This window comes from Ligilactobacillus cholophilus (genome assembly GCF_030389495.1).
Taxonomy (GTDB): Bacteria; Bacillota; Bacilli; order Lactobacillales; family Lactobacillaceae; genus Ligilactobacillus; species Ligilactobacillus cholophilus.
In genome coordinates this window covers 1,038,085-1,095,755 of record NZ_CP127832.1, presented here as the reverse complement: position 1 = coordinate 1,095,755, position 57,671 = coordinate 1,038,085, and the positions used below count along the sequence as shown (strand labels likewise).

The 57,671-nt window shown below is 35.2% G+C and carries 62 protein-coding genes, 8 tRNA genes, 3 rRNA genes and 1 riboswitch (2 of these 74 only partly in view); of the genes, 65 read left to right on the top strand and 8 right to left on the bottom strand.

Features of this window, described 5'->3' with window-relative positions:
- The 5 genes from QPK35_RS05795 to QPK35_RS05775 all read left to right on the top strand — a co-directional run.
- A protein-coding gene (locus QPK35_RS05795; RefSeq protein ID WP_290033017.1) for a threonine/serine exporter family protein crosses the window boundary here: on the top strand, positions 1 to 220 show its final stretch. The gene continues 524 nt to the left of window position 1, outside the view; the window shows 220 of its 744 coding nt (coding positions 525-744); its start codon lies off the left edge, out of view; its stop codon occupies positions 218 to 220.
- Positions 221 to 255: 35 nt separating this feature from the next.
- The gene (locus QPK35_RS05790) at positions 256 to 693 is read left to right on the top strand and encodes a threonine/serine exporter family protein (RefSeq protein WP_290034250.1); all 438 of its coding nucleotides are present in this window, start codon (positions 256 to 258) and stop codon (positions 691 to 693) included.
- Between the two features lie 319 nt (positions 694 to 1,012).
- A complete protein-coding gene (locus QPK35_RS05785; protein ID WP_290033016.1) occupies positions 1,013 to 1,327 on the top strand; it encodes a hypothetical protein in 315 nt (104 codons plus the stop codon).
- An 11-nt stretch (positions 1,328 to 1,338) separates the two neighbouring features.
- Positions 1,339 to 1,812, top strand: a complete 474-nt coding sequence (locus QPK35_RS05780; protein ID WP_290033015.1) for a DUF805 domain-containing protein — start codon at positions 1,339 to 1,341, stop codon at positions 1,810 to 1,812.
- Complete coding sequence (locus QPK35_RS05775) at positions 1,812 to 3,023, top strand: DUF975 family protein (RefSeq protein WP_290033014.1); 1,212 nt, start codon at positions 1,812 to 1,814, stop codon at positions 3,021 to 3,023. The genes QPK35_RS05780 and QPK35_RS05775 overlap by 1 nt, the downstream gene beginning before the upstream one ends.
- Positions 3,024 to 3,059: 36 nt before the next feature.
- Here QPK35_RS05775 and QPK35_RS05770 read toward each other — a convergent pair whose 3' ends face one another.
- From QPK35_RS05770 to QPK35_RS05760, 3 genes are read right to left on the bottom strand one after another with little or no spacing between them, the layout of a single operon-like run.
- Positions 3,060 to 4,118 carry an LCP family glycopolymer transferase gene (locus QPK35_RS05770; RefSeq protein WP_435302707.1) on the bottom strand — a complete coding sequence of 353 codons (1,059 nt, stop codon included), beginning with the start codon at positions 4,116 to 4,118 and terminating at the stop codon, positions 3,060 to 3,062.
- A 51-nt stretch (positions 4,119 to 4,169) separates the two neighbouring features.
- The gene (locus QPK35_RS05765; RefSeq protein WP_290033013.1) at positions 4,170 to 4,547 is read right to left on the bottom strand and encodes a DUF1634 domain-containing protein; all 378 of its coding nucleotides are present in this window, start codon (positions 4,545 to 4,547) and stop codon (positions 4,170 to 4,172) included.
- Positions 4,548 to 5,390, bottom strand: coding sequence for a sulfite exporter TauE/SafE family protein (locus tag QPK35_RS05760; RefSeq protein WP_290033012.1), 843 nt, complete (start codon positions 5,388 to 5,390; stop codon positions 4,548 to 4,550).
- A 140-nt stretch (positions 5,391 to 5,530) separates the two neighbouring features.
- On the opposite strand from QPK35_RS05760, the gene QPK35_RS05755 reads away from it, so the two are divergent.
- The 19 genes from QPK35_RS05755 (at position 5,531) to rpoC (ending at position 27,197) form a co-directional block, all read left to right on the top strand.
- Entirely contained in the window at positions 5,531 to 6,232 is a 702-nt protein-coding gene (locus tag QPK35_RS05755) for a LysR family transcriptional regulator (RefSeq protein ID WP_290033011.1), read from the top strand.
- A 184-nt stretch (positions 6,233 to 6,416) separates the two neighbouring features.
- The gene (locus tag QPK35_RS05750; RefSeq protein ID WP_321315280.1) at positions 6,417 to 7,238 is read left to right on the top strand and encodes a DUF805 domain-containing protein; all 822 of its coding nucleotides are present in this window, start codon (positions 6,417 to 6,419) and stop codon (positions 7,236 to 7,238) included.
- Positions 7,239 to 7,279: 41 nt separating this feature from the next.
- A riboswitch (Lysine riboswitch) is annotated at positions 7,280 to 7,457 on the top strand.
- A gap of 137 nt (positions 7,458 to 7,594) precedes the next feature.
- The gene (locus QPK35_RS05745) at positions 7,595 to 9,076 is read left to right on the top strand and encodes an amino acid permease (RefSeq protein ID WP_290033009.1); all 1,482 of its coding nucleotides are present in this window, start codon (positions 7,595 to 7,597) and stop codon (positions 9,074 to 9,076) included.
- Positions 9,077 to 9,360: 284 nt separating this feature from the next.
- Complete coding sequence (gene serS, locus QPK35_RS05740; protein WP_290033008.1) at positions 9,361 to 10,632, top strand: serine--tRNA ligase; 1,272 nt, start codon at positions 9,361 to 9,363, stop codon at positions 10,630 to 10,632.
- Between the two features lie 358 nt (positions 10,633 to 10,990).
- Positions 10,991 to 12,554 (top strand): 16S ribosomal RNA (locus tag QPK35_RS05735).
- Positions 12,555 to 12,749: 195 nt separating this feature from the next.
- A 23S ribosomal RNA gene (locus QPK35_RS05730) occupies positions 12,750 to 15,659 on the top strand.
- An 80-nt stretch (positions 15,660 to 15,739) separates the two neighbouring features.
- A 5S ribosomal RNA gene (gene rrf / locus QPK35_RS05725) occupies positions 15,740 to 15,856 on the top strand.
- Together the 16S, 23S and 5S rRNA genes with 8 tRNA genes alongside form the textbook arrangement of a ribosomal RNA operon.
- Positions 15,857 to 15,861: 5 nt before the next feature.
- A tRNA-Val gene (locus tag QPK35_RS05720) sits at positions 15,862 to 15,934 on the top strand.
- A 3-nt stretch (positions 15,935 to 15,937) separates the two neighbouring features.
- Positions 15,938 to 16,010 (top strand) — tRNA-Lys (locus QPK35_RS05715).
- A 15-nt stretch (positions 16,011 to 16,025) separates the two neighbouring features.
- Positions 16,026 to 16,110, top strand: a tRNA-Leu gene (locus tag QPK35_RS05710).
- Between the two features lie 6 nt (positions 16,111 to 16,116).
- Positions 16,117 to 16,189 (top strand) — tRNA-Thr (locus tag QPK35_RS05705).
- Positions 16,190 to 16,193: 4 nt separating this feature from the next.
- Positions 16,194 to 16,265: transfer RNA gene (locus tag QPK35_RS05700), tRNA-Gly, on the top strand.
- Between the two features lie 11 nt (positions 16,266 to 16,276).
- Positions 16,277 to 16,362 (top strand) — tRNA-Leu (locus QPK35_RS05695).
- A gap of 11 nt (positions 16,363 to 16,373) precedes the next feature.
- Positions 16,374 to 16,447, top strand: a tRNA-Arg gene (locus tag QPK35_RS05690).
- Between the two features lie 5 nt (positions 16,448 to 16,452).
- Positions 16,453 to 16,526, top strand: a tRNA-Pro gene (locus QPK35_RS05685).
- A gap of 165 nt (positions 16,527 to 16,691) precedes the next feature.
- Positions 16,692 to 17,159 carry a CtsR family transcriptional regulator gene (locus tag QPK35_RS05680; protein WP_290033007.1) on the top strand — a complete coding sequence of 156 codons (468 nt, stop codon included), beginning with the start codon at positions 16,692 to 16,694 and terminating at the stop codon, positions 17,157 to 17,159.
- A gap of 17 nt (positions 17,160 to 17,176) precedes the next feature.
- Complete coding sequence (locus tag QPK35_RS05675) at positions 17,177 to 19,603, top strand: ATP-dependent Clp protease ATP-binding subunit (RefSeq protein ID WP_290033006.1); 2,427 nt, start codon at positions 17,177 to 17,179, stop codon at positions 19,601 to 19,603.
- A gap of 274 nt (positions 19,604 to 19,877) precedes the next feature.
- Positions 19,878 to 23,489 (top strand): DNA-directed RNA polymerase subunit beta, encoded by a 3,612-nt coding sequence (gene rpoB, locus QPK35_RS05670; protein WP_290034248.1) that lies wholly within the window; start codon positions 19,878 to 19,880, stop codon positions 23,487 to 23,489.
- A 39-nt stretch (positions 23,490 to 23,528) separates the two neighbouring features.
- Positions 23,529 to 27,197 (top strand): DNA-directed RNA polymerase subunit beta', encoded by a 3,669-nt coding sequence (gene rpoC / locus QPK35_RS05665; protein WP_290033005.1) that lies wholly within the window; start codon positions 23,529 to 23,531, stop codon positions 27,195 to 27,197.
- A 40-nt stretch (positions 27,198 to 27,237) separates the two neighbouring features.
- On the opposite strand, the gene QPK35_RS05660 is transcribed toward rpoC, so the two are convergent.
- On the bottom strand, positions 27,238 to 27,945 hold the full coding sequence (locus tag QPK35_RS05660; protein ID WP_290033004.1) for a prepilin peptidase: 708 nt from the start codon (positions 27,943 to 27,945) through the stop codon (positions 27,238 to 27,240).
- A 252-nt stretch (positions 27,946 to 28,197) separates the two neighbouring features.
- Between QPK35_RS05660 and rpsL the strand changes: the two genes are divergently transcribed.
- The 38 genes from rpsL to rpsI all read left to right on the top strand — a co-directional run bounded on the left by rpsL (position 28,198) and on the right by rpsI (position 50,124).
- Complete coding sequence (gene rpsL, locus QPK35_RS05655; protein WP_290033003.1) at positions 28,198 to 28,614, top strand: 30S ribosomal protein S12; 417 nt, start codon at positions 28,198 to 28,200, stop codon at positions 28,612 to 28,614.
- A 30-nt stretch (positions 28,615 to 28,644) separates the two neighbouring features.
- On the top strand, positions 28,645 to 29,115 hold the full coding sequence (rpsG, locus tag QPK35_RS05650) for a 30S ribosomal protein S7 (RefSeq protein ID WP_290033002.1): 471 nt from the start codon (positions 28,645 to 28,647) through the stop codon (positions 29,113 to 29,115).
- 101 nt (positions 29,116 to 29,216) lie between these two features.
- A complete protein-coding gene (fusA, locus tag QPK35_RS05645) occupies positions 29,217 to 31,310 on the top strand; it encodes an elongation factor G (RefSeq protein WP_290033001.1) in 2,094 nt (697 codons plus the stop codon).
- Between the two features lie 305 nt (positions 31,311 to 31,615).
- Positions 31,616 to 31,924, top strand: coding sequence for a 30S ribosomal protein S10 (gene rpsJ / locus QPK35_RS05640; RefSeq protein ID WP_023859562.1), 309 nt, complete (start codon positions 31,616 to 31,618; stop codon positions 31,922 to 31,924).
- 27 nt (positions 31,925 to 31,951) lie between these two features.
- The gene (gene rplC, locus QPK35_RS05635) at positions 31,952 to 32,575 is read left to right on the top strand and encodes a 50S ribosomal protein L3 (protein ID WP_290033000.1); all 624 of its coding nucleotides are present in this window, start codon (positions 31,952 to 31,954) and stop codon (positions 32,573 to 32,575) included.
- A 23-nt stretch (positions 32,576 to 32,598) separates the two neighbouring features.
- A complete protein-coding gene (gene rplD, locus QPK35_RS05630; protein WP_290032999.1) occupies positions 32,599 to 33,222 on the top strand; it encodes a 50S ribosomal protein L4 in 624 nt (207 codons plus the stop codon).
- On the top strand, positions 33,222 to 33,509 hold the full coding sequence (gene rplW / locus QPK35_RS05625; RefSeq protein WP_290032998.1) for a 50S ribosomal protein L23: 288 nt from the start codon (positions 33,222 to 33,224) through the stop codon (positions 33,507 to 33,509). Before rplD ends, rplW begins: the two co-directional genes overlap by 1 nt.
- A gap of 28 nt (positions 33,510 to 33,537) precedes the next feature.
- A complete protein-coding gene (gene rplB / locus QPK35_RS05620; protein ID WP_290032997.1) occupies positions 33,538 to 34,371 on the top strand; it encodes a 50S ribosomal protein L2 in 834 nt (277 codons plus the stop codon).
- A gap of 42 nt (positions 34,372 to 34,413) precedes the next feature.
- A complete protein-coding gene (gene rpsS, locus QPK35_RS05615) occupies positions 34,414 to 34,695 on the top strand; it encodes a 30S ribosomal protein S19 (protein ID WP_290032996.1) in 282 nt (93 codons plus the stop codon).
- A 16-nt stretch (positions 34,696 to 34,711) separates the two neighbouring features.
- Positions 34,712 to 35,059, top strand: a complete 348-nt coding sequence (gene rplV / locus QPK35_RS05610) for a 50S ribosomal protein L22 (RefSeq protein ID WP_290032995.1) — start codon at positions 34,712 to 34,714, stop codon at positions 35,057 to 35,059.
- A 13-nt stretch (positions 35,060 to 35,072) separates the two neighbouring features.
- The gene (rpsC, locus tag QPK35_RS05605; RefSeq protein WP_290032994.1) at positions 35,073 to 35,729 is read left to right on the top strand and encodes a 30S ribosomal protein S3; all 657 of its coding nucleotides are present in this window, start codon (positions 35,073 to 35,075) and stop codon (positions 35,727 to 35,729) included.
- A gap of 3 nt (positions 35,730 to 35,732) precedes the next feature.
- Complete coding sequence (gene rplP, locus QPK35_RS05600) at positions 35,733 to 36,167, top strand: 50S ribosomal protein L16 (protein WP_290032993.1); 435 nt, start codon at positions 35,733 to 35,735, stop codon at positions 36,165 to 36,167.
- Positions 36,157 to 36,351, top strand: a complete 195-nt coding sequence (rpmC, locus tag QPK35_RS05595; protein WP_057826636.1) for a 50S ribosomal protein L29 — start codon at positions 36,157 to 36,159, stop codon at positions 36,349 to 36,351. The genes rplP and rpmC overlap by 11 nt, the downstream gene beginning before the upstream one ends.
- A gap of 26 nt (positions 36,352 to 36,377) precedes the next feature.
- The gene (rpsQ, locus tag QPK35_RS05590) at positions 36,378 to 36,644 is read left to right on the top strand and encodes a 30S ribosomal protein S17 (RefSeq protein WP_290032992.1); all 267 of its coding nucleotides are present in this window, start codon (positions 36,378 to 36,380) and stop codon (positions 36,642 to 36,644) included.
- 70 nt (positions 36,645 to 36,714) lie between these two features.
- Complete coding sequence (gene rplN, locus QPK35_RS05585; RefSeq protein WP_290032991.1) at positions 36,715 to 37,083, top strand: 50S ribosomal protein L14; 369 nt, start codon at positions 36,715 to 36,717, stop codon at positions 37,081 to 37,083.
- 33 nt (positions 37,084 to 37,116) lie between these two features.
- Positions 37,117 to 37,422 carry a 50S ribosomal protein L24 gene (gene rplX / locus QPK35_RS05580; protein WP_290032990.1) on the top strand — a complete coding sequence of 102 codons (306 nt, stop codon included), beginning with the start codon at positions 37,117 to 37,119 and terminating at the stop codon, positions 37,420 to 37,422.
- 24 nt (positions 37,423 to 37,446) lie between these two features.
- A complete protein-coding gene (gene rplE / locus QPK35_RS05575; RefSeq protein WP_290032989.1) occupies positions 37,447 to 37,989 on the top strand; it encodes a 50S ribosomal protein L5 in 543 nt (180 codons plus the stop codon).
- 12 nt (positions 37,990 to 38,001) lie between these two features.
- On the top strand, positions 38,002 to 38,187 hold the full coding sequence (locus QPK35_RS05570) for a type Z 30S ribosomal protein S14 (RefSeq protein WP_290032988.1): 186 nt from the start codon (positions 38,002 to 38,004) through the stop codon (positions 38,185 to 38,187).
- Between the two features lie 33 nt (positions 38,188 to 38,220).
- Positions 38,221 to 38,619, top strand: coding sequence for a 30S ribosomal protein S8 (gene rpsH, locus QPK35_RS05565; protein WP_290032987.1), 399 nt, complete (start codon positions 38,221 to 38,223; stop codon positions 38,617 to 38,619).
- Between the two features lie 30 nt (positions 38,620 to 38,649).
- Complete coding sequence (gene rplF / locus QPK35_RS05560) at positions 38,650 to 39,186, top strand: 50S ribosomal protein L6 (protein WP_290032986.1); 537 nt, start codon at positions 38,650 to 38,652, stop codon at positions 39,184 to 39,186.
- A gap of 33 nt (positions 39,187 to 39,219) precedes the next feature.
- On the top strand, positions 39,220 to 39,585 hold the full coding sequence (rplR, locus tag QPK35_RS05555; protein WP_290032985.1) for a 50S ribosomal protein L18: 366 nt from the start codon (positions 39,220 to 39,222) through the stop codon (positions 39,583 to 39,585).
- A 21-nt stretch (positions 39,586 to 39,606) separates the two neighbouring features.
- The gene (gene rpsE / locus QPK35_RS05550) at positions 39,607 to 40,107 is read left to right on the top strand and encodes a 30S ribosomal protein S5 (RefSeq protein ID WP_290032984.1); all 501 of its coding nucleotides are present in this window, start codon (positions 39,607 to 39,609) and stop codon (positions 40,105 to 40,107) included.
- 14 nt (positions 40,108 to 40,121) lie between these two features.
- The gene (gene rpmD, locus QPK35_RS05545) at positions 40,122 to 40,304 is read left to right on the top strand and encodes a 50S ribosomal protein L30 (protein WP_290032983.1); all 183 of its coding nucleotides are present in this window, start codon (positions 40,122 to 40,124) and stop codon (positions 40,302 to 40,304) included.
- 33 nt (positions 40,305 to 40,337) lie between these two features.
- Complete coding sequence (gene rplO, locus QPK35_RS05540) at positions 40,338 to 40,772, top strand: 50S ribosomal protein L15 (protein ID WP_290032982.1); 435 nt, start codon at positions 40,338 to 40,340, stop codon at positions 40,770 to 40,772.
- A 3-nt stretch (positions 40,773 to 40,775) separates the two neighbouring features.
- Positions 40,776 to 42,074, top strand: coding sequence for a preprotein translocase subunit SecY (secY, locus tag QPK35_RS05535; protein ID WP_290032981.1), 1,299 nt, complete (start codon positions 40,776 to 40,778; stop codon positions 42,072 to 42,074).
- A gap of 108 nt (positions 42,075 to 42,182) precedes the next feature.
- On the top strand, positions 42,183 to 42,842 hold the full coding sequence (locus QPK35_RS05530) for an adenylate kinase (RefSeq protein ID WP_290032980.1): 660 nt from the start codon (positions 42,183 to 42,185) through the stop codon (positions 42,840 to 42,842).
- 164 nt (positions 42,843 to 43,006) lie between these two features.
- Positions 43,007 to 43,225, top strand: coding sequence for a translation initiation factor IF-1 (gene infA / locus QPK35_RS05525; protein WP_003692975.1), 219 nt, complete (start codon positions 43,007 to 43,009; stop codon positions 43,223 to 43,225).
- 34 nt (positions 43,226 to 43,259) lie between these two features.
- Positions 43,260 to 43,373: a 50S ribosomal protein L36 gene (gene rpmJ, locus QPK35_RS05520; protein ID WP_003689393.1), complete on the top strand. Its 114-nt coding sequence runs from the start codon at positions 43,260 to 43,262 to the stop codon at positions 43,371 to 43,373.
- 21 nt (positions 43,374 to 43,394) lie between these two features.
- Complete coding sequence (gene rpsM, locus QPK35_RS05515) at positions 43,395 to 43,760, top strand: 30S ribosomal protein S13 (RefSeq protein WP_290032979.1); 366 nt, start codon at positions 43,395 to 43,397, stop codon at positions 43,758 to 43,760.
- A 28-nt stretch (positions 43,761 to 43,788) separates the two neighbouring features.
- Positions 43,789 to 44,175 (top strand): 30S ribosomal protein S11, encoded by a 387-nt coding sequence (gene rpsK, locus QPK35_RS05510; protein ID WP_290032978.1) that lies wholly within the window; start codon positions 43,789 to 43,791, stop codon positions 44,173 to 44,175.
- 85 nt (positions 44,176 to 44,260) lie between these two features.
- Positions 44,261 to 45,205, top strand: coding sequence for a DNA-directed RNA polymerase subunit alpha (locus QPK35_RS05505; RefSeq protein WP_290032977.1), 945 nt, complete (start codon positions 44,261 to 44,263; stop codon positions 45,203 to 45,205).
- A 24-nt stretch (positions 45,206 to 45,229) separates the two neighbouring features.
- Positions 45,230 to 45,613, top strand: a complete 384-nt coding sequence (gene rplQ / locus QPK35_RS05500) for a 50S ribosomal protein L17 (protein ID WP_290032976.1) — start codon at positions 45,230 to 45,232, stop codon at positions 45,611 to 45,613.
- A gap of 314 nt (positions 45,614 to 45,927) precedes the next feature.
- A complete protein-coding gene (locus tag QPK35_RS05495) occupies positions 45,928 to 46,755 on the top strand; it encodes an energy-coupling factor transporter ATPase (RefSeq protein WP_290032975.1) in 828 nt (275 codons plus the stop codon).
- Complete coding sequence (locus QPK35_RS05490) at positions 46,731 to 47,585, top strand: energy-coupling factor transporter ATPase (RefSeq protein ID WP_290032974.1); 855 nt, start codon at positions 46,731 to 46,733, stop codon at positions 47,583 to 47,585. Before QPK35_RS05495 ends, QPK35_RS05490 begins: the two co-directional genes overlap by 25 nt.
- A 5-nt stretch (positions 47,586 to 47,590) precedes the next feature.
- Entirely contained in the window at positions 47,591 to 48,385 is a 795-nt protein-coding gene (locus QPK35_RS05485) for an energy-coupling factor transporter transmembrane component T family protein (RefSeq protein ID WP_290032973.1), read from the top strand.
- Positions 48,386 to 48,387: 2 nt separating this feature from the next.
- Positions 48,388 to 49,140, top strand: a complete 753-nt coding sequence (truA, locus tag QPK35_RS05480) for a tRNA pseudouridine(38-40) synthase TruA (protein WP_290032972.1) — start codon at positions 48,388 to 48,390, stop codon at positions 49,138 to 49,140.
- A gap of 134 nt (positions 49,141 to 49,274) precedes the next feature.
- Positions 49,275 to 49,718 (top strand): 50S ribosomal protein L13, encoded by a 444-nt coding sequence (gene rplM, locus QPK35_RS05475; RefSeq protein WP_290032971.1) that lies wholly within the window; start codon positions 49,275 to 49,277, stop codon positions 49,716 to 49,718.
- A 13-nt stretch (positions 49,719 to 49,731) separates the two neighbouring features.
- Positions 49,732 to 50,124, top strand: a complete 393-nt coding sequence (rpsI, locus tag QPK35_RS05470) for a 30S ribosomal protein S9 (RefSeq protein ID WP_290032970.1) — start codon at positions 49,732 to 49,734, stop codon at positions 50,122 to 50,124.
- A 105-nt stretch (positions 50,125 to 50,229) separates the two neighbouring features.
- Here the strand turns inward: rpsI and QPK35_RS05465 are convergent, their stop codons facing one another.
- Positions 50,230 to 52,257, bottom strand: coding sequence for a KUP/HAK/KT family potassium transporter (locus QPK35_RS05465; RefSeq protein ID WP_290032969.1), 2,028 nt, complete (start codon positions 52,255 to 52,257; stop codon positions 50,230 to 50,232).
- Between the two features lie 451 nt (positions 52,258 to 52,708).
- Between QPK35_RS05465 and QPK35_RS05460 the strand changes: the two genes are divergently transcribed.
- Positions 52,709 to 53,278, top strand: a complete 570-nt coding sequence (locus tag QPK35_RS05460; protein ID WP_290032968.1) for a DUF5067 domain-containing protein — start codon at positions 52,709 to 52,711, stop codon at positions 53,276 to 53,278.
- Positions 53,279 to 53,358: 80 nt separating this feature from the next.
- On the opposite strand, the gene QPK35_RS05455 is transcribed toward QPK35_RS05460, so the two are convergent.
- The 3 genes from QPK35_RS05455 to QPK35_RS05445 all read right to left on the bottom strand — a co-directional run bounded on the left by QPK35_RS05455 (position 53,359) and on the right by QPK35_RS05445 (position 56,177).
- Complete coding sequence (locus QPK35_RS05455) at positions 53,359 to 53,658, bottom strand: DUF454 family protein (protein WP_290032967.1); 300 nt, start codon at positions 53,656 to 53,658, stop codon at positions 53,359 to 53,361.
- Between the two features lie 61 nt (positions 53,659 to 53,719).
- Positions 53,720 to 54,340, bottom strand: a complete 621-nt coding sequence (locus QPK35_RS05450; protein ID WP_290032966.1) for a DedA family protein — start codon at positions 54,338 to 54,340, stop codon at positions 53,720 to 53,722.
- A 142-nt stretch (positions 54,341 to 54,482) separates the two neighbouring features.
- Positions 54,483 to 56,177, bottom strand: a complete 1,695-nt coding sequence (locus QPK35_RS05445) for an oleate hydratase (protein ID WP_290032965.1) — start codon at positions 56,175 to 56,177, stop codon at positions 54,483 to 54,485.
- A 331-nt stretch (positions 56,178 to 56,508) separates the two neighbouring features.
- Between QPK35_RS05445 and QPK35_RS05440 the strand changes: the two genes are divergently transcribed.
- Positions 56,509 to 56,940 (top strand): MarR family winged helix-turn-helix transcriptional regulator, encoded by a 432-nt coding sequence (locus tag QPK35_RS05440; protein ID WP_290032964.1) that lies wholly within the window; start codon positions 56,509 to 56,511, stop codon positions 56,938 to 56,940.
- 83 nt (positions 56,941 to 57,023) lie between these two features.
- Positions 57,024 to 57,671 carry the start of a flavocytochrome c gene (locus tag QPK35_RS05435; RefSeq protein ID WP_290032963.1) on the top strand. The gene runs 696 nt beyond the window's last position, so only the first 648 of its 1,344 coding nucleotides appear in the window; the start codon lies at positions 57,024 to 57,026; its stop codon lies beyond the right edge, outside the window.

Sequence of the window (57,671 nt, the reverse complement as noted above, 5' to 3'; positions counted from 1 at the left end):
TATGTTAGGATTATTTGTTACTCGTATGCATTGGGGAACCCATATGGGAATGATTATAACTGGTGGTATTATGCCATTGGTTCCAGGAGTACTTTTAACGAATGCCGTACGTGACTTATTGGCAGGCCATATTTTAAGTGGTGCTGCACGTATGATTGAAGGTCTAATTACGGCCTGTGCTCTAGGTATGGGAATTGCACTAGTATTACGGTTTAGCTAGGAGGAATCTAAATGAGTTTATTAGCAATCACGCCGATGAATTTATTAGTTAACTTTGCATTTAGCTTTTTAGCAACAATGGGATTTGGTTTTCTAATTAATATTCCTCGAAATGCCCTTCTAGCAAGTGGTGCAGTTGGAAGTATTGGATGGATGACATATATATTGATATATCATCTTCATTTAGGAACGATGTTAGCTAATTTAAGTGGAGCATTAATTGTTGGTTTAGGTGCAGCAATTATGGCAAGAGTAAAAAAAATGCCGATGATTTTATTTAATGTTCCCGGAATGGTTCCACTTGTTCCCGGAAGTCAATCATATAAAGCAATTTATAACTTTGCCTTTGGACGGAATAGCATAGCATTGCATTATTTAGTTCAAGTTGGAATGATTGCTGGAGCAATTGCAATGGGCTTTTTCCTGGCTGAGTTGTTAACACGAATCTTTTTTAAAACTATAAAATTAAAATAATTTTTGATATGGCATTATGATTTTCATTTTGCCATTTTTTTATTTATGTGTAGCATACAATTTAATTAATTAAAGTAAATAGTTGTAATTTTAATAATGATTTAAAATAAAAATTGTTAGTAAAACTAAATTTGACATATGATAAAAATATTTGTATTATATCCTTGGATTTAAGTGAGTGTGTAGGACTTTTTAATAGGGAATTTTTTTGATTTTACAACTTAACTGATAATAACAGGACTGCACATGTATAGTGACAGTCTTTTTTGTTATTTAAGCATAGTAAGTGACTTACATAATTGAATCTGGGGGGATTTATATGTCAAGGAATTACCAGTCATTTAAAAAACTAAATCGGGAATGCTATCAACTTACAACAGAGTTAAGCAATGTCGAACAATTGCTATGTGAATATGAGCATATGCTAATGAGACAATTAAAAGTACAAAAGGAAGATCGAATTTGTTTGGCATCAAGTCAATATGCATTACAAATTCAAGAAATGGATAATAATTTAATTCGTGAAATTGAGAAACAAGTTGATTTCTATTTAGATAAAAAAGAAAAATTAACTAATGAAATTCAAGATGTTAATCAAAAGTTAGATACATTGAAAACTGAAAGAAATGAATAGGAGTGATTGAATTGCATCGTATTGATGAAGCAGGGAAAATAACTGCTAAACACGCTTTATGTGATTTTTGGGTAGGATTTTTTGATTATATGGGAAAAACAACTCGACGTGGATATGGATGGGCTGTTCTATGGTGTACTGGTATTTATTTTGTTTCTTCATACATAAGTTCATTATTTTTTAATTACACCTCATTTTATAAAGTTGGAGTATGTATTGTTGTTATTACATTTTTAATTTTTTTGATCGGAATTCTTGCATTGAGTTTCCGTCGTTTGAGAGACATTGGTATTAATGGACGAGCAACACTTTGTTTAATAGCTATTAACTTATTGCTTAGTGTATTTTTACCTATATTCGATTTGATTTTGATAATTGCATTAAATTTAAGCATTATTTTGGTTCCAAGTGGAAAATGGAAAACAACCAGTCAAAATGGCTTTATGAAATTTATTTTTGTAACCGAAAAAGGAGAGAATGAATAATGAACTCAAGACGGGTATTAAAAGATCATGCAAAAAAGTTAATTAGTGAAAATTTAGGGAAAATATTTTTAATTGAATTTGTAACGGCGGCCATTTTAATTGGCATGTTTGTAGTTTCTGGTGGTTTGTTTTGTGTTGACGTAGCACTAGGAGTAATTTTTGTTTTAGTAACATTAATTTGTAGTATCTTACTAGGCTTGGGATTATCTTTCTTGTTTTATGATTTAGTTAAAAATAATAAATTCCCAGAGAAATTGTGGAAGAAATTATTTATTTGTTTTACTCCACGTTACTGTTGGTCAGTAATTAGATTATTTATTGCTTACTGTTTTTTCAGCTCTTTATGGGGAATAGTATTTATAATTCCAACATACATTAAAATATTTGAATATTCGCAAGCTTTTTGGATTTTGAAAGATCATTTGGATAATGGAGAAAAAGTAACAGCACGTGAATGTTTGAAGGAAAGTTCACGGATGATGCAAGGACATAAAGAGGATTTATTTATTTTATCCTTTAGTTTTATTGGTTGGCAATTATTGGCTTTATTAATTTTATTAGTATTAATGATAATTACTGGTCCTTTAAGTATCATTGGTATAATGGTTTATTATATTTTATGGCTTACACCATACTGTTCTCTTTCAATTTTAGGATTCTATTTAAATGTAAAATCTGCTTATGGTGAAAAAACAACATTGATATTTAATCCTAATGGCTCATGTTCTCCTATAATTGAAAAATCAAATAAAAATTTAACTAGAGCAAATTGGGTTGCTTTTGGATGTGAATTGTTGTTGATTGCTGTATTTTTGCCATTATCATATTTTTATCCAAGTATAAATCAAAGTATTGAAAATGAAATATTTGTAATGAAAATTAAAAGTTCAAAGTCAGATGAAGTTAAAAATTGCGATATAAAATTTAATAAAATTAAAGATGGCAAAGGTAAAGCAAAAGTAATACTAGATGATTATTCAGCTAATGAATCTAAATCAAATGAATCACAATATGATAAGTTAATAAATGAATTGCAAAAGCCAAAAATTAAATGTAATGTTACATTTGATTCGATTTATTTAGGTAGTGAAAAATCACATGATGTGATAACGTTATATGATTTGAAAATTTCAGATAAAGGGCAAAAAATTGTTGGAAATGTCCAATTGAATGAGAAGAAAGTTGGAACAGTAGTTCTAGAAAAAGAATAATAAAAAAGAGATTAGGTAATCCTAATCTCTTTTTTATTATTTAGTTTCAGTATTAATTTCCATGTCATCAGTAAGAGTGTTTCCAGTTTGAGCAGAAGATAATTCTAAAGCTTTGCGTAAAGTATTAGTTATCTTTTGCTTTTCATCCACACTGACAACTTCAAAATCGGCACTACCGATTTTTTGAGTAGTTCCTTGTAAATGTGTAGATTTGACGTGATGAGTTGCAATACGATAATTTTTACCGAGAGCAATTAAATCGTTAAATGATAAATCGGTTTTTAATTGTTTTGATAAAGAATTTAAAAACTTATCATTCAATAGACTCGATAATTTGACGCCTTTAAATGCTAATGCCATTATGATTTGTCGTTGGCGATTTTGACGTCCATAATCTCCTAATGGGTCATCATCACGCATACGGCAATATTGTAATGCCTCATTACCATTCATATGAACTTCTTTATCTTTAGTAAATGTGTATCCACCATAAGAAAAACTAAGTAATGGTTTTATATTTAATCCACCAACTGCATTGATTAGACCTTCAAGTCCTCCCATGTTAATAGTTGCATAAAAATCAATCGGAACATTTAAATACTTTTCTACTGTTTTGATTGCTGCAGTTGAGCCACCATAAGCATAAGCAGAATTTAATTTACTTGGATAATATTGTTCATAGCCGTTTACAGCAACTAATGCATCCCTTGGTAAACTAACTAGTGTCATTGTTTTTTTAGATGGGTTTAGCACTGCAACAATCATTGTATCTGTTCTACCTTTAAATGAACGGCCTAATGCACCGGTATCAGTTCCCATTAGTAAAATTGAAACAGGTTTTCCATCTTTTAGTAATTGTTCAACATTACGAGACTTATCATTAGTACTAGGAGCATAGACTGTATTAGCAACTTTTCGTGCAGTAATAAAATGATCATAAAAATAATTTCCACTCACAATTAAACCAATAATAATAATTAAAAGTGACCAGAAAAAAATTATTTTTTTATAATTAGTCTGATTATTATAAGAGGTATCTTCTTGTTCTTCATCTTCTTGGATTTCCTCAAAATCTTCATGCTGAGATCTTTGCATAATAATTAGGTTACCTCCATTTTTTTATAATTGATTATATTATAACAAAAGTTAGTAATCTGCATGACCTAAAAAGAAACTAATAATCAAAATAGCTAATACAATTACGGTAATTATAGTATATAAAGTATCATGTGCTTTAAAAAAAGCATAGATAGAAGCGGCAACCCGTAATGCAGGTGTAAGAATTAGTAAGAAAATTCCAGCCATCATTAATGCATAGGGTTTAAGCTGAATGACTCCAGATATAATTGAAACTAAAGTAGTTGGAAATGTATTTGCGGGATATCCAGTAGAATGTTTAATAAATAACATTAAATATCCAAGCAACATAATCATTGCAGCAATTGCAACCCCAATTCGCATAATTCTTCCAATCGCGATTTCCATACGATCCATTTCTTCGTCAGTATTTTTTGTATTTTTCATTTAAATTGTCACCCCAAATGCTTTTAATGCCATTTGTAAACCTAGATATATTAGAATAGGAATAAAAATAATACGAATCCATCTTGATGGTAAGTGCTGCATAATTCGACTTCCTAATGCAGCACCAACAATTATTCCGAGGGAAAGTGGAACTGCGATTTCAGGACGAATAGAACCATTAAAGAAATAAATTGTTGCACTAGCAGCAGCGGTAACTCCCATCATTAAATTACTTGTTGCGCTAGATGGCTTAAGAGGCATTTTCATTGCATTATCTAATGCCATGACTTTAAATGCACCTGATCCAATTCCTAATAGTCCTGAAGCTAGGCCTGCTCCAAACATAATTGTTAAGCCAGCAGGAACATTTTCGACATCATAGTCAATTTGTTTATGTAAATTTTTATCATAATATGAACTGTTTAATTTTAATTTTTCAGCTAATTTATCTGGAGTAGCTCGATGCAAAACTTCATTACCTTGGCGAAGTTTGCGATACATATTCCAACTTGAAAATAGTAGTAGACATCCGAATAAGAAATATAAAATTGCGGGATTAAAAACTCCGGTTAACAACGCACCGACAATTGCCCCCACACTGGTTGCAATTTCTAAAAACATTGCAACTCGTAGATTTAATACATCATCTTTCAAAAATGCGATTGTTGAACCAGAACTAGTTGCAATAACTGCAATGATACTAGCACCAATTGCATATTTAATATCTAATCCAAGACCCAGGGTAATGATTGGAGTGATGATCATTCCGCCTCCAATACCTAAAATCGCTCCCATTGTGCCAGCAAAAAGGCCGATTAGAAGCATTAGTAATGCACTTTGCATATTCTTCCTTCTCTCTGTTTTAATACATGTAACATGTAAATCGTAACATTAAACTTTCATAAAGAAAATATTTATTTATTGTAAGAGATATCCAAAAATTGTATATGTAGAAAGTAAATCATTTATTTTGGAGATATGTTATGAATTTTAAACAATTAAAATATTTTGTAACGGTGGCAGAAGAACAACAAGTTACAGCGGCTGCTAAAAAATTAAATATTGCGCAACCGCCTTTAAGTTATCAGCTTAAGCAACTAGAAAAAGAATTAGACGTCCAATTAATTAAAAGAACTGCACATGGTATTCAGTTAACATCTGCAGGTGTTATGTTTGAAAAATATGCAAAACAAATTATTGATTTGGCAGAAATTACACAATATAAAGTAAAAAATATTCAAAATGGTACATTTGGTACTTTACGTCTTGGGATGACTCCTACAAGTACAGCAACGATTCCGAATGAAAAAAATGAATTATTAACGAAATATTATCCAGACGTTAAGTTTAAAATTAAAGAAGGGAGCACATATGAGTTATTAGATTTATTACGTAAAAATTTAATAGATGTTGCTGTTGTTAGAACTCCATTTAATGAAGAAGGTTTAGGGATTCGTTTCTTTAAGGCTGAACCAATGGTTGCTGTAATTCCGCAAAAATTCCAAACAAAATGTTTATGTGAAAAATGTTCAATAGATATTGAAGAACTAGGAAATTTACCATTGATTGTTTATAACAGATTTAAAATTACAATTAAAGATTCATTTGAAAATCGAGGACTACAATCTTTTATTGCGGTTGAATGTGATGATAGTAGCAATACGCTGAAAGTAATTTTGGTGTAGCTTTAGTTCCTCAAAATTGTGCAAAATGTTATGCTAATAATAATGTTAAATTATTACCTGTAGCATATGAAAATTGGAATACTCGTCTTGCAATTGTTTGGCAAAATAAACAAGAGATATCAGGGGTTTTACAAAAGTTTATTAAAAGTTATGAAAATATTACTGTTGAAAGTAAATAGAAGGGATGAGAGAAATGACTTATTATTGCGAAAAATGTGGTCATAAAATGGATTCTAATGAGGAATACTGCTCATTTTGTGGTGCAAAACAAATGCGTTTTGCTAAAGAATATGAAACGAAGAAGTGTAAAAAATGTGATAAAGATATTTATGTAAATGCTAACTTTTGTCCATATTGTGGGACAGATCAGGCTATTTTAGATTTACATAAAGATTTAGCAGAAAATGATGAAGAAACAGATCATGATAATCAAAAGAATCTAACAAAAGAGCAACGAATTCAACAAAGTTTATTAAATGCCGATTTAACAGATAAAGATTCATTAGAAAAATTTGTAAAAGAAATGAACGATGCTGGCATTAAAGTGCGTGTACTTAAACCTGAAGAAAAAAATGAAAATGTGCAACCAGGATTATTTGTATCAACAAAGTTGATTTTAAAGGATATGTTTAAAATTAATAAACGAATGGGAATAAATGATTATTGGTGGGGAGTAGGCGGATTATTCCTATTGATGACCTTATTAAGTACATTAATTGCCTATTTTGCAACATCAGTATTACATGTAACAACAATTGTTGGACTATTGAAATCATGCTCAATAGTCATTGTTCCACTTTCAATTATTTTTCAAATTATACTTTTTACTGCTACATTTAGGAGATTGCATGACGCTAAATTACCAAATTGGCTAATGATTTTTTGGGTACTTGGTACTGTTGGACAGTTAGCTTTAATGTTTCTTTGTTTAATGGGGCCACGTTTAGATGATAATCCATATACTTTTAATGTAAAAGATTATTACAATCATAAAAATAAAATGTAAAAATAACTTGATTTTTTTTCAAAAAAAAGTAATAATAAAATTAATCGAAGAGAGGTCGCGATGATTATTAGTATCTTCACGGAGTTGCTAAAGCAACATTGATGTGAAGTGAAAGGATGATTCGCCGAAGAAGACACTGCTTTAGAAGTGTCTATCTGGGCTCTAGTTTAATAGACTAGGGACTGTCGCAGTTGAACATTGCGGAGCGCTATCGAGAATTTTTATTATTGATTAGTTTTTTTATCTTATTTTCAAAAGATTTTCATGGCGCATTCTGTTAGTAGAGTGCGTTTTTATTTTAGCTTTGTAGTGATGATATCTGTGCTCTTTGACCGTAATTTTTAGGAGGTCTAAGTATGGCAGAAAAGAATCAAATGAAGCGATCTTTAAAGACAAGGCATTTGTCGATGATTGCTTTAGGTGGAAGTATTGGAACAGGGTTATTTGTAGCAAGTGGTTCAGCAATTTCTAAAGCCGGTCCTGGTGGTGCAATTTTAGCATATATAGGAATCGGTGCTATGGTTTACTTCTTAATGACATCACTTGGAGAGATGGCAACCTATATGCCAGTAACTGGCTCATTTGCGACATATGCTAAAAGATTCGTTGATCCAGCCTTAGGATTTGCCATGGGATGGAATTATTGGTTTAACTGGGCAATAACGGTTGCAGTTGATGTTTCAACATGTGCATTAGTATTGAAGTTTTGGTTCCCACATGTTCCTAATTGGGTTTTTAGTTTATTTGCATTAGGGTTAGTGTTCTTGATTAATGCTATCTCAGTTCGTTCTTTTGGAGAAACTGAATACTGGCTATCTTTAATTAAAATTATTACAGTTATTATTTTCCTAGCAGTAGGAATTTTAACAATTTTTGGTATTTTAGGTGGAAAAGCAGTTTATTTAGAAAACTTTACATATAAGAAAGCACCATTTGTTGGAGGAATTCCAGCAGTATTAAGTGTTTTTGTAGTTGCTGGTTTCTCATTCCAAGGAACTGAACTTGTTGGGGTGACTGCTGGTGAATCAGAAAATCCAGCAGAAAGTGTTCCAAAGGCAATTAAGCAAGTATTTTGGAGAATTTTATTATTCTACATTTTGTCAATTTTTGTAATTGCTGCAATTATTCCTTATACAAGTAAATATTTACTTGGATCAAGTGCATCTGATATTGCAATTAGTCCATTTACTTTAGTATTTAAGCGTGCTGGATTAGCAGCTGCTGCAAGTATTATGAATGCAGTTATTTTAACTTCAGTTTTATCATCTGCAAATTCAGGAATGTATGCTTCAACTCGAATGCTTTATTCAATGGCTAAAGAAGGAGATGCACCAAAGATCTTTGGTAAGGTAAATCGTCGAGGAGTTCCATTCGTTGCATTAGTTGGTACAACAATAGTTGGTTTATTAACATTTTTAACAAGTATTTTTGGAAATCAATTATATCAATGGTTAGTTGCTGCTAGTGGATTAACTGGATTTATTGCATGGATTGGAATTGCAATTTCTCATTATCGTTTTAGAAAAGCATATGTAGCTCAAAATAAGGATTTAAATGATTTAGTTTATAAGGCTAAACTATTCCCATTTGGTCCAATTTTGGCATTAGTATTATGTATATTAGTAGTAATTGGACAAGATTTACAAGCAGTTGCCAGTTTTGATTGGAAAGCAATGTTAGTAACATACATGTCAGTTCCATTGTTCTTAATACTATTTTGTTATTATAAGATTAAGCATCATACACATATAATTCCATTGGATGAAGTGGATTTATCAACACCTGATCTAACAGATAAATTTGATGAGGAAGATGAAGAATTAATTGAAGATCATTAGAACTTGTTAAATTTTATTGAAAAGGGTAAAATAAACGTAGAAATAATTAAACATCATGGTCGCCATAAGTAGGTATCAAGAGAAGCGGTGGTTGGTGCGAACCGTTACCGAAACTCCAGCGATTTTTGCATGGGCAGGTAATGCTGCACGGCTTTAAGTCGTTATTCTTTTGAGTGCACTATTAATATGGTGAATTTGGGTGGTACCACGGAATAGTCTTTCGTCCCATATGGGGATGAAAGGCTATTTTTTTATTATTTCAAAGATTTTTAGGAGGAAAATACATGTTAGATATTCGTGATATAAGAAAAAATACAGATGAATATAAAAAACGTTTAGGAACACGTGGCATTAAGCCAGAACAAATTGATGCTTTACTTGAAAAAGATAAAGAACGTCGTGATTTGCTAGTTGAAGCAGAAAATTTAAAAAAACAACGTAATGATGTGTCAAGTGCAATTGCTAAAGCAAAAAGAAATAAGGAAGATACAACTGCACAAATTGAAAAAATGCGTGAAGTTGGAACAAAAATTAAAGCATTAGATGAAGATTTAGAAAGAATTCAAGAAGAAGAAAAGGATATGGCTTCTCGATTGCCTAACTTGCCAAATCCAACAATTCCAGTAGGAAAAGATGAAGATGCAAATGTTGAGTTGCGTAAAGTTGGTACTATTCGTGAATTTGATTTTACTCCAAAAAATCATTGGGAAATTGGCTCTGATTTAGGAATTTTGGATTTCGAACGTGCTGCAAAAGTTTCAGGTGCTCGTTTTGTTTATTACATTGGTGCAGGTGCAAAATTAGAACGTGCAGTTTATAACTTTATGTTAGATCAACATGCAACAGAAGGTTATACAGAAGTTATTCCACCTTATATTGTTAATGCTGCTTCTATGTATGGGACTGGACAATTTCCTAAGTTTAAGGAAGATGTTTATCAAGTTAACGGAGAAGATATGACTTTAATTCCAACTGCTGAAGTTCCGTTAACTAATTATTATCGTGATGAAGTTATTCCAACTGAAAAATTACCAGTATATTTTACAGCATTATCACCATCATTTCGTTCAGAAGCAGGAAGTGCAGGACGAGATACTCGTGGATTAATTAGAATGCATCAATTTAATAAAGTTGAAATGGTGAAATATGTAAAACCAGAAACATCATATGATGAATTAGAAAAGATGACTAATAATGCAGGAAATATAATGGAAAAACTAGGATTACCATATCATGTTATAACGCTTTCTACTGGGGATATGGGATTTAGTGCTGCAATGACACATGATTTAGAAGTTTGGATGCCAGCACAAAACAAATATCGTGAAATTTCAAGTTGTTCAAATTGCGAAGCTTTCCAAGCACGTCGTGCACATATTCAATATCGTGATGAAAATGGCAAATTACAATTTGTACATACATTAAATGGATCTGGTTTAGCTGTTGGTCGAACAGTTGCTGCTATTTTGGAAAATTATCAAAATGAAGATGGTAGTGTAACAATTCCAGAAGCATTACGTCCATATATGAATGGAATGGAAAAAATTACAAAATAAATTTAATGTAGATACAAGCGAGGCTTTTTTAAGTTTTGCTTGTATCTTTTTTTGAAATTTATTAAATAAAGTTCAAAAAAGATGTTGACGACTATAAAATTTGTTGGTAGAATAAATATCGTTGTCAGGAGATAACAAAAAAGTTAAAACTTAATTTTAAAAAGTTTGAAATTAGTTGTTGACATTTGATTTTAAACGAGTATAATTTTAAGAGTTGTCGATAAGATAACAAACAGATGTAGATCTTTGAAAACTGAATATGTTTCGATGAACAAATGTGCAGGGCAATTCATGAAAATGAATGCAAAAACATTTGCGAAGTCAATTCGCTAGTAAAATTTATGAGTCACAAAACTTTTAAAATGAGAGTTTGATCCTGGCTCAGGACGAACGCTGGCGGCGTGCCTAATACATGCAAGTCGAACGAGAAAATCTTACACCGGATGCTTGCATCCACCGTAAGAATTTCGAGTGGCGGACGGGTGAGTAACACGTGGGTAACCTGCCCAAAAGAAGGGGATAACATTTGGAAACAAGTGCTAATACCGTATAACCATGACAAGCGCATGCTTGTGATGTGAAAGATGGTTCTGCTATCGCTTTTGGATGGACCCGCGGCGTATTAACTAGTTGGTGAGGTAAAGGCTCACCAAGGTGATGATACGTAGCCGAACTGAGAGGTTGATCGGCCACAATGGGACTGAGACACGGCCCATACTCCTACGGGAGGCAGCAGTAGGGAATCTTCCACAATGGGCGCAAGCCTGATGGAGCAACGCCGCGTGAATGAAGAAGGTCTTCGGATCGTAAAGTTCTGTTGTTAGAGAAGAACACGTGTGAGAGTAACTGTTCATGCGTTGACGGTATCTAACCAGCAAGTCACGGCTAACTACGTGCCAGCAGCCGCGGTAATACGTAGGTGGCAAGCGTTGTCCGGATTTATTGGGCGTAAAGGGAACGCAGGCGGTCTTTTAAGTCTGATGTGAAAGCCTTCGGCTTAACCGGAGATGTGCATTGGAAACTGGAAGACTTGAGTGCAGAAGAGGAGAGTGGAACTCCATGTGTAGCGGTGAAATGCGTAGATATATGGAAGAACACCAGTGGCGAAAGCGGCTCTCTGGTCTGTAACTGACGCTGAGGTTCGAAAGCGTGGGTAGCGAACAGGATTAGATACCCTGGTAGTCCACGCCGTAAACGATGAATGCTAGGTGTTGGAGGGTTTCCGCCCTTCAGTGCCGCAGCTAACGCAATAAGCATTCCGCCTGGGGAGTACGACCGCAAGGTTGAAACTCAAAGGAATTGACGGGGGCCCGCACAAGCGGTGGAGCATGTGGTTTAATTCGAAGCAACGCGAAGAACCTTACCAGGTCTTGACATCTTTTGACCACCTGAGAGATCAGGTTTTCCCTTCGGGGACAAAATGACAGGTGGTGCATGGCTGTCGTCAGCTCGTGTCGTGAGATGTTGGGTTAAGTCCCGCAACGAGCGCAACCCTTGTTGTCAGTTGCCATCATTCAGTTGGGCACTCTGGCGAGACTGCCGGTGACAAACCGGAGGAAGGTGGGGATGACGTCAAGTCATCATGCCCCTTATGACCTGGGCTACACACGTGCTACAATGGACGATACAACGAGTCGCGAAATCGCGAGGTCAAGCTAATCTCTTAAAGTCGTTCTCAGTTCGGATTGCAGGCTGCAACTCGCCTGCATGAAGTCGGAATCGCTAGTAATCGCGGATCAGCATGCCGCGGTGAATACGTTCCCGGGCCTTGTACACACCGCCCGTCACACCATGAGAGTTTGTAACACCCAAAGCCGGTGGGGTAACCTTTATGGAGCTAGCCGTCTAAGGTGGGACAGATGATTGGGGTGAAGTCGTAACAAGGTAGCCGTAGGAGAACCTGCGGCTGGATCACCTCCTTTCTAAGGAAAAATACGGAAACTGCACATTGTCGAAACTTATTCAGTTTTGAGAGATCTACTCTCAAGCTTGTTCTTTGAAAACTAGATAATAATTTATTTCTTAATAAACCGAGAACACCGCGTTTTTAAGAGTTTTAACAAGAATCAAAGTTCTTAATTCGCTAAACTCATAAACCAACTGATCAAATCAGTTCAGGTTAAGTTATTAAGGGCGCATGGTGGATGCCTTGGCACTAGGAGCCGATGAAGGACGTGACTAACTGCGATATGCTTCGGTTAGCTGTAAGTAAGCAATGATCCGGAGATTTCCGAATGGGGAAACCCGAAACCGTTAGGTTTCATCACTAAGTGAATTCATAGCTTAGTTGAAGGAAGACGCGGGGAACTGAAACATCTAAGTACCCGCAGGAAGAGAAAGAAATTCGATTCCCTGAGTAGCGGCGAGCGAAACGGGAACAGCCCAAACCAAGAAGCTTGCTTTTTGGGGTTGTAGGACTGAACATCCGAGTTACCAAGAAATAACGTAGTTGAATGATCTGGGAAGATCAACCAGAGAAGGTGATAGTCCTGTAAACGAAACGTTGTTTCCTCAGTTCAGGATCCTGAGTACGGCGGAACACGTGAAACTCCGTCGGAATCCGGGAGGACCATCTCCCAAGGCTAAATACTACCTAGTGACCGATAGTGAACCAGTACCGTGAGGGAAAGGTGAAAAGCACCCCGGGAGGGGAGTGAAATAGTTCCTGAAACCATGTGCCTACAAGTAGTCAAAGCTCATTAACGAGTGATGGCGTGCCTTTTGTAGAATGAACCGGCGAGTTACGCTTGCATGCGAGGTTAAGACCGCAAAGTCGGAGCCGCAGCGAAAGCGAGTCTGAATAGGGCGCAAGAGTATGTAGGTGTAGACCCGAAACCAGGTGACCTACCCATGTCCAGGTTGAAGGTGCGGTAAAACGCACTGGAGGACCGAACCTGTGTATGTTGAAAAATGCTAGGATGAGGTGTGGGTAGCGGTGAAATTCCAAACGAACTTGGAGATAGCTGGTTCTCTCCGAAATAGCTTTAGGGCTAGCCTCGGAGTTGAGGATCGTGGAGGTAGAGCACTGTTTGGACTAGGGGCTCATCAAGAGTTACTGAATTCAGATAAACTCCGAATGCCACAGATCTATATCCGGGAGTCAGACTGCGAGTGATAAGATCCGTAGTCGAAAGGGAAACAGCCCAGACCACCGATTAAGGTCCCTAAATATGTGTTAAGTGGAAAAGGATGTGGGATTGCATAGACAACTAGGATGTTGGCTCAGAAGCAGCCACCATTCAAAGAGTGCGTAATAGCTCACTAGTCGAGTGATCCTGCGCCGAAAATGTAACGGGGCTAAACACATTACCGAAATCGTGGATGCACGTAGTGCATGGTAGGAGAGCGTTCTAAGGGCAACGAAGTCAGACCGTAAGGACTGGTGGAGCGCTTAGAAGTGAGAATGCCGGTATGAGTAGCGAAAGATTAGTGAGAATCTAATCCACCGAATGACTAAGGTTTCCTGGGGAAGGCTCGTCCGCCCAGGGTTAGTCGGGACCTAAGCTGAGGCCGAGAGGCGTAAGCGATGGATAACAGGTTGAGATTCCTGTACTATTAATTTTTGTTTGAACGATGGAGGGACGCAGGAGGCTAGAGATGCGCACGAACGGAAATGTGCGTCCAAGTAATAAGTCGGTATGAGAGTCAAATGCTTGAATACACAACGACAAGTTACGATGGGGAACGAAATTAAAGTAGTGAAGTGATCGACGTCACACTGCCAAGAAAAGCTTCTAGTGAGAAAATTAATACCCGTACCGCAAACCGACACAGGTAGTCGAGGAGAGTATCCTAAGGTGAGCGAGAGAACTCTCGTTAAGGAACTCGGCAAAATGACCCCGTAACTTCGGGAGAAGGGGTGCTGACCTCCGGGTCAGCCGCAGTGAAAAGGCCCAGGCGACTGTTTATCAAAAACACAGGTTTCTGCAAAATCGTAAGATGAAGTATAGGGGCTGACGCCTGCCCGGTGCTGGAAGGTTAAGAGGAAAAGTTAGCTTCGGCGAAGCTTTGAATTGAAGCCCCAGTAAACGGCGGCCGTAACTATAACGGTCCTAAGGTAGCGAAATTCCTTGTCGGGTAAGTTCCGACCCGCACGAAAGGCGTAACGATCTGGGCACTGTCTCAACGAGAGACTCGGTGAAATTATAATACCCGTGAAGATGCGGGTTACCCGCGACAGGACGGAAAGACCCCATGGAGCTTTACTGTAGCTTGATATTGGGTGTTTGTATAACTTGTACAGGATAGGTAGGAGCCATTGAAGGCGGAACGCTAGTTTCGCTGGAGGCGTTGGTGGGATACTACCCTAGTTGTATGAACACTCTAACCCACGCCGGCAATCACGGCGGGAGACAGTGTCAGGTGGGCAGTTTGACTGGGGCGGTCGCCTCCTAAAAGGTAACGGAGGCGCCCAAAGGTTCCCTCAGAATGGTTGGAAATCATTCGCAGAGTGTAAAGGCAGAAGGGAGCTTGACTGCGAGACCTACAAGTCGAGCAGGGACGAAAGTCGGGCTTAGTGATCCGGTGGTTCCGTATGGAAGGGCCATCGCTCAACGGATAAAAGCTACCCTGGGGATAACAGGCTTATCTCCCCCAAGAGTCCACATCGACGGGGAGGTTTGGCACCTCGATGTCGGCTCATCGCATCCTGGGGCTGTAGTCGGTCCCAAGGGTTGGGCTGTTCGCCCATTAAAGCGGTACGCGAGCTGGGTTCAGAACGTCGTGAGACAGTTCGGTCCCTATCCGTCGCGGGCGTAGGAAATTTGAGAGGATCTGTCCTTAGTACGAGAGGACCGGGATGGACATACCGCTGGTGTACCAGTTGTCTTGCCAAAGGCATCGCTGGGTAGCTATGTATGGATGAGATAAACGCTGAAAGCATCTAAGTGCGAAACTCACCTCAAGATCGGATTTCCCATTCCGTAAGGAAGTAAGACCCCTGAGAGATGATCAGGTAGATAGGATGGAAGTGGAAGTGCAGCGATGCATGGAGCGGACCATTACTAATCGGTCGAGGACTTAACCAAAGGTTAAAAAAGCGGTGAAGGTCAAAAGAATAAATTATTAGCTAGTTTTGAGAGAACAAGGTTTTCTCAAAAGCACAAAGTGCGGTGATGATGGCTTGAAGGATACACCTGTTTCCATTCCGAACACAGAAGTTAAGCTTCAAAACGCCGATAGTAGTTAGAGGAACGCCTCTTGCAAGGGTAGGAAGTCGCCGTGCTTAATGGAGGATTAGCTCAGCTGGGAGAGCATCTGCCTTACAAGCAGGGGGTCACAGGTTCGAACCCTGTATCCTCCATTTGAGTCGTTAGCTCAGTTGGTAGAGCATCTGACTTTTAATCAGAGGGTCGACAGTTCGAGCCTGTCACGACTCATTTTATGTCAATTTTGCGGGTGTGGCGGAATTGGCAGACGCGCCAGATTTAGGTTCTGGTGTCTTCGGACGTGGGGGTTCAAATCCCTTCACCCGCACCATTTTATGCCGACTTAGCTCAGTTGGTAGAGCATCTGTCTTGTAAACAGAGGGTCGGAGGTTCGAATCCTCTAGTCGGCATTATGCGGAAGTAGTTCAGTGGTAGAACACCACCTTGCCATGGTGGGGGTCGCGGGTTCGAATCCCGTCTTCCGCTTGTATAAATTCGCCGGGGTGGCGGAACTGGCAGACGCACAGGACTTAAAATCCTGCGGTGAGTGATCACCGTACCGGTTCGATTCCGGTCCTCGGCATTTATATTTATGCACCCATAGCGCAACTGGATAGAGTGTCTGACTACGAATCAGAAGGTTGTAGGTTCGACTCCTACTGGGTGCATTTATCGGGAAATAGCTCAGTTTGGTAGAGCACTTGGTTTGGGACCAAGGGGTCGCAGGTTCAAATCCTGTTTTCCCGATTTTAAAATCGTAAATTAAGAAAAGACTATGACAATATCTGTTATAGTCTTTTTTATTTGTTATAATCGATTTAAAGTTACTAGTTTAATAATCTTTTGCATTTTAATATCACTTTCAAGTATAATAATAGTCAATGTTAGTCAAACATCAGTGGAGGTGAAATTATGCAGAACCGAAATGTATCGGATATAATTGAAAAATATTTAAAAAGTATTTTAGCTGATTCAAAACAAATTGAAATAAAAAGAGCAGAAATTGCGCAACAATTTGATGTTGTTCCATCACAAATCAATTATGTAATTAAAACCCGTTTTAATATTCAAAATGGCTATATTGTAGAAAGTAAACGTGGCGGTGGAGGATATATTAGGATTGCTAAAGTTAATTTAGCTAATAATGTCAACATAATAGATCAGTTAATTGCATATATTGGTGAACAAATTGATGCACGCAAAGGATTTCAAATTATTCAAAGTTTATATGAAGATAAGGTACTAACTAAAAAAGAAGCAAATTTAATCTTAGCTACTATTGACAGTAATACATTATCGTTTGCTAACAAAGATTTAGAAGATACGGTTCGTGCAAAAATTTTAATTAGTGTATTAAACAGGTTAAGATATGAAGAGTAAAGAAAGGACTTGAAGCTATGGAATATTTACTAACGCCTCTTGCTGAAAAAGCCCAACAAAGTGCAATTGAAAATGCAAGATCTCATCACCAATTAGCAGTTGGTACACAAGATTTATTAGTGGGATTAGTTAAAAGTATGCCATCAGTTGCAGCAATTATTTTAAGGGATTTTGGAATTGATGAAAATGATATAAATGAAAACATTTTATCAGTAAATGAGATTAGTGAAATACCAGGAAGTTTTTCCCCAGATAGAACACCAAAATATGAGAAAATACTTGCTGATGCTAAAGCTTTAGCAAATTGTATGGACAGTAAAAAAATCGGAACGGAACATATATTGATTGCTATTGCACAAAATAAGGATACATTTGCAAATCATATTTTAGAAAATTTGAATATAAATTCTACAGTGATGATTGATCGAATTTTATCACAGTTAGGAATTAATAAATCTACATTAAAGAGATTGAAAAAAGAAAAGAACAAGAAAAAAGGCAAGTCATTATTAAGTGAGCTTGGTAAGGATTTAACACAGTTAGCACGTGATGGAAAAATCCCTCCAGTTGCTGGTAGAGACCATGAAATTCAACGTATAATCGAAATCTTAATGCGACGTACAAAAAATAATCCGGTTCTTTTAGGACAACCAGGTGTAGGTAAAACCGCAATTGTAGAAGGCTTAGCACAGTTAATTGCAAATAAAGAAGTTCCAATTGAATTAGAAGATAAGCGGTTAATTTTATTAGATATGGGAACATTAGTTGCTGGAACTAAATATCGTGGTGAATTCGAAGACCGAGTAAAGAAAATTTTGAAAGAAATAAAAGATGCCGGTAATATTATTTTATTTGTTGATGAAATACATACAATGGTTGGTGCAGGTGGTGCAGAGGGAGCAATTGATGCATCTAATATAATGAAACCTGCATTAGCTCGTGGTGAAATTCAAATTCTTGGTGCTACTACACTAGATGAATATCATAAATATATCGAAAAAGATGCAGCACTTGAAAGAAGATTTGCTACAGTAAAAGTAGATGAGCCAAGCAAAAAAGAAACTTTAACAATTATGAAAAAATTGCGTGGTGAATATGAAGAATTTCATAAAGTAAGTATTTCAGATAAAACTTTGGATGCAGCAATTAATTATAGTGTTCGATATATTACTAATCGTTTTTTACCAGATAAAGCATTAGATGTATTAGATGAAGCAAGTGTATGTGCACATTTAAGAGCTAATAATAAACAAGATGGCGAAATTAAAAATCTAGAGAAAAAAGCAAAAGATAAAAAAGAATTAATGGAGCAAAAATTATTATCTGGTGAATATAGAGAAGCAGCAGAAGCTCGAATTGACGAACACAATTTAAGATCTAAAATTGATAGCATTTTAAAAGATAAATATACAATTGAAGGGAAAAAAATTGACGTTTTACCAGAAGATATAGCAACTGTTATTTCTCAGTGGACAGGAGTCCCTGTTAATCAAATTTCAAAAACAGAAAGTGAACGTTTATTGAAATTAGAAAAAACATTACATGAACGTGTAATTGGACAAGATGAAGCAATCGATGCTATAGCAAAGGCAATACGGCGTTCTAGAAGTGGTTTAGCAGATCCTAAACGCCCAATTGGGTCATTTATGTTTTTAGGACCTACTGGGGTAGGAAAAACAGAGTTAGCTAAAGCACTAGCTGCGTCTGTTTTTGGTTCTGAAGAATCTATGATTCGAATTGATATGAGCGAATATATGGAAAAATTTTCTACTAGTCGTTTAGTTGGAGCTCCTCCTGGATACGTTGGTTATGATGAAGGTGGAGAGTTAACAGATAGAGTTCGTGAGAATCCATATTCTGTAGTTTTACTTGATGAAGTAGAAAAAGCTCATCCTGACGTCTTTAATTTATTATTACAGGTATTAGATGATGGATATTTAACAGATTCAAAAGGTAGAAAGATTGACTTTACTAATACAATTATTATTATGACATCCAACTTGGGAGCAACAGATTTACGAGATCAAAAAGAGGTTGGTTTTTCAACATTAAGTATTCAAGATGAATATAAAGCAATGTCTAATAAAATCAATGAAAGATTAAAGAAAACATTCCGTCCAGAATTTTTAAACCGTATTGACGATATTTTGATTTTCCATTCATTAACAAAAGATGAATTACATCAGATTGTAAAATTAATGGCGAAAAAAATTATTTTAAGATTAAAACAAAAAGATATAGAATTGAAGTTAACACCTAAAGCTATTGATACAATTGCAAAAGTGGGATATGATCCTGAATACGGTGCACGGCCATTAAGACGTGCATTACAAAATGAAGTAGAAGATAAACTAAGTAACGCTTTGCTTGCTGGAGAAATTCATGCTGGTTCAAAAGTTACAATAGGATCGAAAAATGGAAAGTTAAATTTAATTATTAAATAAATAAAAGCATCTTAAAGTTGTAATTATGCAGCTATAAGATGCTTTTTTGTATTGACAAAATCGGTAAAATTATATATCATGTAAGAGTATAATTGTAAGTCAAATATCTGATATGATATATTGTCCATATCAGTAGGTGAAACAAAAATAGTGTAGTTTGAAACGTTCGACGAATCTGTTTTTGGTTTTTTTTTGCCAAAAAACAGTAAAAATACACTATTTAACCTAATTGTAAACAAATTGTAACATAATGATTTACAAAATTTTTGGAGAGGTGAAAAACTTGGCAGGACACTTAGTAAAATACGGTAAACACCGTGTACGTAGAAGTTATTCTCGTATCAAAGAAGTGCTTGATTTACCTAATTTGATCGAGATTCAAACAGACTCCTACAATTGGTTCTTAGATGAAGGACTTCGAGAAATGTTTGAAGATATTATGCCAATTGATGATTTTGCTGGCACATTATCTTTAGAGTTTGTCGATTATCAATTGTTAGAACCTAAATATACAGTTGATGAAGCCCGTGAACATGATGCAAACTACTCTGCACCATTGCACGTAACATTACGTTTAACAAATCATGAAACTGGCGAAATTAAATCCCAAGATGTATTCTTTGGCGATTTTCCATTAATGACTAAACAAGGAACATTTATTATCAACGGGGCAGAACGGGTTATTGTTTCTCAACTTGTTCGTTCACCAGGAGTATACTACTCTTCAGAATTAGATAAAAATGGTCGGAATATCTATGGTACAACTGTAATTCCTAACCGTGGAGCATGGTTAGAATATGAAACAGATTCAAAGAATGTTTCATATGTTCGTATTGATAGAACACGTAAAATTCCAATGACAGAATTAATTCGTGCTTTAGGATATGGTTCTGATTCAGAAATCATTGATATGATGGGTGAAACAGATTCATTAATGCTTACATTAGAAAAAGATGTACATAAAAATACTGAAGATTCACGTGTTGAAGAATCTTTGAAAGATATTTATGAACGTCTTCGTCCAGGTGAACCAAAGACTGCAGATTCTTCACGTAGCTTATTAACTGCTCGTTTCTTTGATCCAAAGCGTTATGATTTAGCACCTGTAGGACGTTATAAGATCAATAAGAAATTAAGCCTAAAAACTCGTTTGTTAAATGCTACTGTAGCAGAAACATTAGCTGATCCAGATACAGGTGAGATCATTGTTAACAAAGATGAAGTTATTGATAAGAAAGTAATGGACAAATTAGCTCCATACTTAGATCGTGATGACTTTAAGACAGTAACATATCAACCATCTGAAGAAGGTGTTGTTCAAGATCCAATGACACTTCAAGTAATTAAAGTGTACTCACAAAAGGATCCAGAACGTGTAATTAATATGATCGGTAATGGAAATATTGATTTGAAATATAAACATATTACACCTGCCGATATTATTGCATCTATGAATTATTTCTTTAATTTACAAGAAGGATACGGTTCAACAGATGATATTGATCACTTAGGAAATCGTCGTATTCGTTCAGTTGGTGAATTGTTACAAAATCAATTCCGAATTGGTTTGGCACGAATGGAACGTGTTGTAAGAGAAAGAATGTCAATTCAAGACACTTCAACTGTAACACCACAACAATTGATTAATATTAGACCTGTAGTTGCTTCAATTAAGGAATTCTTTGGTAGTTCTCAATTATCACAATTCATGGATCAAACAAACCCATTAGGTAGTTTGGAACATAAACGTCGTCTTTCAGCATTGGGACCAGGTGGTTTAACACGTGATCGTGCTGGATATGAAGTTCGTGACGTTCACTATACACACTATGGTCGTATGTGTCCAATTGAAACACCTGAAGGACCTAACATTGGATTGATTAACAACTTATCATCATATGCACGTGTAAATAAATATGGATTTATTGAAACTCCATATCGTCGTGTATCATGGGAAACACATAAAGTAACTGATAAGATCGATTATCTTGCTGCTGACGAAGAAGATAACTATGTTGTAGCACAAGCTAATTCGCCATTAAATGATGACGGATCATTTGTTGATGATGTAGTTATGGCTCGTCACAAGGATGATAATATTGAAGTTTCAATTGATAAAGTTGACTATATGGATGTTTCACCTAAGCAAGTAGTTGCTGTAGCAACGGCATGTATTCCTTTCTTGGAAAATGATGACTCAAACCGTGCTTTAATGGGTGCTAACATGCAACGTCAAGCTGTTCCTTTGATTCGCCCACATGCTCCATTAGTAGGTACAGGTATTGAATACAAAGCAGCTCATGACTCTGGTGATGCATTAATCTGCGAACATGATGGTAAAGTAGAATATGTAGATGCAACAGAAGTACGTGTACGTCGTGAAGATAGAACTTTAGATAAATACAAATTAATGAAATTCCACCGTTCAAACAGTGGGAAGAACTATAACCAAACACCAATTGTTCGTGTAGGTGAACATGTTAAAGCAGATGAAGTATTAGCTGATGGACCAGCTATGGAACAAGGTGAATTGGCTTTAGGTCAAAATCCTCTTATTGCATTCATGACTTGGGATGGATATAACTTCGAAGATGCTATTGCAATTAACGAAAGATTAGTTAAAGAAGATGTATATACTTCAATCCATATTGAAGCTCATGAATCAGAAGCACGTGATACTAAGTTAGGACCAGAAGAGATTACACGTGAAATTCCTAATGTTGGTGAAGATGCATTGAAAGATCTTGACGAATTTGGAATTGTACGTGTTGGTGCTGAAGTTCATGATGGTGATATTTTAGTTGGTAAAGTAACTCCAAAGGGTGTTACAGAATTATCTGCTGAAGAAAGACTATTACATGCCATCTTTGGTGAAAAGGCACGTGAAGTTCGTGATACATCATTACGTGTACCTCACGGTGGTGGCGGAATTGTCCGTGAAGTAAAAGTTTATACACGAGAAGCTGGCGATGAATTAGCACCAGGTGTTAACCAAATGGTACGTGTATTTATTGCTCAAAAACGTAAATTACAAGTTGGGGATAAAATGGCTGGACGTCACGGTAACAAAGGTACTGTTTCAGTCGTAATTCCTGAAGAAGATATGCCATTTATGCCTGATGGTACACCAATTGATATTATGTTATCTCCTATGGGTGTTCCTTCACGTATGAACATTGGACAAGTATTAGACTTGCACTTAGGTATGGCAGCTCGTAAATTAGGTATCCATGTTGCAACACCTGTTTTTGATGGTGCACGTGATGAAGATATTTGGGATGCATTTAAAGAAGCTGGTTTGCCAGGTGATGGTAAGAGTATCTTATATGATGGACGTACAGGTGAACCATTTGATAATCGTATTGCAGTCGGTGTTATGTACTATATGAAACTTGCACACATGGTTGATGACAAGATTCACTCACGTTCAATCGGACCATACTCACTAGTTACACAACAACCATTAGGTGGTAAAGCTCAATTTGGTGGACAACGTTTTGGTGAAATGGAAGTTTGGGCTCTTGAAGCTTATGGTGCTGCATATACACTTCAAGAAATCTTGACATACAAGTCAGATGACGTTGTAGGTCGTGTGAAGACATATGAAGCAATCGTTAAGGGTGAACCAATCCCTCAACCAGGTGTTCCAGAATCATTCCGTGTTCTTGTAAAAGAATTACAAGCACTTGGTTTGGATATGAAAGTTCTTGATGATGATAAGAAAGAAATTGAATTACGTGACATTGATGAAGATGAAAGCGATACTGTAATCGACATTGATGCTGTAAAACAAGCAAAAGAACAAGCAGAAAATAAACAAGCTCAAACTGTGATGAAAGAAGAAGAAGACCGTAATCCAGATACAGAAGAGAACGGTGACAAGTAATTAAATTAAGCCAATAATAATGAAAGGGAGGTCGGTCCTTTGATCGATGTCAATAAATTCGATAGCATGCAGATTGGATTAGCTTCATCAGATAAGATCCGTAGTTGGTCATATGGTGAAGTTAAGAAGCCTGAAACAATTAACTATCGTACTTTAAAGCCTGAAAAAGATGGTCTTTTTGATGAACGAATTTTCGGACCTACAAAAGACTGGGAATGTGCTTGTGGTAAATACAAACGTATTCGCTATAAGGGCGTAGTTTGTGATCGATGTGGAGTAGAGGTTACTCAAGCAAAAGTACGTCGTGAACGTATGGGACATATTGAATTGGCTGCTCCAGTAACACATATTTGGTATTTCAAGGGTATTCCAAGTCGTATGGGATTAGTTCTTGACATGAGTCCACGAGCTCTTGAAGAAATCATCTACTTTGCTTCATATGTTGTTACTGATCCAGGTAATACACCACTTGAAAAGAAACAACTTTTAACTGAAGCGGAATATCGTGATAAGGTTGACGAATATGGTTTTGATTCATTCCAAGCAGGAATGGGTGCAGAAGCTATTCGTACATTGTTGCGTGATGTTGATTTACAAAAAGAATGTGATGAACTAAAAGAAGAATTAAAGGATGCTACAGGTCAAAAACGTACACGTGCTGTTCGTCGGTTAGACATTTTGGAAGCATTCCTTGATTCAGGTAATGAACCTGACTGGATGGTAATGGATGCTATTCCAGTAATCCCACCTGATTTACGTCCAATGGTTCAATTAGAAGGTGGACGTTTTGCAACATCAGATTTGAACGACTTATATCGTCGTGTAATTAATCGTAATAATCGTTTGAAACGTTTATTAGATTTAAATGCACCTGGTATTATCGTTCAAAATGAAAAACGTATGCTTCAAGAAGCTGTTGACGCATTGATTGACAATGGTCGTCGTGGTCGTCCAGTAACTGGACCAGGTAACCGTCCATTGAAATCACTTTCACATATGTTGAAAGGTAAGCAAGGTCGTTTCCGTCAAAATCTTCTTGGTAAACGTGTTGATTACTCTGGACGTTCAGTTATTGATGTAGGTCCTAAGTTGAAATTAACTCAAATGGGTATTCCTCATGAAATGGCTTTAGAATTATTTAAGCCATTCATGATGAGAGAGTTAGTAAAGCGTGATATGGCATCAAATATTAAGAATGCTAAACGTAAGATTGATCGTCGTGATGAAGACATTTGGGATGTATTAGATGATGTAATTAAGGGACATCCAGTACTTCTTAACCGTGCACCTACACTTCACAGATTAGGTATTCAAGCATTTGAACCTGTTTTAGTTGATGGTAAAGCAATGCGTTTACACCCATTAGCTTGTGAAGCTTATAATGCCGATTTTGATGGTGACCAAATGGCTATTCACGTACCATTATCTGATGAAGCTCAAGCAGAAGCTCGACTATTAATGCTTGCTGCTCACCATATTTTGGCACCTAAAGATGGAAAACCAATTATCTCACCATCACAAGATATGACTATCGGTAACTACTACATCACTCTTGAAGAAAAAGATCGTGAAGGCGAAGGCATGATCTTTAAAGATGTGAATGAAGCATTGACTGCATATCAAAATAATTATGTTCATTTGCACACAAGAATTGGTTTACAAACTTCTGGACTAGCTAAGAAAGGCAAACCATTTACTGATTGGCAAAAAGAACGTATTTTGGTAACAACAGTTGGTAAAGCAATTTTTAACGAAATTTTACCTGATGATTTTGTATACTTGAATGAACCAACAGAAGAAAACTTACAAGGTAATATTCCTGATAAGTACTTCTTGGAACCAGGACAAGATATCCATGAATTCTTAAAAGATAAACCATTAATTGGGCCATTTAAGTCAGGATTCTTATCAGATATCATTGCACAAGTTTATAAAGAATATAAAGTTACAGCTGCTTCAGAATTGCTAGATAGAATGAAAGATTTAGGATACTTTGAATCAACTAAATCTGGTCTTACTGTTGGTATCGCTGATGTAACTGTTTTAGATGAAAAGCCTGAAATAATTGCAGAAGCACGTAAGAATGTTGATATAGTTAAGAAACAATTCCGTCGTGGTTTAATTACTGAAGATGAACGTTATAACCGAGTTATTGCTATCTGGAACAAAGCAAAAGATGATATCCAAAAGAAATTGGTTGAAAATATGGATCCTTCAAACCCAATTCAAATGATGAGTGATTCAGGTGCTCGTGGTAACATCTCTAACTTTACACAATTGTCAGGTATGCGTGGATTAATGGCAGCTCCTAACGGTAAAACAATGGAATTACCTGTTATTTCAAACTTCCGTGAAGGTTTATCTGTTTTGGAAATGTTTATTTCATCTCACGGTGCTCGTAAAGGTATGACGGATACAGCGCTTAAGACAGCTAACTCAGGTTACTTGACTCGTCGTTTAGTTGATGTTGCACAAGATGTTATTGTTCGTGAAGAAGATTGTGGTACTGATCGTGGTTTAGATGTTTATGCTATTAAAGAAGGCAATGAAATGATCGAACCATTATACGATCGTATTTTAGGTCGATACACAATGAAAGCAATTTTTGATCCTGAAACTGGAGAAGAAATTGTTCCAGCAAATACATTAGTTGATGAAGAATTGGCTACAAAAGTTGTAAAAGCTGGTGTAGAAAAAGTAACAATTCGTTCAGCATTCACATGTAATACACGTCATGGTGTATGTGTACGTTGTTATGGACGTAACTTAGCTACAGGAGATGTAGTTGAAGTTGGTGAAGCTGTAGGTACTGTTGCTGCTCAATCAATTGGTGAACCAGGTACACAATTGACAATGCGTAACTTCCACCAAGGTGGGGTTGCTGGTGATGGAGATATCACTCAAGGTCTTCCTCGTGTACAAGAATTATTTGAAGCACGTAATCCTAAGGGTCGTGCATACATCACAGAAGTAACTGGTGTAATTGACACAGTTGAAGAAAATCCAGCTGAAAGAACAAAAGTTGTAACTGTTAAAGGTGAAACAGACACTAGAACATACGACTTACCATTTACATCAGTACTTAGAGTTAAAGAAGGCGATTTAATTCACCGTGGAGATCCATTGACAACAGGTTCAATTGATCCAAAAGAATTAATCAAAGTACGTGATGTATTATCTACAGAAAATTATATCTTGCATGAAATTCAAAAAGTTTACCGTATGCAAGGGGTAGATATTTCAGATAAACACGTTGAAATCATGACTCGTCAAATGTTACAAAAGGTACGTATTATGGATCCAGGAGATACATCAATGCTACCTGGAACATTAATGGATATTAGCGAATTTACAGATCGAAATGTTGAAACTCTTGTTAAAGGTAAAGTACCCGCAACATCAAGACCTGTATTACTTGGAATTACAAAAGCTGCTTTGGAAACAAATAGTTTCTTATCAGCTGCTTCATTCCAAGAAACAACTCGTGTCTTAACAGATGCAGCAATTCGTGGTAAGAATGATCCATTAATTGGTTTGAAAGAAAATGTTATTATTGGTAAGACAATTCCTGCTGGTACAGGTATGAAGAAATATCATGACATTGTGCCTGAAGAAACAGGACTTGCAACTGACAATGTATATTCAATTTCTGAAGTTGCAAAACAACTAAATGTGGAAGAAAATAAACAATTGCCACCTAAAAAATAGCATTTAAAAAGAATCTGTGAATTTTCACAGATTCTTTTTTTTATATCCAAAAATAAATATATATATGATTTAAAATAAAACAAAATAGTATTCCAAGTAAAATCCAAGGTATAAAAGCAAATTCTTGATCACTATTTTTGTTAAAAATATAAAAAACTAAAATAAACAAACAAGAGAAAAAGATTGTAAATATTAAAAAATAAAATCCAAAATAACATCCGATTAATATAAATAACCAAGTATCTGCCCATCCTAATTTTTTAAAGTATGAAAGTAATATAAAAATAATATAAAAATATAAATTTTCAAATGGGAATAGAAGCAGGTTAATCTTTATAGTATTAAAATTTAAAATTAAAATAACAAAATAGCCAATGAAGAATGTAAAAACATTCACAGATGTTAAATAGAAATCTTCAAGTGCAAGAAACAACAACCATCCGAAAAATACTAAATATTTTATAGTAATCAAAATAGGAGAGCATAAAAACAAAAATGCAATGTAACTTCCAAAAATTAATTCAATTAAAGTACTGCGAATATTTATTGGACGTTTACAATAATAGCATCGTCCGAATTGAACTATAAATCCAATAATAGGAATTAACTGCCACAACATTAGTGTTTTATGACAATTATCACAAAATGATCGTTTAACTAAAGAATGATTATTAGTTTGTCGCATTGCATAACACTCTGCACTAGAACCTAAAATTGTACCTAAAATAAATAAAATTAGAAATTTCAAAATTATCACCTCCTAATATTAAATACGAAAAAAAACTGAGAATTTTAAATTATTTTTCAAATACAATTGACATGAATTTATCTCTGTGATAAATTAGAAACTGTGCTTTTAAGTGAAGTAATAGGTATTACTTATTAGTGCAGGTTGCACATTTAGCAAAATATTCATATCCGCGATTTTTTTTATAACTAAAAAAGAAACTCCTGGATGTGTGTACTAGAAATTGAAAATTAAGGAAGGAGGAAACTTTAGATGCCTACAATTAACCAATTAGTTCGTAAAGGTCGTAAGTCTAAAGGTTCAAAATCTAATTCCCCAGCTTTAAACTTTGGGTACAATAGTTACAAGAAAGTTCAAACAAACGCTCCTGCTCCACAAAAACGTGGGGTTGCAACTCGTGTTGGTACAATGACACCAAAGAAGCCTAACTCAGCTTTACGTAAATATGCACGTGTGCGTTTATCAAACTTGATTGAAGTTACAGCATATATTCCTGGTATTGGTCACAATTTACAAGAACACAGCGTTGTTTTAATTCGTGGTGGTCGTGTAAAAGACTTACCTGGTGTTCGTTACCATGTTATTCGTGGTGCCTTGGATACAGCTGGTGTAGAAGGCCGTATGCAAAGTCGTTCTAAATATGGTGCAAAGAAACCTAAGAAGAAATAATTTATAAAAACTATTTAGGAGGTAAGACATATGCCAAGAAAAGGTCCTGTTGCAAAACGCGAAGTACCTGAAGATCCAATTTATCATTCACAATTGGTTACAAGTTTAATTAACCACCTTATGTTAGATGGTAAGCGTGGTACAGCTTCAAAAATTTTATACGAAGCATTTGATATGATTAAAGAAAAAACTGGTAAGGATCCATTAGAAGTATTTGAACAAGCAATGGAAAACGTTATGCCAGTATTAGAAGTTAAGGCTCGCCGTATTGGTGGTTCTAACTATCAAGTTCCTATCGAAGTACGTCCAGATCGTCGTCGTACATTAGGATTACGTTGGATTGTAAACTATGCTCGTCTTCGTGGTGAACATACAATGTCTGAACGTTTAGCAAAAGAAATTATGGATGCAGCTAACAACACTGGTGCTTCTGTTAAAAAACGTGAAGATACACATAAGATGGCTGATGCCAACCGTGCATTTGCACACTATCGCTGGTAATTATTTGTTGAATGGCTGTTATAGATATATTTTGTATCCTATAATAGTCATTTTTTTAAAAATATATAATTTGACTAGATTTGGAAGGAGAGAATATTTCCATGGCTAATAAACGTGAATTCCCATTGGAAAAAACACGTAACATTGGTATCGTTGCTCACATCGATGCTGGTAAAACTACTACTACAGAACGTATTCTTTACTATACAGGTAAAATTCATAAAATTGGTGAAACACATGATGGTGCTTCACAAATGGACTGGATGGAACAAGAACAAGAACGTGGTATTACAATTACATCAGCTGCTACTACAGCTCAATGGAAAGATCACCGTATTAACATTATCGATACCCCAGGACACGTTGACTTTACTATCGAAGTAGAACGTTCATTACGTGTTTTAGATGGTGCAGTTGTTGTTTTGGATGCACAATCTGGTGTTGAACCACAAACAGAAAATGTATGGCGTCAAGCAACTACATACGGTGTTCCTCGTATAGTATTTGTAAACAAAATGGATAAAATTGGTGCTAATTTCGATTACTCAGTAGATACAATTCGTGATCGTTTACAAGCAAATCCATTACCAGTTCAAATGCCAATTGGTGCTGAAGATGAATTTGAAGGTGTTATCGACTTAATCAATATGAAAGCTGACTTATACGATGAAGATAAGTTAGGTTCAAAATGGGATACAGTTGATATTCCTGAAGAATACCGTGAAGAAGCTGAAAAACGTCGTGAAGAAATGATTGAACAAATCGCAGATGTTGATGATGAAATCATGGAAAAATATCTTGGCGGTGAAGAAATTTCAAACGATGAATTACGTGCTGCAATTCGTCGTGGAACATTGTCATTAGATTTATTCCCTGTATTTGCTGGTTCAGCTTTCAAAAACAAGGGTGTTCAAATGATGTTAGATGGTGTAAATGATTACTTACCATCTCCATTAGATGTTAAACCATATAAAGCAACTGATCCAGATACAGGTGAAGAAGTTGATTTAATTGCTGATGATAGCAAACCATTTGCTGGTTTAGCATTTAAGATTGCTACAGACCCATTCGTAGGTCGTTTAACATACTTACGTGTTTACACAGGTACATTAGAAGCTGGTTCATACGTACTTAATGCAACAAAAGGCAAACGTGAACGTGTAGGTCGTTTATTACAAATGCACTCAAATCACCGTAACGAAATTCCTGAAGTATTCTCAGGTGATATCGCTGCTGCAATTGGTTTGAAAGATACAACAACAGGTGACTCATTAACAGATCCAGATCGTCCATTAATCCTTGAATCAATGGAATTCCCAGATCCAGTTATTCAAGTTTCTGTTGAACCAAAATCAAAAGCAGACCAAGACAAGATGGATATTGCTTTACAAAAACTTGCTGAAGAAGATCCATCATTCAAGGCTGAAACAAACCAAGAAACTGGTGAAACATTAATTGCTGGTATGGGTGAATTGCACTTAGACATCATTGTTGATCGTATGAAACGTGAATTCCACGTTGAAGCTAAAGTTGGTGAACCACAAGTTGCATACCGTGAAACATTTACTAAAGAAGTTGAATCACAAGGTAAGTTTGTTCGTCAATCAGGTGGTAAAGGTCAATATGGTGATGTATGGATTAAATTTACACCAAACGAAGAAGGAAAAGGCTTTGAATTCGAAAACGCAATTGTTGGTGGTGTAGTTCCACGTGAATACATTCCTTCAGTTGAACAAGGATTAAAAGAAGCTATGCAAAATGGTGTTCTTGCTGGTTATCCATTAATTGATGTTAAAGCTAAGTTATATGATGGTAGTTACCACGAAGTCGATTCATCAGAAGCTGCTTTCAAGGTTGCTGCTTCATTAGCATTGAGAAATGCTGCTCCTAAAGCTGGTGCTGTAATTCTTGAACCAATTATGAAGGTTGAAATTGTTACACCAGAAGATAACTTAGGTGATGTTATGGGACATGTTACTGCTCGTCGTGGACGTGTAGATGGTATGGAAGCTCGTGGAAATTCACAAGTTGTAAATGCATACGTTCCATTAGCTGAAATGTTTGGTTACGCAACAACATTACGTTCAGCAACACAAGGTCGTGGTACATTTACAATGACAATGGATCACTACGAACCAGTTCCAAAATCAATTCAAGAAGAAATTATTAAGAAAAACGGCGGAAACGCAGAATAATTTTTAAATAATCTCTTATAAAAAAGGCTATGCAAATGCATAGCCTTTTTTATTAACTAAAAATAAAAATTATCGAAGAATTATAATTACTTATATTTAAAGAAAATGCGAAAATAGCTTGCATTATCAATAAGTTTGTAATAAGATATAAAAGTACTTGCGAAAAAAGTAAGTATTGTTCTGTGTTTTAATAAATAAGCTATGATGTGAAAGGTTGCGACACGCCCGGCTGCTTTGCCACGAGCAAATCGGTAATTTTCACGGAGCTAGTCTTATTTTTAAAAATAGACGAAGGAGGGAACAACATGGCAAAACAAAAAATTCGTATTCGTTTGAAAGCATACGAACATCGTATTTTAGATCAATCCGCAGATAAGATTGTGGAAACAGCAAAGAGAACAGGTGCTCAAATTTCAGGTCCAATTCCTTTGCCAACAGAACGGACATTATATACAGTTATCCGTTCACCACATAAATACAAGGATTCTCGTGAACAATTCGAAATGCGCACACACAAGCGTTTAATCGATATTGTAAATCCTACACCAAAAACAGTAGATTCATTAATGAAGTTGGATTTACCATCTGGCGTAGATATCGAAATCAAACTATAATAAAATTTTTTAATTGGAGGTGTACTCATGACCACAAAAGGAATCTTAGGAAAAAAGGTAGGTATGACACAAGTCTTCACTGAAGAAGGCGAATTAGTACCAGTAACAGTTGTTGAAGTTGGTTCAAACGTTGTTATGCAAGTTAAGACAATGGAAAATGACGGTTACGAAGCTGTACAATTAGGTTTTGACGATCAACGTGAAGTTAAAGCTAACAAACCTGCCAAAGGTCATGCAGCAAAAGCTAAAACTGCTCCTAAGCGCTTCGTTCGTGAAATTCGTGATGTTGAGCTTGGAGAATATAACGTTGGTGACGAAATCAAAGCTGATATTTTCGAAGCTGGCGAATTTGTCGATGTAACAGGTACTTCAAAGGGACATGGTTTCCAAGGTAACATTAAACGTTGGGGACAAAGTCGTGGACCTATGGCTCACGGTTCTCGTTACCACCGTCGCCCTGGTTCAATGGGTTCAATCATTAACCGTGTATTCCCTGGTAAAGTTTTACCTGGTCGCATGGGTGGCAAACGAGTAACAATCCAAAATTTGGAAATCGTTAAAGCAGATACAGAAAATGGTGTACTTTTAATTAAAGGTAACATTCCTGGCGCAAACAAGTCATTTGTTACAATTAAAAGTACAGTTAAATAGTTAGAGGAAGGGAGGACACACACATGCCTAAGGTTACATTATTCAACCAAGATGGTAGCAAGAATGGTGATGTTTCATTAAACGACGCTATTTTTGGTATCGAACCAAATAACAACGTAATCTTTGATGCAGTATTAATGCAACGTGCATCAATGCGTCAAGGTACACACGCTGTTAAGAATAGAAGTGCCGTTCGTGGTGGTGGTAAGAAGCCATGGCGCCAAAAGGGAACTGGACGCGCTCGTCAAGGTTCTATCCGTTCACCACAATGGGTTGGTGGTGGTACAGTGTTTGGACCAACACCTCGCTCATATGCTTACAAACTTCCACGCAAAGTTCGTCGCTTAGCTATTAAATCAGTACTTTCACAAAAAGTATTAGACGAAAGTTTTGTTGTTGTTGACGAATTAAATTTTGAACAACCAAGAACAAAAGCATTTGCTGAAGTATTAAGTAACTTAGATGTAAATTCCAAAGTTTTAGTAGTTCTTGAAGATGACAATACAAATGCTGCATTAGCTGCTCGTAACTTGAAGAATGTTACAGTAATTCCTGCTAAGGGCTTAAATGTATTAGATGTTATCAATAATGATAAGATGGTCATCACTAAAGGAGCTCTTTCTCAAGTAGAGGAGGTTCTTGCATAATGGAATCACGCGATGTAATTTTACGCCCTGTTATCACTGAAGCTTCAATGGCTGATATGGATGACAAGCGTTATACTTTTGATGTTGACACTCGTGCAACTAAAACAGAAGTTAAAAAAGCAATTGAAAACATTTTTGACGTTAAAGTTGCTAAAGTTAACATCATGAATGTTAAAGGTAAGAAAAAACGTATGGGTCGTTACGAAGGTTACACAAAGAAACGTCGTAAGGCAATCGTTACTTTAACATCAGATTCAAATGAAATTAAATTATTCAACGAAGAATAATAAATCTTAGTAATAGGAGGAATACACAGTGGGGATCAAGAAATTTAAACCAACTTCTAACGGTCGCCGTAATATGACAGGTTCAGATTTTGCTGAAATCACAAAATCAACTCCTGAAAAGTCATTACTTTCATCAAAAAGTAAGACAGCCGGCCGTAACTCTTATGGTCACATTACAGTTCGTCACCGTGGCGGTGGTCACAAACGTAAGTACCGTGTGATTGATTTCAAACGGAACAAAGATAACGTTCCAGCAACAGTTAAAGCAATTGAATATGATCCAAACCGTTCAGCTAACATTGCATTGTTAGTTTATGCAGATGGTACAAAATCATATATCCTTGCACCAAAAGGTCTTGAAGTAGGCCAAACAATTCAATCAGGTAAGGATGCTGACATTAAAGTTGGTAATGCATTACCATTAGAAAATATTCCAGTTGGTACAGTTATTCACAACATCGAATTAAAACCAGGTAAGGGTGGACAATTAGTTCGTTCAGCAGGTACATCTGCTCAATTACTTGGTAAAGAAGGTAAATACGCAATTGTACGTTTAACATCTGGTGAAACACGTATGATTTTAGTAACTTGCCGTGCAACAATTGGTGCTGTAGGTAACGAACAACACGAATTAATTAACGTCGGTAAAGCTGGTCGTTCTCGTTGGATGGGTAAACGTCCTCAATCACGTGGTTCTGTAATGAACCCTAACGATCACCCTCATGGTGGTGGTGAAGGTAAAGCTCCTGTTGGTCGTCCATCACCATTATCACCTTGGGGTAAGAAGACTACAGGTCTTAAGACTCGTTCAAAGAAGGCAAGATCAAACAAATTTATCGTTCGTTCACGTCACAAGAAATAATTACTATTATTGTAAGTAATTGGTTCGAAAGGAGGACAAACATTGAGTCGTAGTTTGAAAAAGGGACCTTTCGTCGATGAACATTTGATGAAAAAGGTTGAAGCACAAGCTGATCAAGAAAAGAAATCAGTAATTAAAACATGGTCACGCCGTTCAACAATCTTCCCTAGCTTTATTGGCTATACGATTGCTGTATATGATGGCCGTAAGCACGTGCCAGTTTACATTCAAGAAGATATGGTTGGTCACAAATTAGGTGAATTTGTTCCAACTCGTACATTCCATGGTCACGGCGGAGACGATAAGAAGACAGGCGTAAGATAATAAGGGAGGATAAGACATGGCTGAACAAATTACATCAGCAAAAGCAACTGCTCGCGTAGTTCGCATCCCTGCACGTAAAGCACGTCTTGTGATCGATCTTATCCGTGGTAAGAGTGTTGCTGAAGCATTAGGTATCTTAGAATTCACACCTAGAAAAGGTGCCTACTTAATTGAAAAAGTTCTTAAATCTGCAATCGCTAATGCAGAAAATAATTTCGACTTAGATGTTGAAGATTTATATGTAAGCGAAGCTTATGTTAACGAAGGACCAACTTTGAAACGGTTCCGTCCTCGTGCAAAAGGTTCTGCTTCTCCAATTAACAAACGTACAAGCCACATTACAGTTGTGGTATCTACTAAATAAGGAGGGATAACGCGTGGGTCAAAAAGTTAATCCAACAGGATTGCGTGTCGGTATCATTCGTGACTGGGATGCAAAATGGTATGCTGAAAAAGATTTTGCATCAGATTTACACGAAGATTTACGAATCCGTAAATATATTGAAAATAAATTAGCCAACGCTTCTGTCTCTACTATTGAAATTGAACGTGCTGCAAAGCGTGTTAACATTTCAATTCACACTGCTAAACCAGGAATGGTTATCGGTAAAGGTGGATCAGAAGTTGAAAAATTACGTCAAGAATTAAACAAGTTAACAGGCAAACGTGTTCACATTAACATTGTTGAAATCAAGAAGCCTGACTTAGACGCAAAATTAGTTGGTGAAAACATTGCACAACAATTGGAAAACCGTATTGCTTTCCGTCGTGCAATGAAACAAGCAATGCAACGCACAATGCGTGCAGGTGCAAAGGGAATTAAAGTTCAAGTTGCAGGTCGTTTAAACGGGGCAGATATGTCACGTGTAGAACACTTCTCAGAAGGAACAGTTCCATTGCATACATTGCGTGCTGATATTGATTATGCATGGGTAGAAGCAACTACTACATATGGTCAATTAGGTGTTAAGGTATGGATTTACCGTGGTGAAGTATTACCAACAAAGAAAAACAATGGTAAAGGAGGGAAATAATCTATGTTAGTACCAAAACGTGTAAAGCACCGTCGTGAATTTCGTGGTAAAATGCGTGGCGAAGCTAAAGGTGGTAAGACAGTTGCATTTGGTGAATTCGGTCTTCAAGCAACTGAATCACACTGGATCACAAACCGTCAAATCGAAGCAGCTCGTATCGCAATGACTCGTTATATGAAACGTGGCGGAAAAGTTTGGATTAAGATTTTCCCTCACAAATCATATACTGCTAAAGCTATTGGTGTTCGTATGGGTTCTGGGAAAGGTTCTCCAGAAGGCTGGGTAGCTCCTGTAAAACGTGGTAAAGTAATGTTTGAAATTGCTGGCGTTTCTGAAGAAGTAGCTCGTGAAGCTTTCCGTTTAGCTTCCCACAAACTCCCAGTGAAGACTAAGTTTGTAAAACGTGAGGAAGTAGGTGGCGAATCAAATGAAGGCTAAAGAAATTAATGAATTAACCACTGCTGAAATGCTTGAAAAAGAAAAGCAATACAAAGAAGAATTATTCAATTTACGCTTCCAACTAGCTACCGGCCAATTGGAAAATACTGCTCGCTTAAAGGCAGTGCGTAAGAATATTGCACGTATCAAAACTGCATTACGTCAAGCAGAATTAAATAAATAAGAATACGAAAAGGAGGCTAATTTCGCATGAGTGAAAGTCGTAATCACCGTAAAGTCTATCAAGGACGCGTTGTATCAGACAAAATGGATAAAACAATTACGGTTGCCGTTGAAACTTATGTTAACCACAAAGTTTACGGTAAGCGTGTTAAATATACAAAGAAATTTAAAGCTCACGACGAAAACAATGAAGCAAAAGTTGGCGATATCGTAAAGATTATGGAAACTCGCCCATTGTCAGCTACAAAACGTTTCCGTTTATTAGAAATTGTTGAAAAAGCAGTTATTCTTTAATATTAAAGAGTAACCCAAGGACTTATTCGTATTCTACTAATTATCTAATAGCGAAAGGAGGACACTTACTGTGATCCAACAAGAAAGTCGTTTAAAAGTCGCTGACAACTCAGGCGCACGTGAACTTTTAGTCATTAAGATTTTAGGTGGCTCTCGTGTAAAGACTGCAAATGTCGGTGATATCATTGTTGCTACTGTAAAACAAGCAACACCAGGTGGCGTTGTCAAAAAAGGTGATGTCGTAAAAGCTGTTGTTGTTCGTACTAAATCTGGTGTACACCGTGCTGATGGCTCATACATCAAATTTGATGAAAATGCTGCAGTAATTATTAGTGATGATAAGTCACCAAAAGGTACACGTATTTTCGGACCAATTGCCCGTGAATTACGTGATGGAAACTTCATGAAGATCGTTTCCTTAGCACCTGAAGTATTATAATGAACCATTAGTTAATAAGGAGGTGCACACGAAATGTTCATTAAAAAGAATGATAAAGTTAAAGTAATCGCCGGAAAAGATAAAGGTAAAGAAGGTATAATTGAAAAAGTATTTCCTTCACAAGATCGAGTAATCGTTAAAGGCGTAAACATCGTTAAGAAACATCAAAAACCAACAAACGCAAATCCAAACGGTGGAATCGTTGAGGTTGAAGCACCTATTCACGTTTCTAACGTTATGCTTATTGATCCTTCAAACAATGAACCAACACGCGTTGGTTTTAAAGTTGAAGATGGTAAGAAAGTCCGCGTTTCAAAGAAATCTGGAAAAACTTTGTAATAAAGGAAGGAGGATACTTTCTTCATGGTTAATCGCTTAAAAGAAAAGTATGATAAAGAAATCGTTCCATCAATGATGGAAAAATTCAATTATACATCAGTAATGCAAGCACCAAAGATTGATAAAATTGTTATCAATATGGGTGTTGGTGATGCTGTAAGTAATGCTAAAAATTTAGATGAAGCAGTTGAAGAATTAACTTTGATTGCTGGTCAAAAACCAGTTATCACACGTGCTAAGAAATCAATCGCTGGTTTCCGTTTACGTGAAGGTAACGCAATCGGTTGTAAAGTTACATTACGTGGCCAACGTATGTATGAATTTTTAGACAAGTTAATTTCAGTTTCATTACCTCGTGTTCGTGATTTTCATGGTATTAGCAAACGTGCTTTTGATGGTCGTGGAAATTACACATTAGGTGTAAAGGAACAATTGATCTTCCCAGAAATTGATTTTGATAATGTTAACAAAGTTCGCGGTATGGACATCGTAATTGTTACAACTGCAAACACAGATGAAGAATCAAAAGAATTATTAACACAACTAGGAATGCCATTCGCTAAGTAAGGGGGTTTCACATTGGCTAAAAAGTCACAAATTGCAAAGAATAAACGTCCAGCTAAGTTCTCAACACAAGAATATACACGTTGTGAACGTTGTGGTCGACCACATTCTGTATATCGTAAATTTAAATTATGTCGTATCTGCCTTCGTGAACTTGCTCATAAGGGTCAAATCCCTGGCATGAAAAAGGCTAGCTGGTAATCCATAATAAGTAAGTAAAGGAGGCAAAATAATATGGCAATGACTGATCCAATTGCAGACTTCTTAACACGTATTCGTAATGCTAACATGGCAAAACATGAATCATTAGAAGCACCTGCATCAAACATTAAACGGAATATTGCTGAAATTCTTAAGAACGAAGGATTCATTCGTGATTATGAATTCATTGAAGACAATAAACAAGGCATTATCCGCGTATTCTTGAAATATAGTAAAAATGGTGAACGCGTAATTTCAGGTATTCGTCGTATCTCAAAACCTGGTTTACGTTCATACGTTAAAGCTGATGCTGTGCCAAAGGTTCTTAACGGTTTAGGAATCGCTATTTTGTCAACATCTGAAGGTGTAATGACAGATAAAGATGCACGTGCTAAGAAAATCGGCGGCGAAGTAATCGCTTATATTTGGTAATATTTTTAAGAGTAAGGAGGTGTCCGACTCGTGAGTCGTATTGGATATAAAGAAGTTACATTACCTGAAGGCGTTAAGGTAACACAAGACGGTAACAAAGTTACTGTTCAAGGCCCAAAAGGTGAATTAACTCGTGAATTTTCTGATAAAATTGAAATGAAAATCGATGGTAATGTAGTTACTTTCGATCGTTCATCAGATGATAGTAAAACAAAAGCACTTCATGGTACAACTCGTGCAAACTTCAATAACATGGTTACAGGTGTTACAGAAGGTTTCAAGAAAGAACTTGAATTACGTGGGGTTGGTTACCGTGCACAAATGAAGGGTAACACACTTGTATTGAATGTTGGTTACTCTCATCCTGTTGAATTTGAACAAACAGATGATGTTAAGTTTGAAACTCCATCAGCTACATCAATCGTTGTTTCAGGTATCAACCGTGAATTAGTTGGTGACATGGCTGCTCGTATCCGTGCAGTTCGTGCACCAGAACCTTACAAGGGTAAAGGTATTCGTTATGTTGGCGAATATGTACGTCGTAAGGAAGGTAAAACTGGTAAATAATGCAGCATAAAGCTGTTCAAAAATAATTAAGAGGTGAAAATCGTGATTTCAAAACCAGATAAGAACAAGACACGTCAAAAACGTCATATGCGTGTCCGCAATAAAATCTCTGGTACTGCTGAGTGCCCACGCTTAAATGTTTATCGTTCAAACAAAAACATCTACGCTCAAGTAATTGATGACGTAGCGGGTGTGACGCTAGTTAGTGCCTCTACTTTAGACAGTGAAGTTAAAGGCAACACAAAAACTGAACAAGCTGTTTCAGTTGGTGAATTAGTTGCTAAACGTGCTGTGGAAAAAAGCATCAAAGAAGTTGTATTTGACCGTGGTGGATATCTCTATCATGGACGTGTAGAAGCTTTAGCTGAAGCTGCTCGCGAAAATGGCTTAGAATTTTAATAGAAGGAGGAAATAACGTTTATGGCTTTTATTGATCCAGCTCAATTAGATTTAGAAGATCGTGTCGTTGCTATTAACCGGATTACAAAAGTTGTTAAAGGTGGACGTCGTCTACGTTTTGCTGCTTTAGTTATCGTCGGTGATCACAATGGTCATGTCGGTTTTGGAACTGGTAAAGCTCAAGAAGTACCAGAAGCAATCCGTAAGGCTGTTGACGCTGCTCGTAAGAACTTAATCGAAGTTCCTGTAGTTGGAACTACTATTCCTCACGAAGTTCTCGGTCAATACAGCGGTAGTCGTATTATGTTAAAACCAGCTGAAGCTGGTTCTGGAGTTGCTGCTGGTGGTGCGGTTCGTGCCGTTATGGAACTTGCAGGAATCGGTGATATTACAAGTAAATCATTAGGTTCTAATACACCAATCAACGTTGTTCGTGCAGCAATGGATGGTTTATCACAAATGAAAAATGCTGAAGAAGTTGCTTCATTACGTGGAGTATCTGTTCAACATTTAGCAGAATAAGGAGGACTTAAATTATGGCTCAATTGAAAGTAACTTTAGTTCGTTCAGTCATCGGACGTCCTCAAAAGCAACGCGAAATCGTTAAAGGCTTAGGCCTTGGTCGTGTAAATAGCTCTGTTGTTGTTCCTGATAACGTTGCTATGCGCGGTGCTATTAGAAAAATCAATCATTTAGTGGACGTTGAATTGGCTAAATAGTCAATATTTAGTTAGAGGGAGGTGCTGAACCTAATGAAATTAAATGAATTAAAACCAGCTGAAGGTTCACGTCAAGTAAGAAATCGTGTTGGTCGTGGAACTTCTTCAGGTAACGGTAAAACTGCAGGTCGTGGACAAAAAGGTCAAAAGGCTCGTGGAAAAGTTCGTTTGGGCTTTGAAGGTGGTCAAATGCCATTGTTCCGTCGTATGCCAAAACGCGGTTTCAATAACATCAACCGTGTAGAATATGCAGTTGTTAATATTGAAAAATTAAATCAATTTGAAGATGGTACTGAAGTAACACCAGCATTGTTGGTAGAATCAGGTATCGTTAAAAATGAAAAAGATGGTATTAAGATTCTTGGAAATGGTGAATTGAACAAGAAGTTAACTGTTAAGGCTAACAAGTTCTCTGCATCAGCAAAAGAAGCCATCGAAGCAGCAGGCGGCCAAATTGAGGTGATGTAATAGATGCTTAAGACAATGAAGAACGCCCTTGCTGATAAAGAAATTCGAAAGAAAATCTTATTTACATTGGGTGTCTTGATTGTATTTCGTTTAGGCACATACATTACTGTCCCTGGGATCAACGCTAAAGCTTTAACTAGCGTTGCATCTTCAGGGTTAATTAGTATGTTAAATACTTTCAGTGGTGGCGGTCTGACTAATTATTCAATTTTGGCAATGGGGGTTTCACCATACATTACCGCCCAAATTGTTGTTCAACTTTTACAAATGGATATTGTTCCTAAATTTGTAGAGTGGAGTAAGCAAGGTGAAGTTGGACGGCGTAAATTGAATCAAGTTACCCGTTATTTGACAATTGTGCTTGCGTTTGTACAATCAATTGGAATTACAGCTGGATTCAACGCTTTGAGTAGTTTAAACTTAGTTGAAAATCCAAATATTCAAACCTATTTGTGTATTGGTACTATTTTAACTGCTGGTACAATGTTTTCAACATGGCTAGGCGATATGATTACTGAACGCGGTATAGGTAATGGAATTTCGATTATCATTATGGCTGGTATTCTTGCTCGTGTTCCTGACGGAATAAAGCAAATTTACCAGGAAGAATTTGTCAATATTAGTAAAGATGAGATTTGGAACTCTGTTTTATATTGTGTAGTTTTAGTATTAGTTATTTTAGCAATTGTTACTTTTGTAACATATGTGCAACAAGCTAATTACAAAATTCCTATTCAATATACTCGTCGTGTGGCAGGGTCTACTGAAAATTCATATTTACCATTAAAAGTTAATGTAGCTGGAGTTATTCCAGTTATCTTTGCAAGTTCATTCATTGCAACAATTCAAACTATATTAATGGCATTTACGAGTGCTCATTCTGGTGATGAATGGTTCCAAATTATGTCAAATGTTTTCAATATGCAGACAACATCTGGAATGATTTTATATACAATTCTTATCATTGTATTTACATTCTTCTATGCATTTGTTCAAGTAAATCCTGAAAAGTTATCAGAAAACTTACAAAAGCAAGGAAGTTACATTCCATCTGTTTGGCCTGGAAAAGAAACTGAAAAATATGTTTCTCGTTTATTGATGCGTTTGAGTACTGTTGGATCACTATTCCTTGGATTTATTTCATTAATTCCTTTAGTTGCATCAAATGTTTGGGGATTAAGCGAATCTATTGGATTAGGTGGTACTAGTTTGCTAATTGTTGTAGGTGTTACACTTGAAACTATGCGGCAAATTGAAGGTATGATGATGAAGCGCGAATACGTTGGATTTATTCGTGAATAAATAGAAGGAATGCGAAGGCATTCCTTTTTTTGTTTATATTTTAACTTTTAAGTGATATTAGATTGCGGTATAATTAATTGTGAATTTATTTTTTTAAGGAGAGAACTTATGTCATTAAATTTAATGTTAATGGGACTTCCTGGTGCAGGTAAAGGTACCCAAGCAGAAAAAATTATTGATGAATATCATATTCCTCATATTTCTACTGGTGATATTTTCCGTGCTGCAATGCAAAATGGTACAGAAATGGGAATTGAAGCTAAGAAATATATTGATAAGGGTGAGTTAGTTCCCGATGAAGTAACTAACGGAATTGTAAAAGAGCGGTTAAGTGAAGATGATGTTAATAATGGATACATGCTTGATGGCTTTCCTAGAAATATGGCACAAGCTGAAGCTTTAGATGCTTTTGGTAATGAATTAGGTAAACCTTTAAATTGTGTAATCAATATTGATGTTGATCCTGAATCACTTATGGAACGTTTAACAGCTCGTTACATTTGTAAAAACTGTGGTGCCACATATAACAAATTGTTCAACCCTACAAAAGTTGAAGGTGTATGTGATCGTTGCGGTGGTACTGAATTTTTCCAACGTGATGATGATAAGCCAGAAACTGTGAAGAATCGTCTCGAAGTAAATATTAAAATGAATACACCATTATTAGATTTCTATCGTGAAAAAGGTATTTTGCATGAAGTAAATGGAAATCAAGATATTGATGATGTATTTAATGAAATTAAAAAGGTATTAGATAGTATCAAATAATTATAGTTAATTCAATATAAACTTGCATAAACTTGACTTATGTGATATCATAATTCAGGTTTATCTTTTCAATAGGTCTAGTTTGCCGCAAAAGCTACTGGATCAGCGAAGACAAATCGTTTTCGTTTCAAGTAATGAAAACCATATTAAGGAGGTACTTTTGCGTGGCGAAAGATGATGTGATTGAAATTGAAGGTACGATCAAAGAAACGTTGCCAAATGCGATGTTCAAAGTTGAACTCGAAAATGGACATGAAATTTTAGCTCACGTTTCCGGTAAGATTCGTATGCACTATATTCGTATTTTACCTGGGGACCGGGTTACCGTTGAAATGTCCCCTTACGATTTGACTAAGGGTCGCATTACCTATCGCTTTAAATAGATTGTACTTCAGTAATTTATAGGAGGTATGATTCATGAAAGTAAGACCATCAGTTAAACCAATGTGCGAACACTGCAAAGTTATTAAGCGTAAAGGACGCGTTATGGTAATTTGCAGCAATCCAAAGCATAAACAACGTCAAGGTTAATATTAAGGAGGTGTAATTGTAATGGCTCGTATTGCAGGTATCGATTTACCACGTGACAAGCGTATCGTAATCGGATTAACTTACATTTATGGAATCGGTAATACAACAGCTAAGAAAATTTTAGCTGTTGCCGGTGTATCAGAAGATGTTCGTGTACGTGACTTAACTCCTGATCAAGAAGATAAGATCCGTGCAGAAGTTGATAACTACAAAGTCGAAGGTGATCTTCGTCGTGAAGTATCAATGAATATTAAACGTCTTTCAGAAATCGGCTCATACCGAGGCATGCGTCACCGTCGTCATTTACCAGTTCGAGGTCAAAATACTAAGAACAATGCGCGGACACGTAAAGGCCCAGCAATTTCAATTGCAGGTAAGAAGAAATAATATTTATTAGAAGGAGGTTATTGATTTCATGGCTGTTAGAAAATCACGCAAGCGCCGTGTAAAGAAGAATATTGAAACCGGTGTTGCACACATTCATTCAACATTTAACAACACACTTGTTATGATTACAGATGTTCATGGTAATGCCGTTGCATGGTCATCAGCAGGTGCTCTTGGATTTAAGGGTTCTCGTAAATCTACACCATTTGCTGCTCAAATGGCTTCAGAAGCTGCAGCAAAAGGTGCTATGGATCATGGAATGAAGACAGTTGAAGTTGCTGTTAAAGGTCCTGGTTCAGGTCGTGAAGCAGCAATTCGTGCTCTTCAAACAACTGGTTTGGAAGTAACATCAATTAAAGACGTTACACCAGTTCCTCATAACGGATGCCGTCCTCCAAAACGTCGTCGTGTTTAATGTGGATTAGTATTCATTTTGAGGGTAACTTCATTTTGTTTTTGCCAGATTACACGTTACGTTTTGAAAGGGGTAAACTAATAGAATGATCGAATTCGAAAAACCAAAGATTCACACAATTGAAGAAAACAAAGATTACGGTAAATTTGTTGTCGAACCGTTAGAACGTGGTTATGGTACAACTTTAGGAAATTCTTTAAGAAGAATTTTGCTTTCATCATTACCAGGTGCTGCAATCACAGATATTCAAATTGATGGCGTTTTACATGAATTTTCAACTGTTGAAGGTGTCATTGAAGACGTTACAACAATTATCTTAAATTTAAAGAAGGTTGCCTTAAAAATTGATTCTGAAGAACCTCAATCACTTGAAATTAATGTGACAGGTGCTAAAGAAGTTAAAGCAGGTGACATTCACTGTGGCAGTGATGTAGAAATTTTAAATCCAGAATTGTACATCTGTACAGTTGCTGATGGAATTTCTTTCCATGTTCGAATGACTGCTAATAAAGGCCGTGGATATGTTTCTGCTGCTGAAAACAAAGCAAAAGCAGATGATATGCCGATTGGTGTTTTAGCAATCGACTCAATTTATACCCCAATTGAACGTGTAAACTACCAAGTAGAAAAAACACGTGTTGGTCAAAAGAATGATTATGATAAGTTGACATTAGATGTTTGGACAAATGGTTCAATTTCTCCAAGAGAAGCAATCAGTTTGTCAGCAAAAATCTTAACAGAGCATTTATCAATCTTTGTTAACCTTACAGATGAAGCAAAGAATGCTGAAATGATGGTTGAAAAAGAAGAAACTCATAAAGAGAAAATGCTTGAAATGACGATTGAAGATCTAGATTTATCTGTTCGTTCATACAATTGTTTGAAACGTGCAGGTATTAATACTGTTCAAGAATTAACAGATAAAACTGAATCTGATATGATGAAAGTTCGTAACTTAGGACGTAAGTCATTAGAAGAAGTTAAAGCTAAATTAGCTGACTTAGGTCTTTCATTGCGTCATGATGACTAATTATTAAAGGAGGGAAACTTATTCATGGCTTACCGTAAATTAGGTCGTAAAAGCGGACATCGTAAATCAATGTTACGTAATTTAACTACAGATGTAATTGTAAACGGCAAGATTGTTACAACTGAACAACGTGCTAAAGAAGTTCGTCGTCAAGTTGAAAAAATGATCACTTTAGGTAAAAAAGGTGATTTAGCATCTCGTCGTCGTGCTGCTGCTTACTTAATGGATGTTGTTGCTGATGTTAAAGAAGATGGCGATGATATCGTAGTTCAAACAGCATTACAAAAGTTATTTGATGATGTTGCACCTCGTTTCAAAGATCGTAATGGTGGATATACAAGAATCATCAAGATGCAAGAACGTCGTGGCGATGCAGCCAAGATGGCAGTTCTTGAATTAGTTGACTAATATTTTAATTTGATAAAATAAAAGTTAATGTTTTGTGTCACTTTTATAACGACAACGGGCGTTACGATGTTGGGAAACCTAGTCTAGTCCTAAGTAATACGTAAGTATGAAAATCGTTATAAAAAGTGATTTTTTTTACTAAGATATTGTTTCTTTTATTGTGCGTTTTTTATATTTATTATGTACGAGATTGTATGTTTATTTACAATCTCGTATTTTTTTATTATCAATCTTTCTACAACACTTAGAATTTGTTCATGAGGCATATAATAATGTGCTATAATTTAATTAATTTGTTCAGAAAGGTTTCTAAGATGGAGTCAATAATTGAAGTTGAAAATTTAACTTATGAATATGAAGATTTTAAATTAGGCCCAATAGATTTAATGATTAAGCCTGATGAATGGGTTTCAATTATTGGGCCGAATGGTAGTGGAAAAAGTACATTTATTAGATTACTAGATGGATTACTTGAATCTAAAACAGGTAGTATTTCAATAGATGGACAAATAGTTAATGAAGAAAATATTTGGCATATTCGCTCTAATATTGGCATGGTATTTCAAAATCCGGATAATCAATTTGTAGGAGCTAATGTAGAAGATGATGTGGCATTTGGCTTAGAAAATCGAAATATAAGTCATTCAGAGATGGTAAGTGAAGTTAATCAGGCACTTAAAATGGTTGGAATGGACAAGTTTAAGAAACATGAGCCTTCTAAATTATCAGGGGGGCAAAAGCAGAGGGTTGCAATTGCTGGTGTTTTAGCTATTCATCCTAAAATTGTTATTTTAGATGAAGCAACAAGTATGTTAGATCCTGAAGGAAGACGTAATTTATTGAAATTGATTCATGAGCTAAAAGAAGAATACCATTTTACGGTTATTGCAATTACGCATGATGTTGATGAAGTTGTTGATGCAGACAGAGTAGTTGTAATGAACAAAGGAAAAATTTTAATGGATGATACACCTTCAAATATATTTAATAATCCTAATGAGTTAATTGAAATAGGGTTAGAATTGCCATTTGCGGAGAAATTATCTATTGCATTAAGTAACAATCAAATTGAAATTACAGATAGTTATCTAAATGAAAAGGAATTAGCTGATAAGTTATGGGAATTGAATTCAAAAATGTAAGTTATACATATCAAATTAATACGCCATTTGAGCAACAAGCATTAAATGATATTTCTTTTAAAATTGAGGATGGAAGTTTTACAGCAATTGTTGGTCATACTGGAAGTGGGAAATCAACATTAATTCAACATCTCAATGGATTATTAAAACCTACAGATGGACAAGTGATCATTGATGGGGTATCAATAACAAATGAAACAAAAAATAAGCAATTAAATGAACTTAGACATAAAGTAGGAATTTTATTTCAATTTTCAGAATCTCAATTATTTGAAGAAACTGTTCTTAAAGATATTGAATTTGCTCCAAAGAATTTCGGTAAAAATGAGAAAGAAGCTAAGAAAATTGCAATCGAAAAAGCTAAGATTGTTGGATTAGACAATGATTTACTTGAACGTTCTCCGTTTGAATTATCTGGTGGACAAATGAGAAGAGTGGCATTGGCAGGAATTTTAGCAATGAATCCAGAAATATTAGTTTTGGATGAACCTTTAATTGGTTTAGATCCAGTTGGGAAAAAAGAAATAATGCATATTTTTAAACAATTAAACAAAGAAAGAAATATGACTATTATTTTAGTTACTCATAATATGGATGATGTAGCAAATTTTGCAGATCATGTAATAGCTTTAGAAAATGGAAAATTATTAAAACATGAAACAACTGATCATTTCTTTAATCAGCCACAATGGTTATATGAACATCATCTTGGCTTACCTAAAGCAGCTGAATTCGCAATGTATTTGTCGCAAGGCAATATAAAATTTGAATCTATACCTTTGACAGTTGACGATTTAGCTCAAAAATTAAGTAATAAATTAAAGAGGTAACAGTAATGAATGAGATTATTCTTGGAAGATATATTGAGGGGAAATCATTTGTTCATCAAATGGATGCACGTGCAAAATTAGTTTTAAGTTTATATTTTATTTTAATAATATTTCTATGTAATAATTGGCAAACTTATACTGTATTAACTATATTTACTTTTGCTTGTGTATTATGTTCTAAAATTAATTTGAAATTTTTTATAAAGGGTGTTCGTCCATTAATAGGTTTAATATTGATTACAGTTCTACTTCAATTATTTTTTACAAGTGGTGGAACAGTATATTTCCATTGGGGAATTTTTCAATTAACAAGTTATGGGATTGTAAATGCAGTTTATATTTTTTGTAGAATTGTTTTAATTGTATTCATGTCAACATTATTGACAGCTACAACGACACCTTTAGAAATAGCAGATGGGTTAGAAGCTTTAATGAAACCTTTGCGTAAATTAAAAGTACCTGTGGATGAAATTGCATTGATGATTTCTATTGCATTACGCTTTGTTCCAACCTTAATGGATGAAACAAAAAAAATAATGAATGCTCAACGTTCACGAGGAGTTAATTTTGGTGAGGGAAATTTAATTCATCAAGCTAAAATGTTAGTTCCTATTTTGGTACCATTATTTGTAAACTCAATAAAAAGAGCAGAAGATTTAGCGGTTGCAATGGAAGCACGTGGTTATCAAGGTGGTCCCAATCGAACAAAATATAGGTTGCAACATTGGCATAATATTGATACGCTAGCTTTTTGTATATTTGGTGTAATGACAATTTTATTACTAATTTTAAGAGGATAGAAATGGTTAAAAGATATAAGATTACAATTGCGTACGATGGAACTAATTTTGCGGGATTTCAAGTACAACCACATCAAAGGACAGTTCAAGGAGTTTTAGAGCGGGCAGTCAATAAAATGAGTAAGACTAATGACTATATCAATGTTTTTGGATCTGGTAGAACAGATTCAGGGGTACATGCATTAGGTCAAGTAGTTCATTTTGACTTTCCACACGATATGAGTGCTGAAAGCATGCTAAAAGCATTAAATAGTTTATTACCTTTAGATTGTGTAGTAAAAGAGTGTGAGATTGTTCCAAATGATTTTCATGCACGTTATACAACTCATGGAAAATGTTATATGTATCGAGTAAGTCAAACTTATTTTGTTGATCCATTTAAGCGAAATTATACCGGTCATTATAAATATCCAATTGATATTAAATTGATTGAGCAAGCATTACCAGATGTTGTAGGAACACATGATTATTCAAGTTTTGTTGCTTCAGGTAGTCAAGCAACAAATCATATAAGAACAATATATGATGCAACTGTTCGTGAAAATAAGGACGAAAAAGAAATTATATTTGAATTTACTGGAAATGGTTTTTTATATAATCAAGTTCGAATTATGGTAGCCGTTTTATTAGAAATAGGTCGTGGCAAAAGACCAGTTCACGATTTTTTGAGATTGTATGAAGTAAAAGATCGAAACCAAGCACGTGAAACAGCACCTGCATCAGGATTATATTTAAAAAAAGTATTTTACGATTAGAGTAAAAAAAAGCTGATAGACATTGACTATTTAATAAAATAATCGTAATATAGTATTTGGTATTGTTTGCCCCACAATAGCCCCGTTAAAACTATTGTATGTCAAACAAGCATAATAAATGGAGGAATTTAACCGTGCGTACAACATATATTGCAAAACCAGGTGAAGTAGAACGTAAATGGTATGTAGTAGATGCTACAGATATTCCTTTGGGACGTTTATCTACTGTAGTTGCTTCAATTTTACGTGGTAAAAATAAGCCACAATTTACACCTAACGTTGATACAGGTGACTTTGTGATTGTAATCAATGCTGAAAAAGTTGCTTTAACAGGACACAAAGCTAACAAGAAAGTATATTACCACCACTCATTACATCCAGGTGGATTGAAGTCACGTACAGCTGGTGATTACCGTGAAAAAGATCCAGAAAAATTAATCGAATTATCAGTTCGTGGCATGCTTCCAAAAGGTACTTTAGGTAAGCAACAACTTAAGAAGTTACATGTATACCGTGGTGCAGAACACAAGCATGAAGCACAACAACCAGAAGTATTAGACATCACAAACTTAATCTAGGAGGAATTTTAAATTGGCTCAAGTACAATATCAAGGCACAGGCCGTCGTAAAAATTCCGTTGCTCGTGTTCGTTTAGTTCCTGGTTCAGGTAAGATCACGATGAACGGCAAACCAGCAGAAGAATATATTCCATTTGCAAACTTACGTCAAGTTATGGTTACACCATTTGTTGTAACAGAAACAGAAGGTCAATATGACGTTTTCGTTAATGTTAACGGTGGTGGTTTCTCAGGTCAAGCTGGTGCAACTCGTCATGGAATTGCACGTGCTTTACTTGAAGTAGATCCAGACTTCCGCGATGTATTGAAGAAGAATGGTTTATTGACTCGTGACGCTCGTATGAAAGAACGTCGTAAGCCAGGTCTTAAGAAGGCTCGTAAGGCTTCACAATTTAGTAAACGTTAATATTTACTTCATAATCAAAAAAGCTGTGAATCATCACAGCTTTTTATTTTTTATATAAAAAGTAAAATAAAAAATCCTAGGCTAATTTGCCTAGGATTTTTAAATTTATTCATCATCTTTTTGAGAAACAGTATTTAGAATTTCTTTTTGATTTACAAATGGCATTTGACGTTTCTTTAAGTACAATGGAACGTTTTCTACACGCACATCACTAAATTCTAATCCAAACCATTGAACAGGGGTTGTTGAATGATTTTGAAGCCAAATTCTTGCCGAAATCAAGAATCGTTTCCAAGCTTTTAAATTAGTATTTGGTGATAGTAATTCACGAATAAGAACAAAGACGAAATCGCCAACTTTACGACCAGGAGTAGTAGTATACTCTTGAGGTTGTTCATCAATTATTCCTTGATCCATTAAATCATTAACAATTTGTCTGAGATAAAGGTTCAGACTATGATTTGATTTAAATCCAAGATATAATTGCAAGTTAACAATATTTCTAGTACCCATCATATCAACAGTGTAGTAATTTGTATAAGGTTCATTAGTTGTGTTAACAGTTACGAACCAATATACTTTTGCACGTTTAGGTTGTTTATCTAAAATTGAATATAATATTTCACGTTTAATTTTACGATTTGGTTTAACTTTTGCTAACATTACAAGATTACTCATATATAAAGGAATACTTTCGTCTTGAGATAATTCAACTAATTGGTCTACGTAATCATCAAGGCAAACTTCTTCAGTTGCATCCATTAGGTCATCTCTAATTCGATTTCCATAATACCAAATTACCATGATTAAAATTAAAGTAGCAGTAATTAAAGCAGTTACGTAACCACCATGAACAAATTTAACTAAACTTGAAATGAAGAATATCGTTTCAATTGAACCGAAGAAAAGCAAACAAGTAATAGCTAGAGGAGTTGACCATTTTCCACGTATATATTCAAAGAGAAGGAAGGTTGTCATTAACATTGTTAAGGTAATAGCTAAACCATATGCTGCTTCCATATGTTCGGATGTTCTGAAGAAGAAGACAACACTTAAAGTAATAGCACATAAAATCCAGTTAACAACACCAATATAAATTTGTCCCTTTAAAACATTTGGATGATAAACTTTTAAACGTGGAAGAATCTTCAAACCGATTGCTTCTTCAACTAATGTATAAGAACCAGTGATTAAGGCTTGTGAAGCAATAATAGCAGCTAATGTAGCAATAATTACACCGATTAAGTATACGGAATGAGGTAGCATATCATAAAAAGGATTAATGTTTGTAGTTATAGTTTGATGTTTTACTTGTTGAAGAATCCATGCACCTTGACCAAAATAATTTAACATTAATGATAAATAAACGAGTGGCCAAGTGATATAAATATTTCTTCGACCGACATGACCCATATCAGAATATAGAGCTTCAGCACCGGTTGTAGCTAAGAAAATGCTTCCTAAAATAAAAATTCCCATTCGATTTTGAGAACTAAAAAGTACTTTTACCCCATAGATAGGATTTAAAGCTTTTAATACTGTAAAGTCTTTACACATATTCATAAAACCAAATACAGCTAAAAAGCCAAACCAAAATACCATTACAAATCCAAAAGTTTTTCCAATTGAACTTGTTCCTAGACGTTGTACTAGGAATAAAATTAAAAGGATCGTAATAGTAATTAAAACAACATCTGATTGGCTAGTAACAGGAATGAAGTTTCCAAACTTAAATCCTTTTAAACCTTCAATAGCAGTAGTAACCGTAACAGCAGGTGTTAATGTTCCATCAGCTAAAATAGCAGCTCCACCAATAAGAGCGGGGACAATCAACCATTTTGCCCGTTTTTTAACTAGGGCATAAAGTGCGAAGATACCACCTTCACCATGGTTATCTGCTCGCATTGCAATGATTACATACTTTACTGTTGTAATGAGCATCAATGTCCAAAAAATCAAAGACAAGCAGCCAATAATATAATCAGGTGTGATATGACTTACACCACCTTGATCATTGATTAAAGCACTCATAACGTATAAAGGTGATGTTCCAATATCACCATATACAATTCCTAAAGTAATAATGGCACCTAAAAAATATTCTTTGCCATATTTTTTTACCAAATTATTCACTCCCTTATTAAAAAATAATTGCAATAAATTATGTATTAAAAATAATTGAACAAAACGTATTATAACGGATATTAGACGATTTGCAATTAATTTTAAATATATTTTGTAAATTGTCATTTTTTTGTAATATAAATATAAAAATTAGGCATCCTGTTAATATCAATGATTAACAGCGTTTTTATTTGAATTGACCAACAACTTGACCCACATTTATTTTTATATATCAAAAACTTAGAAAATCTTTCTTTTTACTTTCTGTTACGTGGATATATATGTTCATAGTAGCATGACCTAATCGGACTTGAACATCTTTAATAATACAAATAGCAGACTAGCATGGATGTGCCTGAATTCATATGTAGTTATCTTTTTTGAGATTTAGCTTATTACGAAAAAATATTGACAATAGATTTTGCAAAATATTAATATAAAATCTGAGGTGATTTGCAATTTGAAAAAGAAAGTAATAACAATTGGTGCAGTATCATTAATAGCATTTGGCTTAGCTGGATGTGGTACAAACAGTAGAACTGATAACAATACTAACAGTTCTAAAACAGCTGCTGTATCATCTTCATCTGAATCAAAATATGGATTTAAAGATGATATATTAACACTGCATGATTTAACATTAAAGATCACTAAAATTGAATTAGTAAAACCGGGATCTCAAGATTACAACAACAAATGGAGATTAGCAGTTTACTATGATCTCACCAATAATACCGACAAAGATATTAATCCACTTACTGCAGTTTTATTAATGAGTGCAGTTCAAGATACTAACGGAAGTCAAGTTGATAATCTTGAAGTTGGAGCAAGTTTAAATGATAATCAGGAATTAACTGATAAGCAATCTGACCAAATCAAAAAAGGTTGTACAGCACCCGGTTGTGTTATTTATGATTTGACCAATAACACTGATAAAGTAACATTGAACTTTGAAAACAATGGGACTAAATACGGTTCAAAGATAATTGATTTGTCTAAATTAGAACAAGTGGAAGATACTGAATATTAATCCACATTCATTTTTGTAATATTAAATCGTCAATTTACCATAATTATATAAATAAAAGGTATAAGATCCATTGGGGATTCTTATACCTCTTTTTGATTGTTTTTATAAAATTTTTTCGTTAATTTACGTAACCATGCCAATTTAGGGCTAGTGTTATAAATTTTCTTTACTTTATTTTCAAATTTTAAAACATGCTCTTGGTAAAACTTTCGTTTGCGAACCCAATTACGAATTTTAGGAGAAACTTTTGAGAGGCAAAAGAAAGCAATTAATAAAAATGGAATTTGAGGAATAACTGGAAGAACGATTCCAATTAGACCTAATGTGAAGAAAATAATTGAAACTATTAACCAGCATGTTTTTTTTGCATATGCAGACATAATCTTCCACCTTTCAAAATCATTGAGATAAATTTTATCACAAATTATTAATTATTTCATTTTAGTTGGCTGATTTTTTGTTATGAAAGTGTCGATATATGAAATATCCAATAATTCCAACAATAATAACTATAAATAAAACAACAATACTATATTGTTCAATTGTATTTGATAGTTTTTCCCAAGAAGAACCAGCAAAGTGACCAACTAAGATTAAAGCAGTATTCCAAATAGCTGAGCCTAAGCCAGTAAGTAAGAGGAACTTTTTGAACGAGTATTCAGCCATTCCTGCAGGGATTGAAATTAAACTACGAATTACTGGAAGAAAGCGACCCCAAAAGACAGCTGAACCGCCATGTTTAGTGAAAAATCTTTGTGCTTTCTCAATATGTTCAATTTTTAAATGAAGAATTTTTCCCCATTTACCATTAACTAATTTTTCGATATGTTCAAATGAAATTAATTTACCAAATAAGTATAAAACAATTGCGCCAATAAGGGCACCAATTGTAGATGCAACAATTAGTCCTCCAATATTTAAATTTGCGGAAAGTGATAAAAATCCGCCAAAAGTTAAAATAACTTCAGATGGTATAGGAGGGAAAATATTTTCCACTGCAATTAATAATGCAATTGCAATATAACCATAGTTGTTAATAAAATCTATAATTATTGTATTCATATCTGACCTTTCTAAATTGTAGTAATTTTAGTTTAACGGAACTTTTGACAGAAGAAAAGGTTAATATTAATGGTTTAAGAAAAATACAAGAAGATTTTAATATAAAAAAAAGAACCTATATTATAGGTTCTTTTTTATTAATTTAATCAAACATGCGTTTAGCAGCTTTCATTAAGGTAATTGGATCATGATCATAACGTGGAGTTTTGACCAATTTAGAATCAGGAATACCTGCAAAGTGGAAAGCAGCAATTTCACCAGAACGAACCGCACTTTCTTCTGTAAAGATCATTTGATATGGTTGTTCAACAAATTCACCAGTGAAGGCTAAGTTTGTTGAGAAATCAGGAATAACCTTTGGTCGATCTGATTTAGCACGGTTATTAAACAATGCTGATGCATATGGCATGTAAACAGGGATGCAATTAATTACACTGTCTAAAATTTCTTGCTTTTTAGTTTTAATATTAATTGGACCAGGGTCTACTTTAGAAAGTTGTCCAATTAATTCTTCTAACATTTCTTTTCCTGTCATCTTGATGTATTGTTTATGAACAAATTCACCTTCGCGACGTGGGTATAAGAAGTAACCCCAAATAACTGATTCATTAGGCTTTTGAGTAGTAAAATGAGGTTGATGATGAACAACGATGGACATTGTTACATCTTCTTGACCTAATGGTGTAACTGGTTCTGTAGAAATAAATGAGTTCAATGCATTTCCTGGAATTTGATTTGTAATTCTAGCAATTTCGTTTAGTAATACATGATCTTTGGTTGTTAATGTAAAACTTACCCATTCAGATGCATCACGATCTGCAAAGAACTTATCGGGATTACCTAAATTATAGAAATGTTGTGTAGCTTGTTTCCATAATGATGATGCAGCACCGTAATCAGGATTTTCAGGTGCTGGAGTATTGTAATCGCCAAGTGTAGCAGAGTCAGTAATGGAACCATTTGTAAAGAAGACAGCAGTTTCGTCATCAACTGTGACATGTTCTTCCAAACCTGTTTCAACATTTTCCATTTTAAGTCCAGTAACTGTAATTTCATCTTGCATTTTTGTTTCTTTGAATTCAAATTCATTTACACGACGATTCATTACAAATTTAACGCCTTGACCTTCTAAATACTTGATCAATGGAAGCATAATACTTTCAAATTGGTTGTAGCGTGTACGGTTTACGCCGACTAAATGTTCAATTTGTGTGAATTCATAAATCATTTGATGCATGTAACGACGAAGTTCTTGTGCACTTGATTGAGTTCTAAATGCAAATGTTGTTTCCCACATATACCAGAAGTTTGTTTGGAACATGTGTGGATCATCTTTGAAATATTCAGCAATTGAAATATTATCCAATTTAGTTTCTTCATCATCGCGCATTAAAATTAATTTTGTAAGTAATAAACGATCAGTATTGTTAAGGCCTAATTTATGACCATCAACAATTCCTTTACCACCTTGAAGTAAACGTCCTACATCATATGTCCGGTGATGTGCATCAAAATCACGTGTATCTTCTGCAGCAGTCATACCAGGCTCTGTAACTGAAGGAATGCGACTTAATAGATCCATTAAATCAACGTATGTACGATAGTTTAACATTCGTCCACCACGTGCAATGAATCCTTTTGTGTTTTCCATAGGGTGGTTTTTGTTCCAATATTCTTCAGCAGCTTCTGAAGCAGTTGAGCCATCATTAGCACCATGCTTATCTAAAGCAAAAAATGTAATATTTTCTGGATCCCAATGACCCTCCTGAATTAAATAAACAGCAGCAGCCATATTGGCAATACCAGCACCAATCATAATTGCTTTGCTTTTTGACATAGTAGTATCCCTCCTGTTTTAATATGTTAACGATTACGCTTTAATTATACTATTTTGCATAAATTAATGTCTATTAAAATCCATACCATAGTAATTCAATGTACTTCATTTACTTTCAGCTTATCATGTTTGGTTTAAATTAGGGTAAATAAACCATTATTAGATAATATAGTAAATGATAGTATGTTAAAGTCATCTATGTTACAATATCTCTTAATGTATTTAGATGCATGCCTTTGCGAAACATTTAATTTATTTACAATTTATGTTTAACACTGTATAATATTTAATCGCATAGGTGAGAGAAATTAATAATTAGGAAGTGTAAGCTATGCTTTCATTGCAAAAGACAATGATTGACTTGTTACAGAAGGTTCAACTTCATAATCACTTAAATCAGTATAAAGAATTTGAAAAATTAGGTGCAATTGATGTGTATTATTTAGAAGCAATTAATCAATCTAAAAATACTACAATTGGCCAGGTTTCACGTCTTTTAAACCAGTCAACACCTAATACAAATTATCACATTAAAAAATTAATGAATTTGGGTTTAATTGATAAAAAGATGGATGAAAAGGATCGTCGTGTCTTCCATTTATCAGTTACTGATAAATACACTCAAATGATTGACAATAATGCAGAATTTTGGCAAGCACTTCAAGATAATTTAGAAGAAAAAGTATCTGTTTCAGATATGGCTACATTTAAGGGTGTCTTGCAAAAGTGCTTAGATGTGATTGATGAGAATAATGTTGATTAAATAGCAATAAAACTATTCGTAAATGTCGAATAGTTTTATTGCTATTTTTTTAAATTTATTAAACTTATTAAAGGAGAGTTATTATGTCAAATAATGTTCAAGTAGTTGTTTTAGGTGCAGGATGTGCAGGATTAACAGCAGCCTTACAAGCACATCAAATAGGTAAAAAAGTAGTTGTTTTTGAAAAAATGCCCCAAATTGGAGGAAATTCTAAAAGAGCATCATCAGGAATGAATGCATGTGAAACTACTACACAATTAAAAAATGACATTATAGATTCCGCTGACTTGTTCTATAAAGAAACATTTAAAGCTGGTGGAAAATTAAATGATCCTGCTTTGTTAAGTTTTTTTGCATCACATACAAATGGTGCAATTGAATGGTTAAAGCAATTTGGAGTTGAATTAACTGATTTAACAACATTAGGAGCAATGAGTCGTCCTCGTGCTCATCGTCCTAAGGATACTTCTCCAGTTGGTGCTTACTTAGTCAATAAATTATATGATGCAGTCAAGAAGAGTAATATTCCAGTATATACTGATTCAAAAGCAATTAGTTTGAAACGGACATCATCTAATGAAATTCAAGTAACACTTAATGTCGAAGAAAAACAATATGAAGTAAATTGCCAAAGTTTGATTTTAGCAACAGGTGGATTTGGTGCATCAAAGGAATTAATCAAGAAATATGCACCACAGTATGAAGATTATAAAACAACTAATCAAGAAGGC

Excerpts from the sequence above, each read along its gene's own strand:
- fusA (WP_290033001.1), top strand. The coding sequence starts at position 29,217 with ATGGCTAATAAACGTGAATTCCCATTGGAAAAAACACGTAACATTGGT.
- QPK35_RS05680 (WP_290033007.1), top strand. The coding sequence starts at position 16,692 with ATGCAGAACCGAAATGTATCGGATATAATTGAAAAATATTTAAAAAGT.
- rplC (WP_290033000.1), top strand. The coding sequence starts at position 31,952 with ATGACCACAAAAGGAATCTTAGGAAAAAAGGTAGGTATGACACAAGTC.
- QPK35_RS05765 (WP_290033013.1), bottom strand. The coding sequence starts at position 4,547 with ATGAAAAATACAAAAAATACTGACGAAGAAATGGATCGTATGGAAATC.
- rplQ (WP_290032976.1), top strand. The coding sequence starts at position 45,230 with ATGGCTTACCGTAAATTAGGTCGTAAAAGCGGACATCGTAAATCAATG.
- secY (WP_290032981.1), top strand. The coding sequence starts at position 40,776 with ATGCTTAAGACAATGAAGAACGCCCTTGCTGATAAAGAAATTCGAAAG.
- QPK35_RS05530 (WP_290032980.1), top strand. The coding sequence starts at position 42,183 with ATGTCATTAAATTTAATGTTAATGGGACTTCCTGGTGCAGGTAAAGGT.
- serS (WP_290033008.1), top strand. The coding sequence starts at position 9,361 with ATGTTAGATATTCGTGATATAAGAAAAAATACAGATGAATATAAAAAA.
- rplX (WP_290032990.1), top strand. The coding sequence starts at position 37,117 with ATGTTCATTAAAAAGAATGATAAAGTTAAAGTAATCGCCGGAAAAGAT.
- QPK35_RS05750 (WP_321315280.1), top strand. The coding sequence starts at position 6,417 with ATGAGAGAAATGACTTATTATTGCGAAAAATGTGGTCATAAAATGGAT.
- rplP (WP_290032993.1), top strand. The coding sequence starts at position 35,733 with ATGTTAGTACCAAAACGTGTAAAGCACCGTCGTGAATTTCGTGGTAAA.
- QPK35_RS05485 (WP_290032973.1), top strand. The coding sequence starts at position 47,591 with ATGAATGAGATTATTCTTGGAAGATATATTGAGGGGAAATCATTTGTT.
- rplO (WP_290032982.1), top strand. The coding sequence starts at position 40,338 with ATGAAATTAAATGAATTAAAACCAGCTGAAGGTTCACGTCAAGTAAGA.
- QPK35_RS05445 (WP_290032965.1), bottom strand. The coding sequence starts at position 56,177 with ATGTCAAAAAGCAAAGCAATTATGATTGGTGCTGGTATTGCCAATATG.
- rpmD (WP_290032983.1), top strand. The coding sequence starts at position 40,122 with ATGGCTCAATTGAAAGTAACTTTAGTTCGTTCAGTCATCGGACGTCCT.
- rpsG (WP_290033002.1), top strand. The coding sequence starts at position 28,645 with ATGCCAAGAAAAGGTCCTGTTGCAAAACGCGAAGTACCTGAAGATCCA.
- rplV (WP_290032995.1), top strand. The coding sequence starts at position 34,712 with ATGGCTGAACAAATTACATCAGCAAAAGCAACTGCTCGCGTAGTTCGC.
- QPK35_RS05505 (WP_290032977.1), top strand. The coding sequence starts at position 44,261 with ATGATCGAATTCGAAAAACCAAAGATTCACACAATTGAAGAAAACAAA.
- rplW (WP_290032998.1), top strand. The coding sequence starts at position 33,222 with ATGGAATCACGCGATGTAATTTTACGCCCTGTTATCACTGAAGCTTCA.
- rpmC (WP_057826636.1), top strand. The coding sequence starts at position 36,157 with ATGAAGGCTAAAGAAATTAATGAATTAACCACTGCTGAAATGCTTGAA.
- rpsH (WP_290032987.1), top strand. The coding sequence starts at position 38,221 with ATGGCAATGACTGATCCAATTGCAGACTTCTTAACACGTATTCGTAAT.
- QPK35_RS05770 (WP_435302707.1), bottom strand. The coding sequence starts at position 4,118 with ATGCAAAGATCTCAGCATGAAGATTTTGAGGAAATCCAAGAAGATGAA.
- rpsQ (WP_290032992.1), top strand. The coding sequence starts at position 36,378 with ATGAGTGAAAGTCGTAATCACCGTAAAGTCTATCAAGGACGCGTTGTA.
- QPK35_RS05450 (WP_290032966.1), bottom strand. The coding sequence starts at position 54,340 with ATGAATACAATAATTATAGATTTTATTAACAACTATGGTTATATTGCA.
- rpsM (WP_290032979.1), top strand. The coding sequence starts at position 43,395 with ATGGCTCGTATTGCAGGTATCGATTTACCACGTGACAAGCGTATCGTA.
- rpmJ (WP_003689393.1), top strand. The coding sequence starts at position 43,260 with ATGAAAGTAAGACCATCAGTTAAACCAATGTGCGAACACTGCAAAGTT.
- truA (WP_290032972.1), top strand. The coding sequence starts at position 48,388 with ATGGTTAAAAGATATAAGATTACAATTGCGTACGATGGAACTAATTTT.
- rplE (WP_290032989.1), top strand. The coding sequence starts at position 37,447 with ATGGTTAATCGCTTAAAAGAAAAGTATGATAAAGAAATCGTTCCATCA.
- rpsK (WP_290032978.1), top strand. The coding sequence starts at position 43,789 with ATGGCTGTTAGAAAATCACGCAAGCGCCGTGTAAAGAAGAATATTGAA.
- QPK35_RS05455 (WP_290032967.1), bottom strand. The coding sequence starts at position 53,658 with ATGTCTGCATATGCAAAAAAAACATGCTGGTTAATAGTTTCAATTATT.
- QPK35_RS05440 (WP_290032964.1), top strand. The coding sequence starts at position 56,509 with ATGCTTTCATTGCAAAAGACAATGATTGACTTGTTACAGAAGGTTCAA.
- QPK35_RS05755 (WP_290033011.1), top strand. The coding sequence starts at position 5,531 with ATGAATTTTAAACAATTAAAATATTTTGTAACGGTGGCAGAAGAACAA.
- QPK35_RS05490 (WP_290032974.1), top strand. The coding sequence starts at position 46,731 with ATGGGAATTGAATTCAAAAATGTAAGTTATACATATCAAATTAATACG.
- QPK35_RS05760 (WP_290033012.1), bottom strand. The coding sequence starts at position 5,390 with ATGCAAAGTGCATTACTAATGCTTCTAATCGGCCTTTTTGCTGGCACA.
- rpsL (WP_290033003.1), top strand. The coding sequence starts at position 28,198 with ATGCCTACAATTAACCAATTAGTTCGTAAAGGTCGTAAGTCTAAAGGT.
- QPK35_RS05495 (WP_290032975.1), top strand. The coding sequence starts at position 45,928 with ATGGAGTCAATAATTGAAGTTGAAAATTTAACTTATGAATATGAAGAT.
- QPK35_RS05790 (WP_290034250.1), top strand. The coding sequence starts at position 256 with ATGAATTTATTAGTTAACTTTGCATTTAGCTTTTTAGCAACAATGGGA.
- rpsJ (WP_023859562.1), top strand. The coding sequence starts at position 31,616 with ATGGCAAAACAAAAAATTCGTATTCGTTTGAAAGCATACGAACATCGT.
- QPK35_RS05675 (WP_290033006.1), top strand. The coding sequence starts at position 17,177 with ATGGAATATTTACTAACGCCTCTTGCTGAAAAAGCCCAACAAAGTGCA.
- QPK35_RS05785 (WP_290033016.1), top strand. The coding sequence starts at position 1,013 with ATGTCAAGGAATTACCAGTCATTTAAAAAACTAAATCGGGAATGCTAT.
- rpsE (WP_290032984.1), top strand. The coding sequence starts at position 39,607 with ATGGCTTTTATTGATCCAGCTCAATTAGATTTAGAAGATCGTGTCGTT.
- rplD (WP_290032999.1), top strand. The coding sequence starts at position 32,599 with ATGCCTAAGGTTACATTATTCAACCAAGATGGTAGCAAGAATGGTGAT.
- QPK35_RS05775 (WP_290033014.1), top strand. The coding sequence starts at position 1,812 with ATGAACTCAAGACGGGTATTAAAAGATCATGCAAAAAAGTTAATTAGT.
- QPK35_RS05745 (WP_290033009.1), top strand. The coding sequence starts at position 7,595 with ATGGCAGAAAAGAATCAAATGAAGCGATCTTTAAAGACAAGGCATTTG.